Raw genomic sequence first — 40,962 nt, 5'->3', positions numbered from 1 at the left:
GAATGCGGCCTGGTCCGTCAGCGCGTGCAACGCATCGGCAACCTTCGCGTCGTCGCGGTGTCCTTCGACATCGATATAGAAGTAATAGGCCCAACTGCCGCTTCGTGCCGGACGCGACTCGAATCGCGTCATCGACACGCCATAACGTGCAAATGGCTCCAGCATCCGATATACCGCACCTGCTTCGTTTTTCACCGATAGGATCAAGGACGTCTGGTCAGCGCCGGTCGGTGCCGGAGGCGTGCCGCCCAACACATAGAAGCGGGTGCGGTTGTGCGCATCATCCTGGATCATCGGCGCCGCGGTCTGCAGTTTGTAATGCGCGGCGGCACGCTCTCCGGCGATGGCGGCGATACGCGGGTCCTCGGCGGCCAGGCGCGCGCCCTCCGCGTTGCTGGACACCGGACGACGCTCCGCTTTCGGCAGATGCGTCGACAACCATTGCTGGCATTGCGCCAGCGCCTGAGGATGCGCACAGACCACGTCCACATCCGCCAGGGCACCGGAGCGCGATAGCAGTGAATGGTGAATCGGCAAGGCGATCTCACCGATGATGGGCAGTGTGGTGTGCAACAGGAGATCGAGCGTGCGCGACACTGCGCCCTCGGTCGAATTCTCGACCGGCACGACACCGAATTCCGACGCGCCCGTCTCCACCGACCGGAACACTTCGTCAATTGACGAACAGGGCAAGCCACTGGCCGAATTTCCGAAGTAATCGAGCGCCGCTGTCTCGCTATACGTGCCTGCCGGACCAAGGAAGGCGACCGTCGTCGGTTTTTCCAAGGCACGGCTCGCCGACATGATCTCAAGCCAGATGTGCGCGATATGCTCGTCGCGCAGCGGACCTTGGCTTATCCGCTGCAACCGGCTGATCACCTGTTGCTCGCGCTCAGGACGGTACACCGGCGCGTCAAACTGCTTCTTCACCTCACCCACGGCGTGCGCGACCGCGGCGCGCTCGTTCAGCAGGCCGATCAATTGCGCGTCGAGTTGGTCGATGCGCTCACGCAACGGCTGTAGTTGCGCCTCCAGTGAATCTGTCGCCGTGCTGGCGTCGTGTGCCGTCTGTCCTTCCATCTCCCGCTCCACCCTATGCATTCCGTTGAGACCTTTCACGGTATCCGCCGCTCTCCAAACGCCGGATACCGTGATCGTTTCGTTTCACCCCGCACCGCACCCCTGGGGCACGACATCGCTCCCATCCACCCCGTCAGGCGCGTTGCTCGAATTCACGCATATAGTCGACCAAGGCGCGCACACCTTCGATTGGCATCGCGTTGTAAATCGAGGCGCGCATACCGCCTACGCTCTTATGGCCCTTCAACTGAATCAGTCCCCGCGCCTTGGCACCCTCCAGGAAGGCGGTGTTCAGCGATTCGTCCGCCAGCGTAAACGGTACGTTCATTCGCGAACGCGCATCGGATTGAATCGTATTCCGATAGAAATCACTGTTGTCGATCGTCTCGTACAACAGGCGAGCTTTCTCAATATTCCGCGCTTCGATGGCCGCAAGGCCACCTTGTGCTTTCATCCATTGGAATACCAGACCCGCGATATAAATGGCATACGTCGGCGGCGTATTGAACATCGAATCGTTCGCGTCAACCGTCTTCCATTCGAACGCCGACGGGCAGATCGGCATCGCGCGATCCAGCAAATCCTCGCGCACGATGACCACCGTCAGCCCGGCAATGCCCACGTTCTTCTGCGCCCCGCCAAACAGCACGCCGTATTGCGCCACATTCATCGGTCGGGAAAGCATATGCGACGAGATGTCGGCGACCAGCGGCACGTGGGCGCCCAACCGTGCGCTAGCCGCACCGATATGGTCCGGATTGCACTCGATGCCGTTGATCGTTTCATTGGTGCAGATGTGGAGATAGGCCGGATTCGCCGACAGACGCCATTGCGCCGGCGCCGGGATACCGATAAAACCTTCGCCCTTGCCCGATGCGGCGATATGGGCAACGCCATACCGTTCAGCTTCCTTTTGTGATTTCGTCGACCATGATCCGGTCACGACGAAATTGGCTTCACGTCCCGCTGCGACCCCGCCAAGCAGATTCATCGGCACGATCGCGTTTTCACCGAGGCCGCCGCCTTGTAGAAACAACGTCCGATAGTTCTCTGGTATCCCGAGCAGTTCACGCAGATCGGCCAGCGCTCTTGCGTGAATCTCCATGTATTCCTTGCCGCGATGACTCATTTCCATCACGCTCATGCCGCTGCCACGCCAGTCCAGCATCTCATCGGCAGCTTGTCGCAACACGGATTCCGGCAGCGTGGCCGGGCCTGCGGAGAAATTGAATACGCGCATGGTGAACCTGCAAGCAAGGAAGGACAACGGGACTTGTGCGCGATCGACCACATTACGTCCCGGACCTAGCCCTTATGGAACATATGGGCGAAAACCGGTGCGAAACGCGGTAGCCGCAAAAACAAAATGGCCGTTTGCGCGATCGCGCAAACGGCCATTATCTCACCAACCTTTCTCCCGAAGGCGAAAATTGCCTTCGGTGATCACGTAGTGATCAACCCTCCGGGGTCACGGGCGCCGTCAGGCCGCGCCAAGGCATTACTTCGACTTCGTCGCCGAGCCGGTTGCTGGCTTCGTTGCGGCGACATCCGCATCAGCGGTCTGACGTGTTGCCTGGATCGACTGCGGCATGTACTTTTGCATCAGACCGTTGACGACATCACGACCGACTTGATCCTGCACTTCGATAAATTTCTTGCCGGTCGGGCTCGTATAGAACTTCGTCAAATCCTTGATTTCGGACGTCGTGTAGTAACGGTTATAGGCATCCTTCTGAGCCTGCACCGCTTCATTACGGAACTGCGACGTTGCGAAAACTTGGCCGGCGCTGTTCACCAGCTTCGGCACTTCGTTTTGTTGCAACTCGGGCACGGCGGCTTGCTTCTGTGCGTCCGTCAGCGTCTTGTTTTCCGATAGTGCATCGGACAGGATCGCCGGAACCAACTGCTTTGCTTGCATCTGAGCGCTGTTGCCAATTGCACCGGCCAGCTTGTCGGCATCGATCGCCTTCAACAGATCGGCTATCGCCGCGGCCTTTGCTGCGTCCGGCGGCGCAACAGGCGCCTGCTGCACAGGCGCTTGTTGCTGGCTTTGCAAAGCCTGCGACATTGCCAGCGGGGACACGAACAGGGCAGCCAACACCAGATGTGTAAAACGTTTTTGCATCATCGCTCCATTGTTATAACTGCTGAGACGCACGCCTTGCGGGCGGCGCACACCGGGCTCGTGAACGTAAAATGCCACGACGCTAGAATCATGCCCGCCCGGCGAATAGCTTTCACAAACCCGACAGCCCATATCGCACGGGATTTTACTCCTCGCCGCCAGACGTGCCACTACTTTCGCCAGAATCCTCGTTACTAGATGTGTCACCCGTCGCGCCGTCGGACTGCTCGTCGCCCAAGTCACCTTCATCCAAATCCACGTCGCCCAACGCCGCCGCGACCTCCGCCTCAACGACCTTCTGCAGACCCGACAAATAGGTCCCCTCGTCCAGGCTGATCAATGTCACGCCTTGCGTTGCGCGACCCATCTCGCGAATTTCCGAAACCCGCGTGCGGATTAGCACGCCGCTTGTCGTGATGAGCATCAACTCACTGCTCGGTTCAACCAGCGTCGCGGCCACGACCTTACCGTTCCGCTCCGACGTCTGGATCGCGATCATGCCCTTCGTACCCCGGCCATGACGGGTATATTCCTCGATCGGCGTCCGTTTGCCGAAGCCATTCGCAGTGGCGGTCAACACTGACTGCTGATCGTTTTCCGCCACCAGCATCGCGATCACGGATTGCCCATCCTCCAGCTGCATGCCGCGCACGCCACGCGCATCACGGCCCATCGCGCGTACATCGCCTTCGTCGAAACGCACCGCCTTTCCGGCATCCGAGAACAGCATCACATCATGCTTGCCATCGGTGATCGCCGCGCCGATCAGATAGTCCCCTTCGTCCAGGCTCACCGCGATGATGCCCTTGCGCAACGGCCGGCTGAATTGCTCCAGCGGCGTCTTCTTCACAGTACCCAACGCGGTCGCCATGAAGACATACCGGTCGTCCGAGAACTCCCGGACCGGCAGCACAACGTTGATCTTCTCGCCCGGTTGCAGCGGGAACATGTTGACGATCGGCCGCCCTCGCGAGTTACGCGAGCCTTGCGGTACCTCGTAGACCTTGACCCAATAGACACGGCCACGATTCGAGAAGCAGAGAATGTAATCGTGCGTGTTCGCGATGAACAGCGTCTCGATCCAGTCGTCTTCCTTCATTTGCGTGGCTTGCTTGCCGCGTCCGCCACGGCGCTGGGCAGCATATTCGGAAAGCGGTTGCGACTTCACATACCCGCCATGCGACATGGTCACGACCATATCCTGAGGCGTTATCAGGTCTTCGGTATTCAGTTCGGTCGCGTTCAACTCGACATGCGACCGGCGTGCATCACCGAATTCCTGCTTCACCGCGATCAGTTCGTCGGAAATAATCGCGGTAATGCGCTCCGGCTTCGCCAGAATATCCAGAAGATCGGCGATCTGCGCCATGATGTCCCGATATTCATTGGTGATCTTGTCCTGCTCGAGACCCGTCAACCGTTGCAAACGCATCTGCAGGATTTCCTGCGCTTGCGTATCGGACAGGCGATATAAACCGTCCTGACCCATGCCATACATCGGCAACAAATTGTCTGGGCGATAGGCTTCGCGCCCGCCCGGTGTCTCGGATTCAGCGCGCGACAACATATCGCGCACCAGACCCGCATCCCAGGCACGCGCCATCAACTCCTGCTTTGCAACCGGAGGCGTGGGTGCGGCCTTGATCAGCTCGATGAATTCATCGATGTTCGCCAACGCGACGGCCAGGCCTTCCAGCACATGGCCGCGCTCACGCGCACGGCGCAATTCGAAGACCGTCCGGCGCGTGACCACCTCACGCCGATGCGACAGGAAGCATTCCAGCAATTCACGCAGGTTCAGCAGCTTCGGCTGGCCATCTACCAGGGCCACCATGTTCATGCCAAACGTATCCTGCAACTGCGTCTGCTTGTACAGGTTGTTCAGCACGACTTCCGGTACTTCACCGCGCTTCAACTCGATCACTACGCGCATGCCGCTCTTGTCGGACTCGTCGCGCAGATCGGAAATGCCCTCGATCTTCTTTTCCTTGACCAGTTCGGCAATCCGTTCGAGCAGCGTGCGCTTGTTGACCTGGTAGGGCAACTCGTCGACGATGATCGCTTCCCGCTGGCCGCGATCGATATCCTCGAAATGCGTCTTTGCCCGCATCACCACGCGGCCGCGACCGGTGCGATAGCCTTCGCGCACGCCGGTTACGCCATAAATGATCCCGGCCGTGGGGAAGTCCGGCGCGGGAATAAACGTGATCAGGTCGTCGACCGTCGCATCCGGATGGGCCAGCAGATGCTGACACGCGTCCACCACCTCGTTGAGATTATGCGGCGGGATATTCGTCGCCATCCCAACCGCGATCCCGGACGAACCGTTGATCAGCAAATTCGGCACGCGCGCCGGCATCACCGCGGGCTCGCGCTCCGAACCGTCGTAGTTCGGCACAAAATCGACGGTTTCCTTGTCGAGATCGGCTAGCAGCTCATGACCGATCTTCGCCATGCGAATTTCGGTGTAACGCATTGCCGCCGCGCTATCGCCGTCGACCGAGCCGAAATTCCCCTGCCCATCCACCAGCATGTACCGCAGCGAGAACGTTTGCGCCATCCGGACGATCGTGTCGTACGCAGCGGTGTCCCCGTGCGGGTGGTACTTACCGATGACATCCCCGACAATACGCGCGGACTTCTTATAAGCACGGTTCCAATCGTTGTTCAGTTCGTGCATGGCATACAGCACGCGGCGGTGAACCGGCTTGAGTCCGTCGCGCACGTCTGGAAGGGCACGTCCCACAATCACGCTCATCGCGTAATCGAGGTAGGAACGACGCATTTCCTCCTCTAGGGAGATTGGAATAGTCTCTTTCGCGAATTGATCCATTATCCGTGTCGTTGGCGAACGGCGGCCGTTTCGGCTATCGCGCAGGCCCGGCGCCGCATGCTCGCCTATTATTATGGATAGACCAACATTCGGACCCGCACCCCGCGTCCCCGGAACCACCGCACGCCCAGAAAGGCGTCCGGCAACCGCCCGTCGGTTGCGAATCACGCGATTTTACCATGCCGCGCACTGGTTTCTCGACCCGATTGCCGCGGTGCCACCTTATGGCCCGCAGACGCCGCCGTCTCAGACGGCCCTTACCCTCCCCTCCGGCGCGAACAAGAACCACAACTTCTTTCGCGCCGCAATTATTTGACTTGGATTCCGCGTCGAAAGCGAGTGGATGTTGTGGCAGGACAACAACATCCGCGACAGCAAAGTTTCCGGAAGGTTCAAAAAATTTATCGAATGGTTTTCCGCTCTGTGGCAGAATGGTTTTCAGAGGTCCGATCTGCATGGCGAGATTGCCGCTCTCCTCCGTTATGACTCACGTCTGGAACGGGCCGGGGCAGTGATATACTCCGCGCGGTCAAAGGACTTGTCTTCGTGATCAGGCTCGCAGGAAAGCTGCGGTAATCTCACAATCGAGAGGAGAAATATGAATAAGTTTTCGAAGATCGCCCTCGTCGCGGCGACCGCGCTGACCACAGCGTCGGCATTTGCACAATCGGTTCCGGCATCGCGTCAAGCAACGAACGATAACTGGGTCAACGGCTCGGGCGACTACGTGTGGATGAACGGCACGAACGAACTGTGCTGGCGCGACGCGTTCTGGACGCCGGCAACGGCTAACGCGAAGTGCGATGGCGCACTGGTTGCACAACAACCGGCTCCGGTCGCACCGCCCGCTCCGCCGGCACCGGTGATCTCCAGCCAGAAGGTCACGTACCAGGCTGACGCACTGTTCGACTTCGACAAGGCAGTACTGAAGCCGGCCGGTAAGCAACAACTGGACGACCTGGCATCGAAGCTGCAAGCGCTGAACCTGGAAGTCGTCGTGGCAACGGGCTACACGGACCGTATCGGTTCGGACAAGTACAACGACCGCCTGTCGATGCGCCGTGCGCAAGCAGTGAAGTCGTACCTGGTGACGAAGGGCGTGCCGGCTAACCGTATCTATACGGAAGGCAAGGGCAAGCGTAACCCGGTCGTGACGAATTGCAACCAGAAGAACCGCAAGGCGCTGATCAGCTGCCTGGCTCCGAACCGCCGCGTGGAAGTGGAAGTGGTTGGTACGCAGCAAGTCCAAACGCCGGCGCAGTAATGTCGCCGATGCGATCGGCCGGGAGACATTCCCCGGTCGGTCGCATGATGGACGTGGACCCAAAGCCCCGCCTAGGCGGGGCTTTGCCGTTTCTGCACGCTGCGCCGGCCCCGCTGGCATCAATGGGCGACGGATGCGGTGGCGGCTTTCGAACGATATACTTGGCGACATTCAGTACGCTTCGCACACCATGAACGCAGATCCGCAGGAATTGCAGAAATTCAGTGACCTCGCCTCTCGCTGGTGGGACCCCAATGCCGAGTTCCGGCCGCTGCACGAGCTCAATCCCGTTCGTTTGGGGTGGATCGATTCTCTGGCCCAGTTGGCCGGCAAGCGCGTACTCGACATCGGCTGCGGTGGCGGGATTCTGTCGGAATCAATGGCCAAGCTGGGCGCATCGGTGAAGGGCATCGACTTGTCGCATGAAGCGCTGGGCGTGGCCGACCTGCATACGCTCGAAAGCGGTGTACCTGTCGAATACGAGGAAATCGCCGCCGAAGATCTCGCGGCGCGGGAACCCGGCACATACGACGTCGTGACGTGCATGGAAATGCTGGAGCATGTTCCGGACCCCGCGGCCATCGTCCGCGCCTGCGCGACGCTGGTCAAACCGGGGGGCTGGGTTTTCTTCTCCACGCTCAACCGAAACGTGAAGGCCTATCTGTTCGCGGTGATCGGTGCCGAGTACATTGCTCGTCTGTTGCCGCGCGGCACGCATGACTACGAGCGCTTTATCAAACCGTCGGAACTGGCCGCGTTCGCACGCACCGCCGGACTGCACGCGCACGGTTTCAAAGGCCTGACCTATAGGCCATTCAGCCAGCGTTTCGGGCTGTCCGATGACACCAGCATCAACTATATGCTTGCCTGCCGTCGGCCAACGTGATTCCGAACGCCGTGCGTCTTGCGTGGACTGCACGGCTGCGGTATGTCCTCGTGACGCCTCGCGTCGCGGACACCTTCCCCCTTGTGCGCTCGCCCCACGATGAATGACGCCCCCTCAGACGATATCGGCCTCCCTTTGCCCACGAACACGCCAATCGATACCCACGCGCTGACAGCGATCGATGCGGTTCTATTTGATCTGGACGGTACATTGGCGGATACGGCGCCGGATCTCGCCGCCGCCGCCAATGCGATGCGCCGCGATCGTGGCCTACCGTTGCTGCCGCTGGACCCGTTACGCCGTGTCGCATCGTCCGGTGCACGGGGCCTGCTGGGCGTCGCATTCGGCATCGGACCGGACCACGACGACTTCCCGGCCATGCGCGATGAGTTTCTCGCCAACTACGCACGCGACCTGTGCGTAGAGACCACGCTGTTTCCCGGTATTGCTGAACTGCTGGCAACGCTCGACACGCGTGGCATCCGCTGGGGCATTGTCACAAACAAGGTCGAACGGTTGACCATTCCTCTGGTGGCGCAACTGCCGTTGCATCCGACAAACGATTGCCTTGTGTGCGGAGACACCACCGCGCATCCGAAACCCCACCCCGCGCCGTTGTTGCACGCCGCAACCTTGCTCGACGTGTCGCCTGCGCGCATTGTCTATGTGGGCGACGATCTTCGTGACATCCAGGCCGGACGGGCGGCGGGCATGGCGACGGTTGCCGCAGCGTATGGCTATTGCGGCGATGCGTTGCCGGCCGCCGAATGGGGTGCGGACCGGTTGATCAACACCCCCGATGCGTTGTTGCCGTTGCTGGAACGCGCACGAGGCTGACACTTGCCCGTGCGCACGGCGAGGGGATGTGCATTGGGGCAGCCGACCATGCTACACTGCGCGCATAGTCGTACAAAGACCGCCACGTTGGGGCGCTCCGGACGGGGGTTCGATTCCCCCCGGCTCCACCAGATGCCGATGCCGAAAGACGAGGCGTCGTTATCTGATGGGGTCGACCTGGTTTCGACGGGGTGAGGATACCGAAGCGGACGGCTCGAAAGGTGACGCACGTTAAGCGCACAATCTTGTAAATGCAAACGATCGCAATTACGCTGTAGCGGCCTAATATCCGCTTACGGAGCCTTCCCGGCTTGGCAACAGAAGAGGGACGCGGCCCCTTCGGGGGCCGTTGTTGTTTGTACGTGCGATTTCGTATGATCAACTTTACGCACCATCAGACCGTCTTGAGCGTGATCCCGGAGCGTGAGAACAAAACGGCCGCCATCACGCTTCTGAGCTCCCGATCCTCTATCCCGATTTCCGATGTCCGACGCTCTCCTGGCTGCCGCTCTCGACGCACATCGGCGCGGGCAGTGTGATCTCGCCGCCGAGCATTATGACGCGCTGAGCACGAATTCGACCTTGCCCACACGGTTACGTGCCGACGCCTTTTACTGGCGTGGCGTACTGGCCTTGCAGCAAGCCGCCCCCGCGACGATGCACCGCGAACGGGATCGCGCGCCGTCCACCAAGCCGATCGATCTGCTCAATATCGCCTTGCGTGCATTCGATGCCGCGCTTGCATTGCACCCGGCCCATCCTGCCGCACACCTGAATCGTGGCCATGTGTATCGGCAACAGGCCAACCGCGATGCGGCACGCTCCGCCTACACCACGGCGATTGCCTTGTGCGGTATTCCCCTGAGCGGATTGAAAATAGCCAACCCGGCATGGAACAACGACGCGGCAAGGCATCACAAGACACGCGAGTCGGATGCGCCGAGTGCGAGCACGGCGCCAGATGCGACGACATCGGCGATCAATGCGGCCCCGCCCTTGCCTTCGGATGCCGACACACCCAGGAGTGCCGCACCGGATCGCAACGTTGCCGCTGCGGCCTTATCGGCACTGGGTTCATTGCAGATGGAGGACGCCGGCGAGGGTGTCGCCGACCGTTTCGGTACATTGCTCCATGCCTTATCGTGTTTCGATATGGCCTTGCAATGCACTACCGCCGCTGCGGCCACGCATGACCAGCGCGGTCTCGTGCTGGCTGCGCTGGGTCGATATGCGGATGCCGAAACCGCGCATCGCAATGCGCTGGCAAGACAGCCCGGACATCCCGGTTTCATCAATAACATCGGCGTCGCGTTGAAAGCGCAGGGACAACTCGATGCGGCCGCGGCGGCATTCCGCGATGCGCTGCGCATCACGCCGGCCTTCGTCCCCGCCCTGATCAACCTCGGCCAGACGGTTGCGCTGCAAGGTGAATATGATCAGGCGACGGCACCGCTGCTGCGGGCCGCGCAACTTGCGCCGGACCTGGACCTGGTGCACTGCGAGCTAGCCCAGGCCTTCCTGGCCCAGGGTGTGCATGACGCGGCGCTGCATCACGCGGAACGGGCTGTCGCCGTCGCGCCCCATGGTCCCATCGGATGGCAGAACCTCGGCGCGGCACGCTTTGAAAACGGCGATTCCACCGGCGCGGCGAAAGCATTCGATCGTGTCATTGCCTTGACGCCCCTTCCCGCACGCGTCGCGGCGGCGGTATCGCTACAGGGCCAGGCATCGGCCGATCTGCAACGCGCCGTGGCATACCACGATGGCACGGATCCGGCGGTCGCCCTTGCGCCCGTCTATGCACTTGCCCGATTCAGCCGCGCCTGTCTGTTGCTCAGCGACGGCGGCAGTCCGGCAGGGTGGCGGCACTTCGAGGCGCGATTGGCATTGCGTGCCGGCGATCGTCGCGTCGCCGCGCCGATGGGGGCGGATGGTCGGCCGCTACCGCGCTGGCTGGGTGAGCCCGTCAGCCAGCATCGAATGCCGGTACCGGCCCGTCGCGGGGCAAAGGGCACCGGACAAGTAAGCGACGCCCACTCGGCCACGCAGCCTCAGCCATCCGATCCGGACACGGAAGCGTGCTACATGCGTTTGCCCGGCAGGACGTTATTGGTGCTCGCCGAGCAGGGTTATGGCGACACCATGCAGTTCCTGCGCTTCATTGGTTGCCTGACCGCGCGCGGGGCGAATGTCGTACTGGCCTTGCAGCCGGCGCTGCGCCCCTTGCTCGCCCACAACGGGGCGGCCATCGATTCGATGCGTACCCGACGCCTGACCGTCATCACCCGAGATGTCGACACGCCGCCACCAAACGTGGACGCGTATTGCCATATCGGCAGCATCCCGGCATGCCTCCGGCTCGGCCGCTTGCCCCGCCCGGGCGATGCGGGCACGTGGACCACGCCCTATCTGTTCGCCGAGCGTGCCGCCCCCCAGGTCGACACCGCTACGCACGCCGCGTTGCCCGGTCGCGAGGCGGACACCGCGCCGTCGCGGGGGGCGCTGGCAAAGACCGTCCTGCTACGCGGGACAAAAGCAGGAGCGATGCAAACGGCACTCGTCCCCGCCCAACCGCGAAAAATCGGGTTCGCCTGGTCGGGACGTCGACCGAACAGCGCAGCTTCGCCGTCACGCGATGACGAGGACAATGCCCCGGTACGCTTCGACAAGCGCGCCATTCCGCTCGATGAGCTGGCACCGCTGTTATACCAGGCCAATACGGAATGGCATCCGCTGCAAACCGATATTCGTGATGATGAGTACGCCTTGCTCGACGCGTTATCCGCGCATGCACGCATTGTCGTGCCGGAGCGGCCGGCCGAGGATTTCGCGATCACCGCGCAACGCATTGCCGCGCTGGACCACGTCGTCACGATCGATACCTCGATCGCGCATCTGGCCGGTGCGATGGGCAAGCCCACGACCTTATTGCTGTCATGTGTCGCGGATTGGCGGTGGTGCGGGAGCCGCACCCAGGAAAACAGGAGCGGTAGCGACGCCGGCACGACCGGCATCCCGGACACCAGCCTGTGGTATCCCTCGATCCGTATCGTCCGTCAGCCACGCAATGGCGATTGGCACACCGTTATCGAGCATGTCGCGGCACTGTTGGAACAGGACCGCCCTGAGGTATTGCGGGCATCCTGAAAGCGAAATGGGCGGTGCGTCCGTCGAAGAATCGCACCGCCCGGGTGATCAAGCCAGCATCAGGCCAGCTTGTAACGTTCGCGTGCCTGCCGTTCACGGAACAGCACGAACGTGGCAACCAGACCGCAGATCGCCGCAAACGACATCCAGATTCCCGGTGCCGCACGGTTGCCGGTGTAGTGGATCAACCAGGTCGAGATGGCTGGCGTGAAGCCGCCAAACAGTGCGGTGGCCAGGCTATAGGCAAGCGAGAAACCCGCCGTCCGCACTTCCACCGGCATGACTTCAGTCAATGCGACCACCATCGCGCCGTTATAACTGGCGTAGATGAACGAGAGCCACAGTTCCACGCCGAGCAAGCGTGCGAAAGACGGTGCCTGCACCAGGTAGTTCATCGCGGGATAGGCGGTGAGCAACGCCAGCACCGTAAAGGTGACAAGTATCGGCATCCGTCCGATGCGATCCGATAACGCGCCCATTAGCGGCAACCAGATCAGGTTCGATATGCCGACGCAGACGGTCACCACGAGCACGTCGACTTGCGAGAGGTGCAATTCGTTACGACCAAACGTCGGCGTATAGGCGGTGATCAGATAGAACGACACTGTCGTCATCACCACCATCATCATGCCGGCGATGACGATTTTCCAATTCACGATCATCGATCGGTAGATTTCCGATACCGACGGACGGTTGTGTCGCTTTTGGAACTCCTCGGTCTCCTGCAACGAGCGTCGAATCACGAAGATGAAAGGCACGATCAGGCAGCCGATAATGAACGGAATGCGCCAGCCCCAGCTGGTCATCTGTTCGACCGGCAATATCGCATGCAGGATCACGCCGAGTAATGCGGCGAAGATCACGGCAACCTGCTGGCTGCCGGACTGCCATGAGCAGAAGAAACCGCGGCTTCGGGGACCCGCCATTTCGGCGAGGTAGACTGAAACGCCCCCCAGCTCAACACCTGCCGAAAACCCTTGCAGCAACCGCCCCACCAGCACCAGGCACGGAGCGAGCACGCCGATGGTTGCATAGCTGGGAACCGCAGCCACCAGCAAGGTGCCGGCCGCCATCAACATCAATGTGACGAGCAAGCCCTTGCGACGACCGTGATGGTCGATATACGCCCCAAGGAAAATTGCACCCAGCGGCCGCATCAAGAAACCCACGCCGAAAACCGACAACGACAACATCAACGACGCAAAGGCATTCTGGTTCGGGAAATAGGCCGCTGCAATCGCGTTGGCGTAATACCCATACACCATGAAGTCGTACATCTCGAGAAAGTTGCCGCTGGTGACGCGGAACACCGTGCGCGCCTTACTTTCGGCCTTGACGCCCGCCGTCCCTGACGGATGCGTTTCTGGTGATTGATTCATGGTCTACCTGTTATGGGGAAGCAATCCAGACCGCGCGCCACGATGGTGCGCGCGACCCCTACCTGTCGGGACCGTCACGAACAACCGGTCGCCGTGGTCGTCCGACGTCCGCGAATTAGTTAACTAGTCAACGACTGCGTAATGATAAGGCACGCCGCGTCGTTTTGCCGCATTTTGATAAAGGAGGTGCTTTACAAGGTATGAAGATGAGACGCCCGCACCCGCGAATGCGGGCACGGGAAAGTCAGAACCGAGTTTCGCGGGCGGCGCGGAGAAAGTGGTCCAGCAGAGGCGAGCAATCGAGCAACGCGTCGCTGTGCGGACGATGAAACTCGGGATGCCACTGGACGCCGACCACAAACGGTGCCTTTTGGTAGCGGATTGCCTCGACAATGCCGTCGTCGGCGGACACTGCCTCGACGACCAGGTCGCGGCCCAGGCGATCAACCGCCTGATGATGGATCGAATTGACCCGGGCCTCGCCTCTACCACCAAACATGCCGGAAAAGGACGCCCCTTCGGCAAAACGGATCGCATGCGTGAGCCGGTCATACTCGTCGTTGACGTGCGGCAAGGCCGTCGGTACGTCGGTGGCGATGTCTTGGTAAAGCGTGCCCCCGAAGGCGACATTGATCAGTTGGCAGCCGCGGCAGACACCAAGCACCGGCTTGCCGGACTCGATGAACTCATGCAGCAATTCAAGTTCATACATGTCGCGCACCCGGTCGCCGGGCCATTCCGGCCGCGTGGTCGGTTCGGCGAACGATTGCGGCGATACATCGGCACCACCCTGCAATACCAACGCGTCCAAGTGCTTCGCATAATCACGCAAGCGAATATTGCTGGCGTGCAGCATGCCTTGCTTGCCTACCGTAGGCACCATGAACACGAGTACGTCACGCGACATCACCCAGTGCGAGATCGATTCTTCCAGGTATTGCAGCGTTTTGCCGCGAAGCCCCTTGCCGTCAGGCTCCGGATGAAAAATCCGGGCGGACACGCCAATGCGTAGTGTCCGCTGCGCCACACGGTGGCCAGCACGATCGGCCCATGCACGCACCCGCGCCGCAATCACGCGCCCCAGGACCGACCAAGGCGGCTCCGAATGCTTCGTATTGTATTGCGGCATGTCACGCGGCGGCCGCTGCTCCTGGCCGGCGTCGCGCGCGGCGTGCGCTTCAGCCGCCGTGGATTCCGAGGCGGCGACAAAATCCGCGCGCGTGTCTGGCCCAGGCTGCGTCGCCGGCGCGGGCGAAGCACCCTGGATCACCGTTCCAGCCGACGATGATGATGCATGAAGGCCGCTCAGGTCTGGGGCCCCGGATGCCTGTGCCGGGGGGGCATCCATGGTGGGCGGCGCGGTCGCATGGGGCGCAGCCATGCCCGATGGGGCATCGGTAGCGGCTGCGTCCGTTGCGGCGCTTGCATCCTGGCCGGGCTTATCGTTCCGGGGATTCGTGTCGTCGTCCCGCGCTTGCGGCATCGTGGGCTTCCTCTGCGTGCTCGTCGCGGTTCTTGTCCAGCGTCTCGCGCAACGCGATCTGCAAATGCGCATGCACGCGGACGAACCAACGCCATGTGATGCCCAGCAGCACTGCCGCCGCCGCGAGCACCACGATCAGTAGATCGCGTGGTGGCAGGATACGACCGCTGAGCGCCACCATCAACAGGAAGATACCGAACATTCCGAAAATCGGTACGCATTCCGCAATCACGCGGCGCAGTCCCCCCGTGAATCGGCCCGCGTGACGGGGCGTCACGCTGACCTCTGCCAGCAGCAACGCCAAGGTCTTCAATTTGCGGTATACGGCCACCAGACAAGGCATAGAGGCAATCAGTGCTGCGCCCCAAAGCGCCGCATGGCGGAACTGTACCGGACCTATCCACCCACCAAGCCAACGGTCGAGCGAGGGCGAAAAATACGAACTCGCGAGAAAAATAGCCGCCACCAACGCCAGGTTCAGCGCGATTTGCAAGATGATGCGCCGAACCATCTGCAGCAAGACCGTCCGACCGCTTCCCGGGCTCAGGTTCTGCAACCATCGCGTGTATGTATTTCCCACCCGGGCAGCACCGCTGGGCATGCGTCGACCGAGGAACGAGGAGAGTGGCACGGCGCCGCGAATCAGATAAGGCGTGAACAGCGTCGTCAGCGCCGACACCGCCACGGCGATCGGGTACAGAAACTCGCTGGTGACATGCAGCGACAATCCGAGCGCGGCGATGATGAAAGAGAATTCACCAATCTGTGCCAGGCTCATTCCCACTTGCATCGAGGTCCGTCCATCGTTCCCGGTGACAAACGCCCCCAGGCCGCATCCGATGACCTTGCCCGCCACCACTGCGACCGTGATCACTGCGATCGCCCAGCCGTGCTGGCTCAGCACCGCCGGGTCCAGCATCAAGCCGATCGTGACGAAGAAGATCGCGCTGAAAAGATCCCGCACGGGCTGAATCAGCGCCTCGATCGCGTGGACCTGCCGCGACTCGGCAATGATCGCGCCAATCAGGAAGGCGCCCAGCGCAATGCTGTAGTCAAGCTTTACCACAATCAGGCAGAAGCCGAAACAGAGTCCCAGCGTCGTGATCAGCAGCACTTCGGTATTACGGAACCGGGCCACGTAATCGAGGAAACGCGGCACGAGCAGGAAACCGACCAGCAGCGAAACGGTCATGAACAGCACCAGCTTGCACAAGGTCACCGCCACTTCGTACGGATCGACGGAGCCACTTCCGGCCACGCCTGACAACAGCGCAATCATTGCAATGGCAAGAATATCCTCGACAATCAAGATGCCGAAGACCAGTTGCGCGAAGCGATCCCGCTTCAATTTCAGTTCGTCGAGCGCCTTGACGATGATCGTCGTCGATGAAATGGCCAACATTGCACCAAGGAACAGCGAATCCATCGCGCTCCAGCCAAAATATTGGCCGATCCCATAGCCGAGCCACAGCATCAGTGCAATTTCCGCGACGGCGGCCACCACGGCGGTCATGCCAACGCGAAACAGCTTCTTCATGCTGAATTCGAGACCCAGCGAGAACAGTAGAAAGACCACGCCGAGTTCGGCCAGTGTGGAAATCGTCTGCTCGTTGCTGATCAGCTTGAACGGCGGCGTGTGCGGTCCGATGATGACCCCGGCGAGGATGTAGCCGAGTACCACCGGTTGCCGAATGCGGTGAAACAGCAGCGTGATGATGCCCGCGATCGCCATGATCACGGCCAGATCCTGGATGAATCCCACCTCGTGATGCATGCGGTCCCCCGATGGAATTTGAAAGCTTAATGAAATATTCAACCATGATACAAGGGCATCGGCAAACAATGTATGTTTCGTTACGCTGGCGTCCGCTCGCCGGAATTTGCACCGGGCCCGCGCTGAATTGCCTGCCCGGACGGTACGGTCACGTCACAAATGGACCGGGCGCGCTACAATCCATGCGCAGGGAGCGCGGGGCCAGACCGCGAACGCACGGCACGCCGATGCGTGCGTCGGCACCTTCGCGACGGATCTCGTATGTGCCCCGGTTTTAATTCCCTGACCGATCCCAGCCATGCAGCGCGGCGTCACCTAACTCATAACCCATGATCTCGAACAGTTTTTCCGTCCAGGCTTCCCCAGTCGAACGCCGCTTGCTGATCCTGCTAGGCGTCATCTCGCTGGCCCTCGTGGGAGGGGCGCTCTACCTGCAGTACTTTCGCGGCGAGGACCCCTGCCCGCTGTGTATCCTGCAGCGCTATGCCTATCTGTTCATGGCCTTGTTCGCCTTCATCGCCGCGGCGGGGCGCCCGCGCGGTGCCGTGCGCACATTATTCATGTGGCTGACGTTAATTGCCGCGGTCGGCGGCATCGCCGCCGCGGCAAAGCACGTCTATGTGCTGTCCTCGTTGCAGAGTTGCGGCTTCGACGCCCTGCAACCGATCGTCGACAGCTTGCCGCCCGCAACCTGGCTGCCCGGCGTCTTCAAAACCCAAGGACTGTGCGAGACGCCGTACCCTCCTCTGCTCGGCCTGTCGCTGCCGGCATGGGCCTTGATCGGTTTCGCGTTGGCGTTTTTCGGCGTTGCGGGTACATTGCGTTGGCAACGCGCGCGTTTGCGCTGATAGGAGGTAACGGCGGATGCATGGTGCGCGCACTTGGCTGACCGACCTGCAGCAGGTCCTGACCCACGGCGATCCGGCCGTCCTCGTCACCGTGGCCCGCGCGGAAGGCGTCACCCCGCGCGGGCCCGGTGCACGGATGATCATCGTACGTGATCGCACCTTCGACACGATCGGCGGCGGAGCACTCGAACGCCACGCCATCGACACCGCGCGCCAGATGCTGCGCGACAGTACCGCCGCCGTCACGCGTCACCTTGAACGCATCGATATCGGCATCGGCACCATCGCGACGGTGCGTTGGCATGATGACCCGCGGACGGAACAGTCCACCACCACCGAAACGGCCCGCCACGATGGTGCCGTAACCCTCGCCTACGAGCGCCTGACGATTGCGGATCTCGGCTGGGTGTCCGTGCTGGCCAAACGGCTGCCTGCCGGGCTCGCAACGGTGCGCACGGTCAGCTTCGCCGACAACAGCCCCGTTGCCCTGTCGGACCCGCCCGACGGCAGTGGCGCACATCCTGATTGCTTGCTGTGGGATGCGGGTCCCTTGCTGACGGAAACGCTCTTGATCGCGCCCTTTCCCGTCGTGCTATTCGGCGCGGGACACGTGGGCGCCGCCATCGTGCGTCTGCTGGCGACATTACCCTGCCAGGCACTCTGGGTCGACGATCGCCCCGCACTGCTGGAAACCCATGCCAGCCAATGCGGCGATCCACCGAATGTGACCACGTTGCCGATTGCCGATCCGGTTGCCGCCGTCGCCCAGGCACCGGCGCAGGCGCATTACCTCGTGGTCACACACAGTGACGCGCTGGACCAGGCGATTGCGGAACATGTCCTGCGGCGCGGCGATGCGGTGTCCCTCGCGGTGATCGGATCGAAAGCCAAGCGGCGAGTACTGGCGCATTGGCTGGCCATGCGCGGCATCGATCCGGGACATATCGCGCGCATGCGCTGCCCGATGGGCCTCGACGGCCTGCGTGGCGATACCCCCGAATACATTGCGATGTCGGCGGTCGCGCAACTGCTGCTGGAACGCGAACAGGTCGTTCCTCCGCCGGCCGCGCAAGCCTGACGTTTTCTTAGGAGTAACGATGGACCCGATCCTGCTAGACACACTGCGTCGTTCGCCGAAGGCGGAGTTGCATATGCATATCGAGGGCTCACTCGAGCCCGAATTGATCTTTCAATTGGCACAGCGGCATGGCATCACGCTGCCCTATCCGTCGATCGACGCCTTGCGCGCGGCGTATGCATTCACCGATCTGCAGTCCTTTCTCGATGTGTACTACGCCGGCGCCGGCGTATTGCGCGATGCCGGGGACTTCCATGCGATGACGGCGGCATATCTGTCGCGCGCGCGGGCCGACAACGTAATCCATACCGAGTTGTTCTTCGACCCGCAGACCCATCTCGAACGCGGTGTCCCGATGGCGGCGATGCTCGAAGGCATGGAGGCCGCGCTCGCCGAAGCCGAACGCACGCAGGGCATCTCAAGCCGATTGATCTTGTGCTTTCTACGCCATTTGTCCGAGGAGTCGGCGCTCGAGACGCTGGCGCAGGCATTGCCGCTTCTGGACCGCTATCGACACCGGCTGGTGGGGGTCGGCCTGGATTCGTCCGAGCGCGGCAATCCACCGTCCAAATTCGAGCGCGTCTTCGCCGCCGCCCGTCAGGCAGGCCTGCGCGCCGTTGCGCATGCGGGGGAGGAAGGCCCGGCCGATTACATCTGGCAGGCGCTGAAGCTGTTGCAGGTAGAGCGTATCGACCATGGTGTCCGCGCGGTGGAGGATGCCGACCTCGTCCGATATCTTGCCGACACACGCATCGCATTGACCGTCTGTCCGTTGTCGAACCTGAAGTTGTGCGTGTTCGACGACCTGAAGCGGCACACACTAAAGAGGCTGCTGGACGCCGGCGTTGCCGTGACGGTCAATTCCGACGATCCGGCATACTTCGGTGGCTACGTTAATGCCAACTACATTGCCATCGCCGAGGCATTGCAGTTAAACCATACTGAATTGCATCGCATTGTCGCCAATGCATTCGAGGCGGCATTTATCGACGAAGACGCGCGCCGAACCATGCTGGGCACGGTCGATAGGCACTGGCGGCAATAGGCCGCCACGGATGACGGCGGAACGGCGTTCAGGCCCGGCGGCAAGGCGTTCGTTACAGTCCGGCGTTCGTGGCCGGATTGCGGCGATCCGCGGGCAGCTTCACAGTGCGCACCGTGCCATTTGGCATCGGGAAGTCAAACAGTGCGCTGCGTACCAGATACGGCATCACGATCGGCAACGGCGTGGGGTCCCCGACATGTTGCGCGGTGACCTTATAGACTTCCTTTCCATCAGGCAAGCTATTGATCCGGATCGTCAGTTGCGATAAGCCGGCCGCATAAGGCAGGTTGACGATCGTCGGCGGCGCGCCCCAGTAAGGTCCCGGCCCCCAGCCACGGCGGCCGCGCCAGATGGGGTCATACCCGAATGGACCGCCGGGATAAATCGCCTGCGGTGCATAACCCGTCGTTTCGCGCTGGCCGAATGCCAACGTCACCGCGTAATGCGCTTTATCCTTCGGCACCTGCGAGAACCCGTATGTCGACAAGGTCTCGTCGACCAATTTCTCGTAACTGCGCAGCTCCAGGTCGTCCTCGCGCGCCGCATCCCCCTGGAACGTATAGGTGCGCTGCGCATCACTGCCGTGCCAGTCCTGAAAGGCCGTGACATTGCTGGTCACGTAGCTGGCGCAGCCACCTAGCAATGCGACCGCGGTCGCCAGCCCCGCGGTCGCCACGCGTCGCCACACCGGGCGGCCATCATGACCGCCCCCTCGCACCGCCTCGTTCATCGCCGCCGTCGCCATTGCACGGTCCAGCCCGCCTTTTGCGCGCGACACCCGATGCCTCACGCCAATTCGGCCTTTGCTATTCTCCATCCCATCCATTTGCACCCACCCTTCCACGTCCGACGGACCGCACAACGTGCAATCCTACGCTTTATTATCGCTGTAAATCCCTCGTGCGCCTATGTAATGGCGATGGAAGTGCGGTCGATTTTGTACAATGAACGGAACAGCTGCATCGTCGCTCAGGCAACCATTTACATGGATGCCATGCGGGTGTTGCCGCATTGGCGGCGATACCATTCCTGCCCTCGGATTTTATCCTCGGATTCGCCATGACCGATATCTCTCCCGCAGCTTCCGTTCCCACGCACCAACCCGACGCCGGCAACGGCGCGCCTGTCATTCATCGTCACGACTACGCGCCGCCGGCGTTCCTGATCGACACGGTGGACCTGGAATTCGATCTGGTACCTGACGACACCATCGTGACGAACCGGATGACCTTGCGACGTAATCCCGACGCAAAACCCGGTCAACCATTATCACTGACGGGCGAACAGTTAACGCTGCTTTCCGCCACGATCGACGGACAGGCCGTCACGCCGCGCCAAGCGGGGTCCGAACTGATCTTCGACGCATTGCCCGACAGCGCCACACCGTTCACGCTGACGTTGGAAACCCGTTGCGCACCCGCGCGGAACACGTCGCTATCAGGCCTTTACGTGTCCAATGGCAACTTCTTCACGCAATGCGAAGCGGAAGGCTTTCGGCGCATAAGCTATTTCCTGGACAGGCCCGATGTCATGTCGGTCTATACGGTCACGCTCCGGGCCAACAAGACCGCCTACCCGGTGCTGCTGTCGAACGGGAACCTCCTGGAAGCCGGCGACCTCCCCGATGGACGCCATTTCGCACGCTGGGAAGACCCGTTCCGCAAGCCGAGTTATCTGTTTGCATTGGTGGCGGGCAAGCTCGAACGGATCGAGGAAACCATCACCGACGCCACTGGCAAGCCAAAATTGCTGCAAGTCTGGGTGGAGGCAGCGGATCTCGACAAGACGCGGCATGCGATGGACTCGCTGATCCATTCCATCCGCTGGGACGAACACCGCTTCGGCCTAAGCCTGGACCTCGATCGCTTCATGATCGTCGCGGTTGGCGACTTCAATATGGGCGCGATGGAAAACAAGGGCCTGAACATCTTCAATACGAAGTATGTCCTCGCCCGTCCCGAGACCGCGACCGACATCGACTACGCGAACATCGAAGCGGTGGTCGGCCATGAATATTTCCATAACTGGACCGGCAATCGTGTGACCTGCCGCGATTGGTTCCAGTTGAGCCTGAAGGAAGGCTTGACCGTTTTCCGCGACCAGGAATTCTCCGCCGACATGGCGGCCGGCGTGCTGGAAGGCAATGTCGACCCGGTGGCGGCGGCAAGCGCCTATGCCACCAAGCGCATCGAGGACGTACGCGTCCTGCGCCAAACCCAGTTCGCCGAGGACGCCGGTCCGATGGCGCACCCGGTGCGCCCGGAAAGCTATGCGGAAATCAACAACTTCTATACCGTCACGATCTACGAGAAAGGTGCAGAGGTCGTCCGGATGTACCAGACCCTGCTGGGCCGCGACGGTTTCCGCCGCGGCATGGACCTGTACTTCGCGCGACACGATGGCCAGGCGGTCACCTGCGACGATTTCCGCCATGCGATGGCCGACGCCAACGGGCGCGATCTTGCCCAGTTCGAACGGTGGTACAGCCAGGCCGGCACGCCGCTGTTGACCGTACGCGATCACTACGATGCGGGCAAACGCCGCTATTCGCTGACGATCACACAGTCCTATCCGGACAATCATGCCATAACGACCGCGAAGGACCCGCTGCTGTTGCCGTTCGCGGTCGGCCTGGTCGGTGCCGATGGCAACGATCTGCCGCTGCGCGTACAAGGCGATGCTCCGCGTCATCGTCCGCAGGACGATACCGCCGGGATCACCGAAGTGTTCGAACTGACCGATCGCGAGACCACGCTCCATTTCGACGGGATCGACGCGGCGCCCGTCCCCTCGTTGCTGCGCGGCTTCTCCGCGCCGGTGGTGGTCGACTTCGCCTACTCCGATGCGCAGCTCGCCTATTTGCTGGCCAACGACAGCGATCCGTTCAACCGTTGGGATGCGGGCCAGCGACTGGCCACGCGCGCCCTGTTGACAGCCGCCACAAGCGCCGCGCGAGGCGAGACGCCAACGTACGACTCGGCGGTGGTCGACGCGTTCGGCCGCGTGCTGCGCGACACGGCGCTGGCACCGGCATTCCGTGAGCTGGCGTTGACGTTGCCATCGGAAGCCTATCTGATAGAACAGTTGGATCGCGCCGATCCCCGCGCCGTGCACGTCGCGCGGCAGGCACTGCGTCGCCAACTGGCCAACGCGCTGCACACCGAGTGGCGGGCCACTTATGACGCGAATCGGACGCCCGGCGAATACGACCCGTCGCCGGCGGCGTCAGGCAAGCGCGGGTTGAAGCAACTCGCGTTGGGCTATCTCGCCGAGAGCGATGATCCAAGCGACGCCGCGTCGTTGGCCCGGACGCAGTACGACCAGGCCAACAACATGACCGACCGCTTCGCGGCGCTTTCCACGCTGGTCCGCCTGGGTGGCGATACCGCCCGCACCGCCCTCGAAGATTTTTATCGGCATTTCGAGCGCGAAGCCCTGGTGATCGACAAATGGTTCGCGTTGCAGGCGATGCAACCGGCCCGCGCCGGTGCGCCGGCGACGATCGAGACAGTACGCGCCCTGCTGCGGCATCAGGCATTCAATCTGCGTAATCCGAATCGCGCCCGCTCATTGATCTTCAGCTTCTGCGCCGGCAACTTGTCGGAATTCCATGCACCCGATGGTAGCGGCTATGCGTTTTGGGCGGACCAGGTCATCGACCTGGACGCCCTCAACCCGCAAGTCGCCGCGCGCCTTGCCCGCACGCTGGAACGGTGGCGCAAGTTCACACCGGCGCTGCAGGAACAGATGAAGCTCGCACTGGAGCGGGTTGCCGCAAAGGCCCGTTCGAAGGATGTGCGAGAGGTGATCGAAAAGGCCCTGGCCAACGGCTGACCGGGCCCCTTGGCGCGGCATGATGACGCGCCAAGGTAGAATCTAGGGAATTGAACCATCGCGGAGTCACGCCATGCAGCAACGTCGCACCACGCTCAGCCAGTATTTGATTGAGCAACAACGAAAGACGCAAAAGTTGCCCGCCGACCTGCGGCTCCTGATCGAAGTAGTGGCCCGGGCCTGCAAGTCCATCGGCTATAACGTCAGCAAGGGCGCCCTGGGTGGCGTGCTTGGTTCGGCCGGCAGCGAAAACGTGCAGGGTGAAGTGCAGAAAAAACTTGACGTCATCTCCAATGAGATCCTGTTGGAAGCGAACGAATGGGGTGGCAATCTCGCCGCGATGGCGTCGGAGGAACTCGAGGAAATCCATCCGATTCCCAGTGAATATCCGAAGGGCCGCTATTTGCTGTTGTTCGATCCGCTAGACGGCTCCTCGAATATCGACGTCAATGTGTCGATCGGGACAATCTTCTCCGTGCTGGAATCAGCGGACGGTGAAAACACGACCACCGGCTCGTTCCTGCAACCGGGCACCCGTCAGGTCGCCGCCGGCTATGCGGTATACGGCCCGCAGACCGTATTGGTGCTTACGACCGGCGACGGCGTCAACGGCTTCACGCTGGATCGCGAACTGGGTTCGTGGGTACTGACCCATCCGTCGATGCGGGTTCCGGTCGATACGCGCGAATATGCGATCAATGCGTCGAATGCACGCCATTGGTATCCTCCCGTCACACGCTATATCGACGAGCTGCAGGCGGGGAGTGCCGGCCCGCGCGGCGAGGATTTCAACATGCGCTGGATCGCATCGATGGTGGCCGACGTCCACCGTGTGCTGACGCGCGGCGGTATCTTCATGTATCCGGCCGACAAGCGCGACCCATCGAAGCCGGGCAAGCTGCGGCTGATGTACGAAGCCAACCCGATGGCTTTCCTGGTCGAGCAAGCAGGCGGCGTGGCCACGGACGGCAAGCGTCGCATCATGGACATCATCCCAAGCAAGCTGCATGAACGTGTTGCCGTATTCCTGGGGTCGAAGCATGAAGTCGAACGGGTGACCCAGTACCACCTCGATAGCTGACGCTGGCGACCAACGGAAGGACCACCTTGGTCTTAAAAAATAGTTCTTGCATAATTGAAAGAGCACGCTATAATTTTGGTTCTTCGCGACTGGTAGCACTTTCAGTGAAGCCGGCCGACGAAACGTGTTTTGGTGTTTTTTAGGTTTCGCCGCTTTAGCTCAGTTGGTAGAGCAGTTCATTCGTAATGAAAAGGTCGCCAGTTCGAATCCGGCATGCGGCACCAAAAAAGTGAAAAAGGCAGCCCCCGCGGGCTGCCTTTTTTGCGTCCGGCAAAAAGCGTCGGCGTCGCCAACAGACCACGCCACCGAGGCGCTAAAAGAGCCTCGTCATAGCGCGTCTTCGCACCCTCAAGATGACATCATCGTGCCACACACGCATGCGGCATCTTGTCGCATATGTACGACGACCGTTTAATACTTGCGCATGATTATGGAAAATCGTAACACCTAGGCAGATAATACGATTACACCATCCGCTTGCCATCGAGGACCGCCATGAAAGCTCGCCCGATCGCCCCTCCTCCTGCCCAGGTCAACAAGGCTGATCCCGACCCTGTCGCGGTCGAGTTTCTCGATACCGTGCTTCCGCTTCATGTACAGGCTTTTCTCGCGGAACAGCAATCGCAGAAGGCGGCCCAAGTGCCCACGCGAGGCAAGCAGGCGTCATAACGACAGTCGCATCGGCTGAGGTATGCTAACGCTCATGGTCCCGCCGGGGCGTTTCAAGCAAGGTCTTCATGTCGCTTCCGTCTTCAACGCCGACTGTCCCACGACAAGTCGGTGTCGCCGCCTATGCTTCCAGAGGCGTATTGCCGTCATCCATCGCACAATTTCGGTCACCGCGTTCGCGCCAAGGTGCGGCACTCGCCGCATTGCTGCTCGTGATGAGTGCGTTAGTGCTGCCCATCGCGCCAGCCAGGGCTCAGGCACCAGAACTCAAAGAAACGATGCCACGGGGAGATCGGGACAATACCGCCCAGGCGGCGTTTCTCAATATCGTCTCAGTCGTGTCGTCGCGACTGGCACTCTCGCAGACATTCGCCGCATGGGCATGGCAGCAGCAACATGCGGGGAAATCACCGGGAGATGTTCAGCGCGACGATGAAACCGAACAAGGCCTGATGAAAATGGCGCCGCATTACGGATTGGCGCCGGATTTTGCGGACCCGATCATTCGGGATCAGACCATTGCGAGTGAACAATTGCAACGCACCTTGTTTGCCCAATGGCAACAAGGCGGCGGAGTACCACACGTCGATGCCCCTGCTTATCAAATTGCGCGCGGAGATCTGTATCGCGTATCTCAATCGCTGATGGGCGCGCTGACCCAAGTGCAACCCTTCCGGGATCGAGATGACTGCCCGATGCTGTTGTCGAAAGCAATCACACGATGGACCACTGACATGGCGTCGGTATCGGCGGATCAACGTAAGGTCTTGCCTGCCGCGTTGGCGCATATATGCCACGGCGGAATCGGCGCCACGGCTTGACGCGTGGGCATCATTTGTCCGGATGCGCAGTCCCTTTTTGTCGTTTCAGGGAGGAGGTGACGCGCGGCGCATCCGCAGGTACTTTACCGATACCGGCGCGCGACGGCCCCGGTCATCAACCACAACGGCACAAGCGCCCCCATTAGCAGCGATAGCGCAATAACCGGCCACCACCCCTTCAGCGGGTGCTCGCGGAGGTCTCTCGCTCGCTGCGCGGCGGCGTGGATCAAATAAGTGGTTGGCCGATTTACTTCAAGCGGCGTACCCGCATTCGCAACCTCACCTATCGCGCCGACGGCGGCATCCTGTGCCAAACCGAGCGCGGAAAAAGAATTGGACGGCGTGCGGGGCACGGGAGCGTTACCTGCAGCTTCCGCGACCGCGCGCCGTGCGCCTGACTGTGCGTAATTCGCCAGATCCGATCCGGCGTTCGCCCGGGAGGCACCATCCACCCCGGTTACGATCGCCGTGCGTGCAACCGCAGTTGCATATTGCCGATCGGGATTGGCATCCCGCATATTGATACCGAACGTCACGGATGCTATGACGGCCGCACAAGCCGCCGCCAAGTGTCGACTACGAACGGCGCTGGCCCAGCGCCGCCCTGCCCCGTGAAGCCCAGTGCCTGCCATCAGGCGACGCGAGCCGAAACGTCCGACTTCGCGTCCACGCCTTCCATCACATCATCGTCCTCAAGCTCTCGATCCGTACCCGCGCGGACGATTGCAAAACTGACGAACGCCAACACCAGTTGAAGCGCGACAATCGCAAGTAAATATTTCCACACGGCGGTACTCGAGGAAGAGTGAAAGAAGGACGACACCGTCCAGTTGCGTTTATACATGAATCCGTCACAGGACTTCAAGCACCGACTTCAGAAAAAATGAGATAATTTTTACCGAATCAAAATACTCGTTTATAAACAATAATTTATATCAATAATGGTGGATCTTTTGGTGCGACGCAATATCTTAATGACGTTGCTAAAAAACACTTTTACCGATGCAAAAGTCCCTATCACACTATCGAGTAAATATTTCCTGAAAGTCTTTGCTGTAACACTGAATAACAAACGGGAAACGGCTCGGGGTTTCCACGGCTTGTAACAAGGTGTTAGCAGCCTATACTTGGGATAAAGCAGCGAAGTCGGTGCGCGCTTTGCCTATGGGTTCATGACGCATCCTGCACCGCCTCCGCCGCCTTTATCAGGAGTAAATGATGACGATGATCAACGGACTGAATAAAGCGCTTTCACATCTGGCTGACGCATTTCGAGGCCGCCCTTCGGATGACGCGGCGTACGACGGCGCGGTATTGGCCAATGTCAACGAAGCCGCGTTGAGTTGGCACGGTGATCATTGGCAAAACCTGCTGTCCTCGCCGATGGACGCGCGTCGTTACATCCTGGAAGACTGGAATGACACCGTCGAAACCGTCGCTGATGTCGACGACGATGTACGCATTGATTCCTTCTCCGGCCGCAAGGTGCGTTCGTTCAGTTAATACCTGCCTTATTTGAATCTTTTCGGGCTGTCGTCTAACCCTATCAATGGCTGCGGACGCCAGCCCCACGACCGTCCTTCTGTGTCAAGCCTGTTAGCTATATAGACAGTCTCGGATTCTGCCTCGTCTTACCGCCGCAGTGCGCACTTCGCCGTTTGCCTCCCGCTTATCCAGCACCATTACGAATGTGGGACGCTCTTGCGGACACCTGCAATCAAACCACGCCCGCACAATATCCCCCTTGCGTCCTATCGAATCGTCATCACGCGGTGACATATCGTCCGTACCACAAACGTGACGGATAGATGTGCCCGGAAGTGGTCGCCGCCGATGATCGATATCACTGGGTATTTCAGTTGTATTACTTCTCCATCGAATCAAAGAGCAAAAATTCGTGCTTTCAGGCTTTTTTTTGAGATTGTCTTGACCACGTAATTGCTTCATGTCGTAGGAAAAGTCCTACAAATGACCACCTCATCTCGATATTTCAATTTGAAAGCACTCAGAAAAAGTGGTGTCAAGGCAACGTTCGCGGCTGATACTGAATGTTACACTTTCGAAACACACATGTAACCGCATGTTTTTTAAGATTTTTAAATATTCAAAAGTTTATTCCACAAACAGCAACATATTGTTGCGCCACAATGAATGGGCCGTTCGGGATCGAATCCCTACACTCTCCCTGTCTGGAAACAACCCCGGCCGAATGCCATTGGCGCCTCGCCAGGCGACCGATAGGCCGCTCGGCAACACTTGGTGCGGCGATATGTCGCAGCGAAAGCCTACTGTCAGGCGTTGCCGTTGAAGCACGGGGGCAGCCAAACGTTCCTCAATGGAGTGAGAACCCGATTATGAAAAAGACTCTTATCGTCGCAGCACTCGCCGGCGTATCCGGTATGCTCGCAACCGCAGCACATGCTCAAAGCAGCGTTACGCTGTATGGCTTGATCGATGCCAGCGTGGCTTACACGAACAACACCGGTTCGGGCGCGAAGTACGCGCTCAACAGCGGCTCGATCAATGGCAGCCGTTGGGGCCTGCGTGGCGCTGAAGACCTGGGCGGCGGCTTGAAGGCGATCTTCGTGTTGGAGAACGGTTTCAGCATTGCTAACGGCACCATGCTGCAACAAAGCCGCGAATTCGGTCGTCAGGCGTTTGTCGGTCTGTCGAGCAACCAGTTCGGTACGGTCACATTGGGCCGTCAGTACGAATCCGTGGTCGACTACCTGGCACCGCTGGCCCTGACCGGTGGCGGCTACGGCGGCACGCTGGCTGCACACCCGTACGACAATGACAATCTGAATTCGTCGATCCGTGTGAACAACACGATCAAGTACACGAGCGTCAACTACAACGGTCTGAAGTTCGGTGGCGAGTACGGTTTCAGCAATGCCGCGGGCGGCTTCTCGAACAACCGCGCTTACAGCGGCGGTGTGTCGTACCAGTACGCTGGTTTCAATTTCGCAGGCGCGTACACGCAACTGAACAACACAAGCTCGAACACGACCTCTGGCGCGATCGGCTCGGCGCCGATCACGGCTGCTCGCACCCGCATCTGGGGTGCTGGCCTGAACTACGCGTTCGGCCCGGCAGTGGTCGGCTTTGTGTTCACGCAAAGCAAGTACGACAATGCGTCGTCGGACAGCTACAACGTGACACAGGCAATCGCCCTGCCCGTGGGTTCGTACATCCGCTTCAACAACTTCGAAGTCAACGGCCGTTACAGCCTGACGCCGGCTTGGAACGTGTCGGCTTCGTACACGTACACGCAAGGTCGCGAATCGGGCTTCGCAGCCGGTTCGGCGTCGCCGAAGTTCCACACCGGTACGCTGATGACGTCGTACTCGCTGTCGAAGCGCACGGACGTCTACGCGGAAGCCGTGTACCAACAGTTCACGGGCACGAACTTCCTGGGTGGCGCAGTGATCAACACGACGGGCTCAGCAAGCTCGTCGAACCGCCAAGTTGCTGCTGCTGTCGGCGTGCGTCATCGCTTCTAAACAAGCATAAGACAAAGCTGACCGCTCTCGTGGCGGTCAGTAACGGCAGGTAGCTTCGGCAGCCTGCCAATCTCAAAACGCCCTTTGGGGCGTTTTTTTCGTTCAAGATGGGCGGGCCACTGCATACTGACGCGCGCTGGACTGGCACCGGAATCGCACCACATCATCGGCGCGGGTCTCGCACTCGCTGTCACTGACCTATCTTCGCCACCCGTGCCACGATGCGTCGATACGCCTTTGCTCACTATTGGCGCGCAACACTTTTGATATCACCTATTTCACCATCGGGCGTAGCAGGCGTGCCACTACCATCCGATGTTCCGTAATGGGGTAGGCCGGCACGCGCGAGCGTCAGTAGACGAATCAGCTCAAGGACGTCGTCGGGGGTAGCTTCGTCGGGATGCGCGGTCAATCGTTCCAGATCCAGCATGCAGTCTCTCCTCATCGTAGTCAGCGTCTCGCATGGACCATGCGAGACACCGTACGACGCATATTGCATACCCGATGCCTGCCCGTTGCAATTCGGGGGAAATGCGTCCCCGCAGCACGCTGAAAAAGGAAGTCAGCACGGCATGCCGGCGAAGGCATACGAAAAAAAACCTGGATACGATAACGTATCCAGGTTTCTTCATATTGGTGGTGCGGCTGGCAGGATTCGAACCCACGACCCCTTGGTTCGTAGCCAAGTACTCTATCCAACTGAGCTACAGCCGCACGCTGGGCGCTACATTTGCAACATACAACAATCAGGCCAATCCGTTTCAGGACGGGTCGGACGCTTTCGCTTCCAGACCGCCGGCGATCAACAATTCGGATAGCACGGCGGTCATCCCGCCTTCGTGCGCCATCGCACGTTGCTGCAACTGCTTGATCAGGTTGCCATCCAGCTTGCACGCGAATGGTAACAAGCCATTTTGCTGATCGAGCCGCCGCTGCTCACGACGATCGGGCACCGCTGCCGCGCCTTGCCCGAACCGACTGGACGTCGCAGCTTGCTTCAACGAATTATTGAGCTTCAGCCCCTTGTTCTTTTCGATGTCGAACTTGTTCACTTGAACCTCGTTGCAGCGAAAGAACAAAGGCCCGGGTGAACAACACCCAGGCCTTTGTGGACTGCGGTATTACTGGTGCGGCTGGCAGGATTCGAACCCACGACCCCTTGGTTCGTAGCCAAGTACTCTATCCAACTGAGCTACAGCCGCACGACTAAGAGACGTAATTATAGCGATGTCGTTAAAAAAGGAAAGCAATTTCTGCCGTTTTGCGGCATTACGGCCATCAATCAACGTCGCTTTCGTGTAATCTGGTAAAAATGTCGCGGCCGCGCCACGCGTGTGTCGCCCTACCCGGTGTCGGCAGAACCCATCATGAACAAAGCATTTGTAAAAGAAACATCGAACGACGATAACGACGATCTGGAAACCGGCGCCACGCCGATTCCGGCCGGTGCAAAAAACTACATGACGCCGGCCGGACATCAGGCAATGCGCAGTGAGCTGTTGCATCTGCTAGACGTGGATCGCCCTGACGTCGTGAAGCTGGTCTCGTGGGCGGCCTCGAACGGCGATCGTTCCGAGAACGGGGACTATATCTATGGCAAGCGCCGACTGCGCGAAATCGACCGGCGAATCCGGTTTTTGACGAAGCGCCTGGATCTTGCGGAAGTAGTCGATGCCAGCAAGCAAGAGAATATCGATCAGGTCTTCTTTGGCGCGACCGTGGCATATGCAAACCAAAGCGGCGATGAAACCACGGTCACGATTGTCGGCGTGGATGAGGTCGACCTCGATCGCGGGCACATCAGTTGGATTTCGCCGGTCGCCCGCGCGCTGATCAAGGCAAAGGTCGGCGATACGGTGACACTCCACACACCCGCGGGCATCGAACATCTGGACATCCTGGACGTTCGCTATCCGCCCCCGGCATGATCGTCATGTGCCGGACGCATCCCGCCTTCCCTAATACGCTTGCGCATCGCGATTGACGCGTAGACCCAAGGCATCAAACCGTCCGCTCTGCTGCTCACTCGGCTTTTCGCGCGCTATCCGCATGACGTCGGGATTGGTACGAACCCGGCGCATGATGTTTGCCAGATGCAGGCGATCATTGACCTGAATCAGGAAGCGCAAGGTCGTGGATTCCTGATCGGTGTTTTCGTCCATTGCCACGTGAACGATATTCGCCGCCGTCGAAATATCGGCGGCCACCCGGGCAAACACGCCCTTCGTGTTTTTCACCAACACGCGAATGCCGACATCGAACAGACGGCCGGGTTGCGGTGCCCATGCGACGTCGATCCAGCGGCTGGGGTCGCGATGATGGATACGTCGCGCGTTCCGACAGTCCGTGGTATGGATCGCCATGCCCAGGCCAATACCGATATAGCCCATGATGTCATCGCCGGGAATCGGACGACAACACGCGGACAACTGCACCGCCATGCCTTCCGTACCGGTGATGACAACCGGTGGGCCACCCGCCGGCCCCAGCACCGGTGATGCTTCCCCGTCGCTCGATGCCGTTTCCGGCGCACGGCTTGCATCTTCGTCGCCATCACGCCCACTCATCAGCAACTCGATGCGCTTTGCCATGACCGCCGCAAATCGCCGGCCGAGACCGATATCCGCGTAGATTTCCTGACGGGTAGTGTTACCGGTCCACTGGCCCAGCTTCTCCCAGACCTCGGGCGTAACGGCGGCTAGCGTCAAGCCATACGGCTTCAAGGACTGGTCCACCAGACGCTCGCCCAACTGTACCGACTCGTTGAAACGCATCGTCTTCAAATAATGCCGAATCGCCGAACGGGCCTTGCCGCTGCGAACAAAGCCCAGCCATGCCGGATTCGGCTTCGAGTACGGTGCCGTGATGACTTCGACGATGTCACCGCTCTTGAGCTCGGTGCGCAATGGCAACAACTCGTTGTTGATCTTTACCGCCACGCACTGGTTGCCAAGCTCGCTATGCACGGAGTAAGCAAAATCCAATGCGGTGGCGCCACGCGGCAATGCCATGATCTTCGACTTCGGTGTAAAGACATACACCGCGTCAGGAAACAGGTCGATCTTGACGTGTTCGAGGAACTCCGCGGAATCCCCTGCCTCGGACTGCAGATCCAGCAACGATTTCAACCACTGATGCGCGCGTGCCTGAACGTCGTTGAGATCGGCACTGCCATTCTTGTACAACCAGTGCGCCGCCACGCCCGATTCAGCGATTTCGTGCATCGACCGGGTGCGAATCTGAAACTCCACCGGCGTGCCGAACGGCCCGACCAGCGTCGTGTGCAACGACTGATAGCCATTGACCTTGGGAATCGCGATGTAGTCCTTGAACTTACCCGGCACAGGCTTGTACAAGGCATGCAACGCACCGATGCACATGTAGCACTCGAGCGGATCGTTGACGACCACACGGAAACCGTAAACGTCCAGCACCTGCGAGAACGACAGTTGTTTCTCGCGCATCTTGTGATAAATGCTGTAGATCGTCTTTTCGCGGCCGGTTACCTCGGCGAGGATCTTCGAGTCGGTCAGCGCCAGTTGCACCGATTCCAGTATCTTGCCCACCACCTCGCGCCGATTCCCCCGCGCCGCCTTCACCGCCTTGAACAACGTGGCGTATCGGACCGGATTGTAGTTCGCGAAGCTCAGATCCTGCAGCTCGCGATAGGTATTGTTCAAGCCCAGCCGATGCGCGATTGGCGCATAGATATCGTTGGTCTCGCGGGCGACACGCCGGCGCTTCTCGGGTGGCACGGCGCCCAGCGTGCGCATGTTGTGCAACCGGTCCGCCAGCTTGACGATGATGACGCGCACGTCGCGCGCCATGGCCAGCAGCATCTTGCGGAAATTTTCCGCCTGCGCCTCTTCCCGGTTCCGGAATTCCATCTTGTCGAGTTTCGACAAGCCATCGACCAATTCCGCGACTTTCGGACCGAAGCGCTCGGCCAGCTCCATCTTCGCAACGCCGGTGTCCTCGATCACGTCATGCAGCAAGGCTGCCATGATCGATTGCGCATCGAGCTTCCAACCCGCGCAGATCTCAGCTACCGCCACCGGGTGCGTGATATAAGGCTCACCACTTTGCCGATATTGGCCGAGATGGGATTCGTCACTGAAATGGAACGCCGCCTTGACCTCTCGGATCTCCGCTTCGCTCAGGTATTCCGACAGCCGCTCAGTCAGGCGCGCGATCGAGACAATCTCGTGTTTGCGCGGCTGTTCCGGCGTGGCGGTCGGACCGAACAAGTGCCGGAACGACTGCTCCAGCACGGCATCGATATAGGTACGGGCCCGACTCGACGGCATATCGCCGTTCGCGGCATCGCTGGGCGTCTCGTGGGAGACGGATCCGGGGGAGGCGGTCGTTGGGGTATTGCTCATTTCGCCTCCTGGTGAGTACCGCGATGAAATCCTGACGTTGTGCCGGTCTGCCCTGTCCTGCGACGGGGCGCCGGGTGTCCGATACGGGCTGTGTCAACGGCGGCGCGAGCATGTCACTTCGCGAACGGCCACCATAACCTGACAGGGTGCCAAAACGGGAAAGGACGCGCAAGGCATTGCCTCCGCGTCCAATGGTCTCCCGCACCTGCGACAGCCGGTCGCCGGTCCTTCTCGTTACAACGGTTTCGATACCCGTCAGAAGGAAGGCGGCGAGCCTGGCAGCGCTGCGCGGAGCATGCCAAGCATCTGGTATTTAGACCGGCACCTTCTTCAACAACTCTTCCGCCGTGAAATAGCCGGCCGCGATCTCGCGCAACGCGACGACCGTCGGCTTGTCGCGGCTATCAATCTTCGGCGTGTGGCCTTGTGCCAGCTGGCGCGCGCGGTACGTAGCAGCCAGCGCGAGTTCGAAACGGTTCGGGACGCGCTTGATGCAATCGTCAACAGTGATACGTGCCATGGTCGAAAATCCTTCGTGATGTCGATGTATTTTACAACAACCTGGGTGTAGTCCAGTCAGTCGATATTCGGCAAGTGAATGCCAAGCTCGATAAACAACGTTGTGTGGCGAGAATACTGCGAAGCAAAGCGCAGGCGCGTGGCGCCCACCACCTGCCGCAATGCCTGTAAGGCGGTTTCAAAAACATCGTTGATCACGACGTATTCCGCTTCCGGTGCGTGAGCCATTTCGCCGCCAGCGGCCAGCAGACGGCGCGTGATGACGTTTGCTTCATCCTGTCCACGCTTCTTCAAGCGCTCCTCCAGCGCTTGCAGCGACGGCGGCAGGATGAAAATACTGACAGCATTGTGAAAGCGCCGTCGGACCTGTTGCGCGCCCTGCCAATCGATCTCGAGCAACACATCGTTGCCGGTACGCATCTGGTCCTCGATCCATACGCGCGACGTGCCGTAATAATTGCCGTGCACTTCGGCGCATTCCAGGAACTCCCCGGCAGCGCGCCGCGCCAGGAAATCTTCCTTCGAGACGAAATGATAATGGACCCCGTCCTCTTCGCCAGGACGCGGCGCGCGCGTCGTGTAGGAGATGGACAACGTGATGCCACGATCGTCTTTCAGCAGCGCATTGACCAACGACGACTTCCCGGCGCCGGATGGTGCCACCACAATGAACAGGTTGCCCGGAAAAAGTTGGTCGAATCCCTGCGGATTCACTTGGTGCGGCCACGGGACCGATGCGTTCGTATGGTTTTGCATGATGGGGGATTACTCCAGATTCTGCACTTGTTCGCGCATCTGCTCGATCAATAATTTCAGTGCCATGGCCGCATCGGCGAGTTCCTTGGCGGCCGCCTTCGAGCCAATCGTATTTGCTTCCCGATTCAGCTCCTGCATCATGAAATCGAGACGTTTGCCTACCTTGCCCCCCTTGTCGAGCACGTGACGGGTCTCCGCAAGATGCGCCTCAAGCCGCGCCAGCTCTTCGGCGATATCGATCCGAACGCCATAGACGGTGACCTCCTGACGTATGCGCTCCTCTACTTCTTCTCGGCTCAGCGACGAAGTGGAGGAAACCGCGCCGACCGCATTTCCATTCGACGCGGACTTCGACGCCGTTGCATACGGGCCGGAAGGATCGGGTTCTGATTGCGCGACTGCAGGCGCGATGGCGGCGTTGTCCGTCAGAACGACGCCAAGCGCCTCACCAAGCCGCTCGACAATTTTCTGTTGCTGCCGCTTGACGAGTTCCGGCACCAACGGGGTGATCCGCGTCAGGATGGCCCCCATCTCCACCGTCTTTTTCAGCAAGACCGTTCGCAGCGCGGCGCCTTCACGGGCACGAACCTCAACCAGCTCCGTGACCGCTTCGCGTGCGGCCGCAACGATCCCGTCGCGCAACGTTTCCGGGTCCACCGACGCATCACCGAGCATGCCGGGCCAGCGTAAAATCTCGCCAACGTTGAGCGACGCCGCATGAGGAAAATGTGCCTGCACCTCGGCCTGCAGCGCGGCCAGCTGCGCCAGAACAGTCGCTTGCAGGCCGCTGCCAGGCGCAGCCGTCGCGACGCCGGCCAGGTCTGGGCGCTGGATCACCACGCGTACCTCCGCCTTTCCGCGCGACAGCGACGTCATCAGCATTTCGCGAATCGCCGGCTCACTGCCGCGCGCTTCGTCCGGCATCTTGAAATGGATGTCCAGAAAACGTGAATTGACGGTACGCACTTCCACTTGGATATGCGTGGGCGCGGCATGCCGCGCGACCTCGGCTACGCCACTGGCCGGTGTCACGTCGCCCGGGCCGGACTGGGCGGGCGTGGGCCACACGGCACGGTTCGCGGTGGCGAAGCCGGTCATGCTATAAATCATTGGGAGTCTCTGTATCGCCGGGCAAAGGCGGGCCAACGCAAAAAACGTATTATCGCACCCCGGACGTCGCGACGACGAAAATAGCAGGCCATGGCAATGCTGACGTAGTCCGCCACGGACATTACGGTGCCACGACGAGCGCGGTACACTTGCGCATCGTCGGGATGCACGCTGCCCGTCCGTTTTTTTGTATCAACAGGGTATCGTTCGATCGCCGTTTCACTTCGTTTCGACCTGTTTCGCTTTTTTGGACCCGCCATGACCACTTCCTCCGCCTCTTCCGCTTCCTCCTCGGGTGCATCGGACTCACCGATTCAACGCGCGCATGGCCGGCCGGCGGACGCATTACGTCCCGTACATATCACGCGGCAGTTCACGAAGCACGCGGAAGGTTCGGTATTGGTCGAATTCGGCGACACCAAAGTCATCTGCACCGCCAGCGTCGCGGAAAGCGTCCCGGCGTTCCTGAGAGACCGTGGCGAAGGCTGGCTGACCGCCGAATATGGGATGTTGCCGCGCGCGACGCACACACGCAGTGACCGCGAAGCAGCGCGCGGCAAGCAAACCGGGCGAACGCAGGAAATCCAGCGCTTGATCGGCCGGGCATTGCGCGCCGTCTTCGATCTGGAAAAGCTGGGCGCCCGCACGCTGCACATCGACTGCGATGTGATTCAGGCGGATGGCGGCACGCGCACGGCCAGCATCACCGGCGCATTCGTCGCCGCACATGATGCCGTGCGCAAGCTGCTCGACAGCGGCAAGATCACGGAAACGCCTATTCGCGACTTCGTTGCCGCCGTTTCGGTCGGCGTGTACGAAGACGACGTGCTGCTCGATCTCGACTACAGCGAAGATTCGCAGTGCGACACCGACATGAACGTGGTGATGACCGGCAACGGCCGTTTTGTCGAAGTGCAAGGCACCGCCGAAGGTGAGCCGTTTTCGCGTGACGACATGAATCGACTGATGGATCTGGCGCAATCCGGCATTGCCCAACTGATCGCAGCGCAACGCGCGGCGCTGGAACGCACGCCCGGTTGATCTCTTTTCCGCCTTCCCCTCCAGACAATCCCATCATGACGAATCGCGATGTACTTCCCGCTGACGCCCCCGGCGACCACATCGCCGACGCATCGGCGCGCCGGCGTGTCGTCCTGGCATCGAACAACAAAGGAAAGTTGCGCGAATTCGCCGCGCTGCTCGGCGCAGCGGGCCTCGATTTGATTCCACAAGGCGAGTTGGGTGTCAGCGAAGCGGAAGAACCGTTTGGCACGTTTGTCGAGAACGCCTTGGAGAAAGCGCGTCACGCGGCACGCGCGACAGGCCTTCCTGCCATCGCCGACGATTCCGGCCTCTGCGTCACCGCGCTCGGCGGCGCGCCCGGCGTGTACTCCGCGCGATACGCGCAGATGAATGGCGGGGAGAAATCCGATGCCGCCAACAATGCGCGGTTGTTGGCCGACATGGCGCCTTATCAAGGCGACACCGCGCGACATGCGTATTTCTACTGCGTATTGGTCATGGTCAGACATGCCGACGACCCGCAACCGGTGATCGCCGATGGGCGCTGGGATGGGGTGTTGCTGAATCGCGCACGTGGCGCGAACGGCTTCGGCTATGACCCGCTGCTGTTGATCCCGTCGATGCAACGCAGCGCGGCCGAAATCTCGCCCGAGGAAAAAAATCAGGTCAGCCATCGCGCGCAAGCGTTGCGGGCCTTGCTGGCCAAGCTGCAATGACATCGTCGCATGATCCGGATGGGCAAGATCGCGAGAACCAGCGCCCTGCTTCCCCTGCGACGGCGAAGACCGCCCGGAGGACCATTCCGCTCGTTCCTGCCGGTGCGGCCCAGTCACAGCATCTGTTCTCCGGACCAGCGGACGCGGCGCGCCCTTTTCTCGCGCCTGGACGGCTGCGGTTGAGCGCATTACCGCCGTTATCGCTTTACATTCATTTCCCGTGGTGCGTGCGGAAGTGCCCGTATTGCGACTTCAATTCGCACGAGTGGCAAGGTGCCGATGCGCTTCCAGAGCAAGCGTATCTGGATGCGCTGTGCGCGGATCTGGAAAGCGCCCTGCCGCTGATCTGGGGCCGTCGGATACACAGCATCTTCATCGGCGGCGGTACGCCCAGCTTGATGAGTGCCGCGGGGCTGGATCGATTGCTGGCCGACGTGCGCGCTCGCCTCCAGATCGATCCGCAGGCGGAGATTACGCTCGAAGCCAATCCTGGCACTTTCGAGGCGGAGAAATTCGCCCGTTACCGCGATAGCGGCGTGAATCGCCTTTCCATCGGCATACAAAGTTTCGATGCGACCATGTTGAAGCGTCTCGGACGTATTCACGATGCCGATGAAGCGCGTGCCGCAGTCCAGATCGCAGCGCGAACATTCGACAATTTCAACCTGGATCTGATGTTCGCGTTGCCGGGTCAGGATCTGACGGCGTGTCAGAAGGACTTGCATACAGCGCTGTCGTTTGCGCCGCCGCATTTGTCGTTGTATCACCTGACGCTCGAACCGAATACGCTGTTCCACAAGTTTCCGCCGCCCGCGCTTCCAGATGATGACCATGCCGCGGACATGCACGAATGGATCACAGAGACAATGGCCGGCGCGGGGTATCGGCACTACGAAGTGTCGGCGTATGCGCAGCCGGAACGGCGCAGCCTGCACAACACGAATTACTGGCAATTTGGTGACTATCTCGGCATAGGCGCGGGCGCGCATGGGAAGTTGTCGTTCCCGGAGCGGATTATTCGGCAGGTACGTCATAAGCATCCAGCAACGTATATGGCCAAGGCCATGGCCGGCGAGGCGGTACAGGAGTCGCACGAAGTCGGCAATGCTGATCTGCCATTCGAATTCATGCTCAATGCGCTGCGGTTGGACGAAGGCGTGACGGTGCAGATGTTCGCCGAGCGCACTGGCTTGCCTGCCACGGTGTTGTCCAAACAGCGCGATGAAGCAGAGCGTCGCGGCTTCCTGGTCCCGGATCCCCTCCGGATCATGCCCACGCCGCTCGGCCAGCGCTTCCTCAACGATCTACAAGAGATATTCCTGGCGGATTGACGCGCTGAACTCGAAAGTGCGCGGTTCGGGGCGCCTGTTGGGTGTCAGGCCGCCACAGAGAGTCGACGCCGCGGAAAAACAATGTACAATCCCGGTCTCGGAGGGCTGGCAGAGCGGTTGAATGCACCGGTCTTGAAAACCGGCGAGGCTTCGCGGTCTCCGTGGGTTCGAATCCCACGCCCTCCACCAAACGTTCCGAGAAGTCCCCTGTAAATTCAATAATTTACGGGGGATTTTCTTTTGTGGTCAGCGTTGACCCACCTCCTGACCCACCTTCCCCCACGTATTGGTAATCGCCACTTCAAGTGCCCTATGGCGAGCAATCCAGGCCTCGACCTCATGTTCGTGCCAGCCTTTCGCCCGCGAATGACCGATCGAAAACGCCCTTGGAAAGCTACCCTCTTTGATCAGACCGAAAATTGTTGAACGGCCGATGCCAACACGATCCGGCAAATCTCTCATCCTTAGTACCTTCACACTACGTCTCCTCAAGTTGTAGTGGTCTAATTACCCCGGACATCAATTTAGGCGAGAATACTCGCCATGAAGAGGTGTCTGATGAGCAAGCAACGTCGTACGTTTTCCCCCGAGTTCAAGCGCAGTGCCGCATCCCTGGTCCTCGACCAGAGCTATAGCCACGTCGATGCCAGCCGTTCGGTCGGCGTCGCAGAGTCGGTTCTGCGCCGATGGGTTCAACAACTGCACCGAGAGCGTCATGGCATCACCCCGCAGAGCCCTGCCATGACGCCGGAGCAGCAGCGCATCCAGGAACTGGAGGCACGGGTTGAACGCCTTGAGAGGGAGAAGACCATTTTAAAAAAAGCTACCGCGCTGCTGATGACGGAAGGGATAGAACGTACGAAATAATCGAACAGGTCAGCGACGGCGAACCGGTGGCGATGCTGTGCGAACTGTTCGATATACCAAGGTCGTGCTTCTATGCATACCGGCATCGGCGAGAACGGGTCGATACGGCACGAATGGCGCTGCGTAGCCGCGTGCATGAGCTGTTTGTCGAGAGCCGTAGCTCAGCAGGCAGCCGCAGCATTGTTGGCATGATGCGCGAGCAAGGCGCGATGATTGGGCGTTTCAAGGTCGGCCGTCTGATGGACGAACTTGGCCAGATATGCAAGCAACCTGGCAGTCACGCATACAAGCGTGCCACCGTAGAACGCATTGATATTCCAAACGTTCTGAATCGAGAATTCGATGTGGCAGGACCGAATCAGGTGTGGTGCGGCGACATTACCTATTTATGGGCACAGGGACGCTGGCATTACTTGGCCGTGGTATTGGACCTGTTCACACGCCGCGTTGTCGGTTGGTCATTCTCAACGAGTCCCGACGCCGACTTGGTGGTGAAGGCATTAGAAATGGCGTTCGAGCAGCGCGGTCGGCCTGCGGGCTTGATGTTTCACAGCGACCAAGGTGGTCAGGG

The 40,962-nt window shown here is 60.4% G+C and carries 34 protein-coding genes, 4 tRNA genes, 1 other RNA gene and 1 pseudogene; 21 read left to right on the top strand and 19 right to left on the bottom strand.

Going from position 1 to position 40,962, the window contains the following annotated elements; translation table 11 throughout:
* From pheA to gyrA, 4 genes are all read right to left on the bottom strand, one after another.
* Positions 1-1,080: prephenate dehydratase (gene pheA / locus WM40_RS22360; protein ID WP_046154013.1), on the bottom strand; the 1,080-nt coding region annotated here is incomplete at its 3' end.
* 133 nt (positions 1,081-1,213) lie between these two features.
* On the bottom strand, positions 1,214-2,320 hold the full coding sequence (serC, locus tag WM40_RS22355) for a 3-phosphoserine/phosphohydroxythreonine transaminase (protein ID WP_024901631.1): 1,107 nt from the start codon (positions 2,318-2,320) through the stop codon (positions 1,214-1,216).
* A gap of 258 nt (positions 2,321-2,578) precedes the next feature.
* Positions 2,579-3,205 (bottom strand): DUF2059 domain-containing protein, encoded by a 627-nt coding sequence (locus WM40_RS22350; protein WP_024901632.1) that lies wholly within the window; start codon positions 3,203-3,205, stop codon positions 2,579-2,581.
* A 145-nt stretch (positions 3,206-3,350) separates the two neighbouring features.
* Positions 3,351-6,038: a DNA gyrase subunit A gene (gene gyrA / locus WM40_RS22345; protein ID WP_024901633.1), complete on the bottom strand. Its 2,688-nt coding sequence runs from the start codon at positions 6,036-6,038 to the stop codon at positions 3,351-3,353.
* Positions 6,039-6,636: 598 nt separating this feature from the next.
* Here gyrA and ompA point away from each other — a divergent pair.
* The 5 genes from ompA (at position 6,637) to WM40_RS22320 (ending at position 12,172) form a co-directional block, all read left to right on the top strand.
* Complete coding sequence (ompA, locus tag WM40_RS22335) at positions 6,637-7,302, top strand: outer membrane protein OmpA (RefSeq protein ID WP_024901635.1); 666 nt, start codon at positions 6,637-6,639, stop codon at positions 7,300-7,302.
* Between the two features lie 190 nt (positions 7,303-7,492).
* The gene (gene ubiG / locus WM40_RS22330) at positions 7,493-8,188 is read left to right on the top strand and encodes a bifunctional 2-polyprenyl-6-hydroxyphenol methylase/3-demethylubiquinol 3-O-methyltransferase UbiG (protein ID WP_036007044.1); all 696 of its coding nucleotides are present in this window, start codon (positions 7,493-7,495) and stop codon (positions 8,186-8,188) included.
* A 99-nt stretch (positions 8,189-8,287) separates the two neighbouring features.
* Positions 8,288-9,025: an HAD-IA family hydrolase gene (locus WM40_RS22325; protein ID WP_024901637.1), complete on the top strand. Its 738-nt coding sequence runs from the start codon at positions 8,288-8,290 to the stop codon at positions 9,023-9,025.
* A 19-nt stretch (positions 9,026-9,044) separates the two neighbouring features.
* Positions 9,045-9,380, top strand: a transfer-messenger RNA (tmRNA) gene (gene ssrA / locus WM40_RS29045).
* A gap of 128 nt (positions 9,381-9,508) precedes the next feature.
* Positions 9,509-12,172 carry a tetratricopeptide repeat protein gene (locus WM40_RS22320; protein ID WP_024901638.1) on the top strand — a complete coding sequence of 888 codons (2,664 nt, stop codon included), beginning with the start codon at positions 9,509-9,511 and terminating at the stop codon, positions 12,170-12,172.
* A gap of 59 nt (positions 12,173-12,231) precedes the next feature.
* On the opposite strand, the gene tcuC is transcribed toward WM40_RS22320, so the two are convergent.
* From tcuC to WM40_RS22305, 3 genes are all read right to left on the bottom strand, one after another.
* Entirely contained in the window at positions 12,232-13,551 is a 1,320-nt protein-coding gene (gene tcuC, locus WM40_RS22315; RefSeq protein ID WP_046154011.1) for an MFS transporter, read from the bottom strand.
* A gap of 244 nt (positions 13,552-13,795) precedes the next feature.
* Positions 13,796-15,034, bottom strand: a complete 1,239-nt coding sequence (locus WM40_RS22310) for a gamma-glutamyl-gamma-aminobutyrate hydrolase family protein (RefSeq protein WP_096349215.1) — start codon at positions 15,032-15,034, stop codon at positions 13,796-13,798.
* Positions 14,991-16,808, bottom strand: coding sequence for a cation:proton antiporter (locus WM40_RS22305; RefSeq protein WP_024901641.1), 1,818 nt, complete (start codon positions 16,806-16,808; stop codon positions 14,991-14,993). The genes WM40_RS22310 and WM40_RS22305 overlap by 44 nt, the downstream gene beginning before the upstream one ends.
* Positions 16,809-17,137: 329 nt before the next feature.
* Here WM40_RS22305 and WM40_RS22300 point away from each other — a divergent pair, with 329 nt between their 5' ends.
* From WM40_RS22300 to WM40_RS22290, 3 genes are read left to right on the top strand one after another with little or no spacing between them, the layout of a single operon-like run.
* Positions 17,138-17,656 (top strand): disulfide bond formation protein B, encoded by a 519-nt coding sequence (locus WM40_RS22300; protein WP_046154010.1) that lies wholly within the window; start codon positions 17,138-17,140, stop codon positions 17,654-17,656.
* A 16-nt stretch (positions 17,657-17,672) separates the two neighbouring features.
* Positions 17,673-18,734 carry a xanthine dehydrogenase accessory protein XdhC gene (xdhC, locus tag WM40_RS22295; protein WP_046154009.1) on the top strand — a complete coding sequence of 354 codons (1,062 nt, stop codon included), beginning with the start codon at positions 17,673-17,675 and terminating at the stop codon, positions 18,732-18,734.
* 19 nt (positions 18,735-18,753) lie between these two features.
* Positions 18,754-19,779 (top strand): adenosine deaminase, encoded by a 1,026-nt coding sequence (locus WM40_RS22290; protein WP_046154008.1) that lies wholly within the window; start codon positions 18,754-18,756, stop codon positions 19,777-19,779.
* 52 nt (positions 19,780-19,831) lie between these two features.
* On the opposite strand, the gene WM40_RS22285 is transcribed toward WM40_RS22290, so the two are convergent.
* On the bottom strand, positions 19,832-20,596 hold the full coding sequence (locus WM40_RS22285) for a DUF4136 domain-containing protein (RefSeq protein ID WP_162199113.1): 765 nt from the start codon (positions 20,594-20,596) through the stop codon (positions 19,832-19,834).
* Between the two features lie 242 nt (positions 20,597-20,838).
* Between WM40_RS22285 and pepN the strand changes: the two genes are divergently transcribed.
* The 5 genes from pepN (at position 20,839) to WM40_RS22265 (ending at position 26,184) form a co-directional block, all read left to right on the top strand.
* A complete protein-coding gene (gene pepN / locus WM40_RS22280; RefSeq protein WP_082103111.1) occupies positions 20,839-23,613 on the top strand; it encodes an aminopeptidase N in 2,775 nt (924 codons plus the stop codon).
* Positions 23,614-23,686: 73 nt separating this feature from the next.
* Positions 23,687-24,694, top strand: a complete 1,008-nt coding sequence (locus tag WM40_RS22275) for a class 1 fructose-bisphosphatase (RefSeq protein WP_024901647.1) — start codon at positions 23,687-23,689, stop codon at positions 24,692-24,694.
* A 148-nt stretch (positions 24,695-24,842) separates the two neighbouring features.
* A tRNA-Thr gene (locus tag WM40_RS22270) sits at positions 24,843-24,918 on the top strand.
* A gap of 271 nt (positions 24,919-25,189) precedes the next feature.
* Positions 25,190-25,363 carry a hypothetical protein gene (locus WM40_RS30765; RefSeq protein ID WP_164468530.1) on the top strand — a complete coding sequence of 58 codons (174 nt, stop codon included), beginning with the start codon at positions 25,190-25,192 and terminating at the stop codon, positions 25,361-25,363.
* Between the two features lie 68 nt (positions 25,364-25,431).
* On the top strand, positions 25,432-26,184 hold the full coding sequence (locus WM40_RS22265) for a chorismate mutase family protein (RefSeq protein ID WP_046154007.1): 753 nt from the start codon (positions 25,432-25,434) through the stop codon (positions 26,182-26,184).
* Positions 26,185-26,267: 83 nt separating this feature from the next.
* Here the strand turns inward: WM40_RS22265 and WM40_RS22260 are convergent, their stop codons facing one another.
* Positions 26,268-26,816, bottom strand: coding sequence for a hypothetical protein (locus WM40_RS22260; protein WP_024901649.1), 549 nt, complete (start codon positions 26,814-26,816; stop codon positions 26,268-26,270).
* Positions 26,816-26,971 carry a hypothetical protein gene (locus WM40_RS22255; protein WP_157684903.1) on the bottom strand — a complete coding sequence of 52 codons (156 nt, stop codon included), beginning with the start codon at positions 26,969-26,971 and terminating at the stop codon, positions 26,816-26,818. Before WM40_RS22255 ends, WM40_RS22260 begins: the two co-directional genes overlap by 1 nt.
* A 431-nt stretch (positions 26,972-27,402) precedes the next feature.
* Here WM40_RS22255 and WM40_RS22250 point away from each other — a divergent pair, with 431 nt between their 5' ends.
* Together WM40_RS22250 and WM40_RS22245 are read left to right on the top strand one after the other, a co-directional pair.
* Complete coding sequence (locus WM40_RS22250) at positions 27,403-27,687, top strand: hypothetical protein (RefSeq protein ID WP_157685898.1); 285 nt, start codon at positions 27,403-27,405, stop codon at positions 27,685-27,687.
* Between the two features lie 851 nt (positions 27,688-28,538).
* On the top strand, positions 28,539-29,687 hold the full coding sequence (locus WM40_RS22245) for a porin (protein WP_024901652.1): 1,149 nt from the start codon (positions 28,539-28,541) through the stop codon (positions 29,685-29,687).
* A 244-nt stretch (positions 29,688-29,931) separates the two neighbouring features.
* Here the strand turns inward: WM40_RS22245 and WM40_RS22240 are convergent, their stop codons facing one another.
* The 4 genes from WM40_RS22240 to WM40_RS22225 all read right to left on the bottom strand — a co-directional run bounded on the left by WM40_RS22240 (position 29,932) and on the right by WM40_RS22225 (position 30,889).
* The gene (locus tag WM40_RS22240; RefSeq protein WP_024901653.1) at positions 29,932-30,117 is read right to left on the bottom strand and encodes a hypothetical protein; all 186 of its coding nucleotides are present in this window, start codon (positions 30,115-30,117) and stop codon (positions 29,932-29,934) included.
* A 207-nt stretch (positions 30,118-30,324) separates the two neighbouring features.
* A tRNA-Arg gene (locus tag WM40_RS22235) sits at positions 30,325-30,401 on the bottom strand.
* A 47-nt stretch (positions 30,402-30,448) separates the two neighbouring features.
* The gene (locus WM40_RS22230; protein ID WP_024901654.1) at positions 30,449-30,739 is read right to left on the bottom strand and encodes a hypothetical protein; all 291 of its coding nucleotides are present in this window, start codon (positions 30,737-30,739) and stop codon (positions 30,449-30,451) included.
* Between the two features lie 73 nt (positions 30,740-30,812).
* A tRNA-Arg gene (locus WM40_RS22225) sits at positions 30,813-30,889 on the bottom strand.
* Positions 30,890-31,054: 165 nt separating this feature from the next.
* On the opposite strand from WM40_RS22225, the gene greB reads away from it, so the two are divergent.
* Positions 31,055-31,615, top strand: a complete 561-nt coding sequence (gene greB / locus WM40_RS22220; protein ID WP_046154005.1) for a transcription elongation factor GreB — start codon at positions 31,055-31,057, stop codon at positions 31,613-31,615.
* A 30-nt stretch (positions 31,616-31,645) separates the two neighbouring features.
* Here the strand turns inward: greB and WM40_RS22215 are convergent, their stop codons facing one another.
* The 4 genes from WM40_RS22215 to WM40_RS22200 form a co-directional block, all read right to left on the bottom strand.
* The gene (locus WM40_RS22215; protein WP_046154004.1) at positions 31,646-34,069 is read right to left on the bottom strand and encodes a RelA/SpoT family protein; all 2,424 of its coding nucleotides are present in this window, start codon (positions 34,067-34,069) and stop codon (positions 31,646-31,648) included.
* 313 nt (positions 34,070-34,382) lie between these two features.
* Positions 34,383-34,589 carry a DNA-directed RNA polymerase subunit omega gene (gene rpoZ, locus WM40_RS22210; RefSeq protein ID WP_024901657.1) on the bottom strand — a complete coding sequence of 69 codons (207 nt, stop codon included), beginning with the start codon at positions 34,587-34,589 and terminating at the stop codon, positions 34,383-34,385.
* Between the two features lie 56 nt (positions 34,590-34,645).
* Positions 34,646-35,344 carry a guanylate kinase gene (gmk, locus tag WM40_RS22205; protein WP_024901658.1) on the bottom strand — a complete coding sequence of 233 codons (699 nt, stop codon included), beginning with the start codon at positions 35,342-35,344 and terminating at the stop codon, positions 34,646-34,648.
* 9 nt (positions 35,345-35,353) lie between these two features.
* Positions 35,354-36,454: a YicC family protein gene (locus WM40_RS22200; protein ID WP_024901659.1), complete on the bottom strand. Its 1,101-nt coding sequence runs from the start codon at positions 36,452-36,454 to the stop codon at positions 35,354-35,356.
* Between the two features lie 258 nt (positions 36,455-36,712).
* On the opposite strand from WM40_RS22200, the gene rph reads away from it, so the two are divergent.
* From rph to WM40_RS22180, 4 genes are all read left to right on the top strand, one after another.
* On the top strand, positions 36,713-37,495 hold the full coding sequence (gene rph, locus WM40_RS22195; RefSeq protein ID WP_046154003.1) for a ribonuclease PH: 783 nt from the start codon (positions 36,713-36,715) through the stop codon (positions 37,493-37,495).
* Positions 37,496-37,530: 35 nt separating this feature from the next.
* The gene (gene rdgB / locus WM40_RS22190; RefSeq protein WP_082103109.1) at positions 37,531-38,193 is read left to right on the top strand and encodes an RdgB/HAM1 family non-canonical purine NTP pyrophosphatase; all 663 of its coding nucleotides are present in this window, start codon (positions 37,531-37,533) and stop codon (positions 38,191-38,193) included.
* On the top strand, positions 38,190-39,524 hold the full coding sequence (hemW, locus tag WM40_RS22185; RefSeq protein ID WP_024901662.1) for a radical SAM family heme chaperone HemW: 1,335 nt from the start codon (positions 38,190-38,192) through the stop codon (positions 39,522-39,524). The genes rdgB and hemW overlap by 4 nt, the downstream gene beginning before the upstream one ends.
* A 99-nt stretch (positions 39,525-39,623) precedes the next feature.
* Positions 39,624-39,713: transfer RNA gene (locus WM40_RS22180), tRNA-Ser, on the top strand.
* Positions 39,714-39,770: 57 nt separating this feature from the next.
* On the opposite strand, the gene WM40_RS22175 is transcribed toward WM40_RS22180, so the two are convergent.
* Positions 39,771-39,986 (bottom strand): helix-turn-helix transcriptional regulator, encoded by a 216-nt coding sequence (locus WM40_RS22175; protein WP_052738463.1) that lies wholly within the window; start codon positions 39,984-39,986, stop codon positions 39,771-39,773.
* A 96-nt stretch (positions 39,987-40,082) separates the two neighbouring features.
* On the opposite strand from WM40_RS22175, the pseudogene WM40_RS29040 reads away from it, so the two are divergent.
* Positions 40,083-40,962, top strand: a pseudogene (locus WM40_RS29040) (IS3 family transposase); the annotation flags it as partial.

Origin of the sequence: Robbsia andropogonis, from assembly GCF_000970345.1 — a bacterium.
Classification (GTDB): Bacteria; Pseudomonadota; Gammaproteobacteria; order Burkholderiales; family Burkholderiaceae; genus Robbsia; species Robbsia andropogonis.
The sequence above is the reverse complement of the archived record's forward strand: the minus strand, read 5'-3'. Positions and strand labels throughout refer to the sequence as shown.

Bases quoted from the DNA above. Each gene is read 5' to 3' on its own strand.
- serC (WP_024901631.1), bottom strand. From the start codon at position 2,320: ATGCGCGTATTCAATTTCTCCGCAGGCCCGGCCACGCTGCCGGAATCC.
- WM40_RS22350 (WP_024901632.1), bottom strand. From the start codon at position 3,205: ATGCAAAAACGTTTTACACATCTGGTGTTGGCTGCCCTGTTCGTGTCC.
- gyrA (WP_024901633.1), bottom strand. From the start codon at position 6,038: ATGGATCAATTCGCGAAAGAGACTATTCCAATCTCCCTAGAGGAGGAA.
- ompA (WP_024901635.1), top strand. From the start codon at position 6,637: ATGAATAAGTTTTCGAAGATCGCCCTCGTCGCGGCGACCGCGCTGACC.
- ubiG (WP_036007044.1), top strand. From the start codon at position 7,493: ATGAACGCAGATCCGCAGGAATTGCAGAAATTCAGTGACCTCGCCTCT.
- WM40_RS22325 (WP_024901637.1), top strand. From the start codon at position 8,288: ATGAATGACGCCCCCTCAGACGATATCGGCCTCCCTTTGCCCACGAAC.
- WM40_RS22320 (WP_024901638.1), top strand. From the start codon at position 9,509: ATGTCCGACGCTCTCCTGGCTGCCGCTCTCGACGCACATCGGCGCGGG.
- tcuC (WP_046154011.1), bottom strand. From the start codon at position 13,551: ATGAATCAATCACCAGAAACGCATCCGTCAGGGACGGCGGGCGTCAAG.
- WM40_RS22310 (WP_096349215.1), bottom strand. From the start codon at position 15,034: ATGCCGCAAGCGCGGGACGACGACACGAATCCCCGGAACGATAAGCCC.
- WM40_RS22305 (WP_024901641.1), bottom strand. From the start codon at position 16,808: ATGCATCACGAGGTGGGATTCATCCAGGATCTGGCCGTGATCATGGCG.
- WM40_RS22300 (WP_046154010.1), top strand. From the start codon at position 17,138: ATGATCTCGAACAGTTTTTCCGTCCAGGCTTCCCCAGTCGAACGCCGC.
- xdhC (WP_046154009.1), top strand. From the start codon at position 17,673: ATGCATGGTGCGCGCACTTGGCTGACCGACCTGCAGCAGGTCCTGACC.
- WM40_RS22290 (WP_046154008.1), top strand. From the start codon at position 18,754: ATGGACCCGATCCTGCTAGACACACTGCGTCGTTCGCCGAAGGCGGAG.
- WM40_RS22285 (WP_162199113.1), bottom strand. From the start codon at position 20,596: ATGGAGAATAGCAAAGGCCGAATTGGCGTGAGGCATCGGGTGTCGCGC.
- pepN (WP_082103111.1), top strand. From the start codon at position 20,839: ATGACCGATATCTCTCCCGCAGCTTCCGTTCCCACGCACCAACCCGAC.
- WM40_RS22275 (WP_024901647.1), top strand. From the start codon at position 23,687: ATGCAGCAACGTCGCACCACGCTCAGCCAGTATTTGATTGAGCAACAA.
- WM40_RS30765 (WP_164468530.1), top strand. From the start codon at position 25,190: ATGAAAGCTCGCCCGATCGCCCCTCCTCCTGCCCAGGTCAACAAGGCT.
- WM40_RS22265 (WP_046154007.1), top strand. From the start codon at position 25,432: ATGTCGCTTCCGTCTTCAACGCCGACTGTCCCACGACAAGTCGGTGTC.
- WM40_RS22260 (WP_024901649.1), bottom strand. From the start codon at position 26,816: ATGGCAGGCACTGGGCTTCACGGGGCAGGGCGGCGCTGGGCCAGCGCC.
- WM40_RS22250 (WP_157685898.1), top strand. From the start codon at position 27,403: ATGACGATGATCAACGGACTGAATAAAGCGCTTTCACATCTGGCTGAC.
- WM40_RS22245 (WP_024901652.1), top strand. From the start codon at position 28,539: ATGAAAAAGACTCTTATCGTCGCAGCACTCGCCGGCGTATCCGGTATG.
- WM40_RS22240 (WP_024901653.1), bottom strand. From the start codon at position 30,117: ATGCTGGATCTGGAACGATTGACCGCGCATCCCGACGAAGCTACCCCC.
- greB (WP_046154005.1), top strand. From the start codon at position 31,055: ATGAACAAAGCATTTGTAAAAGAAACATCGAACGACGATAACGACGAT.
- WM40_RS22215 (WP_046154004.1), bottom strand. From the start codon at position 34,069: ATGAGCAATACCCCAACGACCGCCTCCCCCGGATCCGTCTCCCACGAG.
- rpoZ (WP_024901657.1), bottom strand. From the start codon at position 34,589: ATGGCACGTATCACTGTTGACGATTGCATCAAGCGCGTCCCGAACCGT.
- gmk (WP_024901658.1), bottom strand. From the start codon at position 35,344: ATGCAAAACCATACGAACGCATCGGTCCCGTGGCCGCACCAAGTGAAT.
- WM40_RS22200 (WP_024901659.1), bottom strand. From the start codon at position 36,454: ATGATTTATAGCATGACCGGCTTCGCCACCGCGAACCGTGCCGTGTGG.
- rph (WP_046154003.1), top strand. From the start codon at position 36,713: ATGACCACTTCCTCCGCCTCTTCCGCTTCCTCCTCGGGTGCATCGGAC.
- rdgB (WP_082103109.1), top strand. From the start codon at position 37,531: ATGACGAATCGCGATGTACTTCCCGCTGACGCCCCCGGCGACCACATC.
- hemW (WP_024901662.1), top strand. From the start codon at position 38,190: ATGACATCGTCGCATGATCCGGATGGGCAAGATCGCGAGAACCAGCGC.
- WM40_RS22175 (WP_052738463.1), bottom strand. From the start codon at position 39,986: ATGAGAGATTTGCCGGATCGTGTTGGCATCGGCCGTTCAACAATTTTC.